This is a genomic window from Nucisporomicrobium flavum, from assembly GCF_016464385.1.
In the GTDB taxonomy this organism is placed as follows: Bacteria; Actinomycetota; Actinomycetes; order Mycobacteriales; family Micromonosporaceae; genus Actinoplanes; species Actinoplanes flavus_A.
In genome coordinates, this window is the sequence record NZ_JADMLH010000027.1 from 1 (window position 1) to 55,918 (window position 55,918).

54 protein-coding genes and 1 pseudogene are annotated in these 55,918 nt (G+C 71.8%); 29 read left to right on the plus strand and 26 right to left on the minus strand.

Annotated elements, in window-relative coordinates; translation table 11 throughout:
- On the plus strand, window positions 1-521 hold a 521-nt coding region (locus IT780_RS37970), incomplete at its 5' end, for a non-reducing end alpha-L-arabinofuranosidase family hydrolase (RefSeq protein ID WP_267910245.1).
- Window positions 522-599: 78 nt separating this feature from the next.
- Here IT780_RS37970 and IT780_RS37975 read toward each other — a convergent pair.
- Together IT780_RS37975 and IT780_RS37980 are read right to left on the minus strand one after the other, a co-directional pair.
- On the minus strand, window positions 600-821 hold the full coding sequence (locus tag IT780_RS37975; protein WP_233414187.1) for a hypothetical protein: 222 nt from the start codon (window positions 819-821) through the stop codon (window positions 600-602).
- A gap of 195 nt (window positions 822-1,016) precedes the next feature.
- Window positions 1,017-1,673 (minus strand): TetR/AcrR family transcriptional regulator, encoded by a 657-nt coding sequence (locus tag IT780_RS37980; protein ID WP_199516713.1) that lies wholly within the window; start codon window positions 1,671-1,673, stop codon window positions 1,017-1,019.
- 58 nt (window positions 1,674-1,731) lie between these two features.
- Between IT780_RS37980 and IT780_RS37985 the strand changes: the two are divergent.
- Together IT780_RS37985 and IT780_RS37990 are read left to right on the plus strand one after the other, a co-directional pair.
- Window positions 1,732-2,561, plus strand: a pseudogene (locus IT780_RS37985) (SDR family NAD(P)-dependent oxidoreductase).
- A 91-nt stretch (window positions 2,562-2,652) separates the two neighbouring features.
- Window positions 2,653-2,976, plus strand: a complete 324-nt coding sequence (locus IT780_RS37990) for a nuclear transport factor 2 family protein (RefSeq protein ID WP_199516714.1) — start codon at window positions 2,653-2,655, stop codon at window positions 2,974-2,976.
- A 116-nt stretch (window positions 2,977-3,092) separates the two neighbouring features.
- Here IT780_RS37990 and IT780_RS37995 read toward each other — a convergent pair whose 3' ends face one another.
- The 4 genes from IT780_RS37995 to IT780_RS38010 all read right to left on the minus strand — a co-directional run bounded on the left by IT780_RS37995 (window position 3,093) and on the right by IT780_RS38010 (window position 6,371).
- Window positions 3,093-3,902, minus strand: coding sequence for an SDR family NAD(P)-dependent oxidoreductase (locus IT780_RS37995; RefSeq protein WP_199516715.1), 810 nt, complete (start codon window positions 3,900-3,902; stop codon window positions 3,093-3,095).
- 54 nt (window positions 3,903-3,956) lie between these two features.
- Complete coding sequence (locus tag IT780_RS38000; protein WP_199516716.1) at window positions 3,957-4,856, minus strand: LysR family transcriptional regulator; 900 nt, start codon at window positions 4,854-4,856, stop codon at window positions 3,957-3,959.
- Window positions 4,857-4,875: 19 nt separating this feature from the next.
- Window positions 4,876-5,592 carry a polysaccharide deacetylase family protein gene (locus tag IT780_RS38005; protein WP_233414188.1) on the minus strand — a complete coding sequence of 239 codons (717 nt, stop codon included), beginning with the start codon at window positions 5,590-5,592 and terminating at the stop codon, window positions 4,876-4,878.
- A 113-nt stretch (window positions 5,593-5,705) separates the two neighbouring features.
- Window positions 5,706-6,371, minus strand: a complete 666-nt coding sequence (locus IT780_RS38010; protein ID WP_199516717.1) for an aggregation-promoting factor C-terminal-like domain-containing protein — start codon at window positions 6,369-6,371, stop codon at window positions 5,706-5,708.
- A 294-nt stretch (window positions 6,372-6,665) separates the two neighbouring features.
- Between IT780_RS38010 and IT780_RS38015 the strand changes: the two genes are divergently transcribed.
- The 7 genes from IT780_RS38015 (at window position 6,666) to IT780_RS38045 (ending at window position 15,199) form a co-directional block, all read left to right on the plus strand.
- A complete protein-coding gene (locus IT780_RS38015) occupies window positions 6,666-7,769 on the plus strand; it encodes a sugar ABC transporter substrate-binding protein (protein ID WP_199516718.1) in 1,104 nt (367 codons plus the stop codon).
- 91 nt (window positions 7,770-7,860) lie between these two features.
- On the plus strand, window positions 7,861-8,685 hold the full coding sequence (locus IT780_RS38020; protein ID WP_199516719.1) for an ATP-binding cassette domain-containing protein: 825 nt from the start codon (window positions 7,861-7,863) through the stop codon (window positions 8,683-8,685).
- The gene (locus IT780_RS38025; protein ID WP_307831602.1) at window positions 8,682-9,947 is read left to right on the plus strand and encodes a sugar ABC transporter permease; all 1,266 of its coding nucleotides are present in this window, start codon (window positions 8,682-8,684) and stop codon (window positions 9,945-9,947) included. The genes IT780_RS38020 and IT780_RS38025 overlap by 4 nt, the downstream gene beginning before the upstream one ends.
- Window positions 9,944-11,098 (plus strand): ROK family transcriptional regulator, encoded by a 1,155-nt coding sequence (locus tag IT780_RS38030; RefSeq protein ID WP_199516720.1) that lies wholly within the window; start codon window positions 9,944-9,946, stop codon window positions 11,096-11,098. Before IT780_RS38025 ends, IT780_RS38030 begins: the two co-directional genes overlap by 4 nt.
- 70 nt (window positions 11,099-11,168) lie before the next feature.
- A complete protein-coding gene (locus IT780_RS38035; RefSeq protein ID WP_233414189.1) occupies window positions 11,169-13,472 on the plus strand; it encodes a glycoside hydrolase family 9 protein in 2,304 nt (767 codons plus the stop codon).
- 129 nt (window positions 13,473-13,601) lie between these two features.
- Window positions 13,602-14,432, plus strand: a complete 831-nt coding sequence (locus IT780_RS38040; RefSeq protein ID WP_199516722.1) for a PP2C family protein-serine/threonine phosphatase — start codon at window positions 13,602-13,604, stop codon at window positions 14,430-14,432.
- Window positions 14,433-14,527: 95 nt separating this feature from the next.
- On the plus strand, window positions 14,528-15,199 hold the full coding sequence (locus tag IT780_RS38045; protein WP_199516723.1) for a YceI family protein: 672 nt from the start codon (window positions 14,528-14,530) through the stop codon (window positions 15,197-15,199).
- 10 nt (window positions 15,200-15,209) lie between these two features.
- On the opposite strand, the gene bluB is transcribed toward IT780_RS38045, so the two are convergent.
- Complete coding sequence (gene bluB, locus IT780_RS38050; protein ID WP_199516724.1) at window positions 15,210-15,830, minus strand: 5,6-dimethylbenzimidazole synthase; 621 nt, start codon at window positions 15,828-15,830, stop codon at window positions 15,210-15,212.
- Window positions 15,831-15,957: 127 nt separating this feature from the next.
- On the opposite strand from bluB, the gene IT780_RS38055 reads away from it, so the two are divergent.
- Genes IT780_RS38055 through IT780_RS38065 form a run of 3 tightly spaced genes read left to right on the plus strand, consistent with a single transcriptional unit; the run spans window position 15,958 to window position 18,266 of the window.
- On the plus strand, window positions 15,958-16,758 hold the full coding sequence (locus IT780_RS38055; RefSeq protein WP_199516725.1) for a polysaccharide lyase family 7 protein: 801 nt from the start codon (window positions 15,958-15,960) through the stop codon (window positions 16,756-16,758).
- A 30-nt stretch (window positions 16,759-16,788) separates the two neighbouring features.
- Entirely contained in the window at window positions 16,789-17,781 is a 993-nt protein-coding gene (locus IT780_RS38060; protein WP_199516726.1) for a magnesium transporter CorA family protein, read from the plus strand.
- A gap of 17 nt (window positions 17,782-17,798) precedes the next feature.
- Complete coding sequence (locus tag IT780_RS38065) at window positions 17,799-18,266, plus strand: OsmC family protein (RefSeq protein WP_199516727.1); 468 nt, start codon at window positions 17,799-17,801, stop codon at window positions 18,264-18,266.
- Between the two features lie 180 nt (window positions 18,267-18,446).
- On the opposite strand, the gene IT780_RS43360 is transcribed toward IT780_RS38065, so the two are convergent.
- Complete coding sequence (locus tag IT780_RS43360; RefSeq protein WP_307831603.1) at window positions 18,447-18,635, minus strand: hypothetical protein; 189 nt, start codon at window positions 18,633-18,635, stop codon at window positions 18,447-18,449.
- Window positions 18,636-18,729: 94 nt separating this feature from the next.
- Here IT780_RS43360 and IT780_RS38075 point away from each other — a divergent pair, with 94 nt between their 5' ends.
- Entirely contained in the window at window positions 18,730-19,668 is a 939-nt protein-coding gene (locus IT780_RS38075) for a ribose-phosphate diphosphokinase (protein ID WP_199516728.1), read from the plus strand.
- The gene (locus tag IT780_RS38080; RefSeq protein ID WP_199516729.1) at window positions 19,665-20,585 is read left to right on the plus strand and encodes a glycoside hydrolase family 88 protein; all 921 of its coding nucleotides are present in this window, start codon (window positions 19,665-19,667) and stop codon (window positions 20,583-20,585) included. Before IT780_RS38075 ends, IT780_RS38080 begins: the two co-directional genes overlap by 4 nt.
- A 1,949-nt stretch (window positions 20,586-22,534) precedes the next feature.
- On the opposite strand, the gene IT780_RS38085 is transcribed toward IT780_RS38080, so the two are convergent.
- Both IT780_RS38085 and IT780_RS38090 read right to left on the minus strand, forming a co-directional pair.
- Window positions 22,535-23,515 (minus strand): helix-turn-helix transcriptional regulator, encoded by a 981-nt coding sequence (locus IT780_RS38085; protein ID WP_199516730.1) that lies wholly within the window; start codon window positions 23,513-23,515, stop codon window positions 22,535-22,537.
- Between the two features lie 54 nt (window positions 23,516-23,569).
- The gene (locus IT780_RS38090; protein WP_199516731.1) at window positions 23,570-25,639 is read right to left on the minus strand and encodes a response regulator; all 2,070 of its coding nucleotides are present in this window, start codon (window positions 25,637-25,639) and stop codon (window positions 23,570-23,572) included.
- 306 nt (window positions 25,640-25,945) lie between these two features.
- Here IT780_RS38090 and IT780_RS38095 point away from each other — a divergent pair, with 306 nt between their 5' ends.
- From IT780_RS38095 to tuf, 3 genes are all read left to right on the plus strand, one after another.
- Entirely contained in the window at window positions 25,946-27,676 is a 1,731-nt protein-coding gene (locus IT780_RS38095) for a serine/threonine-protein kinase (RefSeq protein WP_307831604.1), read from the plus strand.
- A gap of 18 nt (window positions 27,677-27,694) precedes the next feature.
- Entirely contained in the window at window positions 27,695-28,474 is a 780-nt protein-coding gene (locus IT780_RS38100) for a L,D-transpeptidase family protein (protein ID WP_199516732.1), read from the plus strand.
- A 240-nt stretch (window positions 28,475-28,714) separates the two neighbouring features.
- Window positions 28,715-29,902, plus strand: a complete 1,188-nt coding sequence (gene tuf / locus IT780_RS38105) for an elongation factor Tu (RefSeq protein WP_199516733.1) — start codon at window positions 28,715-28,717, stop codon at window positions 29,900-29,902.
- A gap of 468 nt (window positions 29,903-30,370) precedes the next feature.
- Here tuf and IT780_RS38110 read toward each other — a convergent pair whose 3' ends face one another.
- Together IT780_RS38110 and IT780_RS38115 are read right to left on the minus strand one after the other, a co-directional pair.
- Window positions 30,371-30,973, minus strand: coding sequence for a response regulator transcription factor (locus IT780_RS38110; protein WP_199516734.1), 603 nt, complete (start codon window positions 30,971-30,973; stop codon window positions 30,371-30,373).
- Complete coding sequence (locus IT780_RS38115; protein ID WP_199516735.1) at window positions 30,970-32,061, minus strand: sensor histidine kinase; 1,092 nt, start codon at window positions 32,059-32,061, stop codon at window positions 30,970-30,972. Before IT780_RS38115 ends, IT780_RS38110 begins: the two co-directional genes overlap by 4 nt.
- A gap of 108 nt (window positions 32,062-32,169) precedes the next feature.
- Here IT780_RS38115 and IT780_RS38120 point away from each other — a divergent pair, with 108 nt between their 5' ends.
- Both IT780_RS38120 and IT780_RS38125 read left to right on the plus strand, forming a co-directional pair.
- Complete coding sequence (locus IT780_RS38120) at window positions 32,170-32,787, plus strand: ABC transporter ATP-binding protein (protein ID WP_199516736.1); 618 nt, start codon at window positions 32,170-32,172, stop codon at window positions 32,785-32,787.
- A complete protein-coding gene (locus tag IT780_RS38125; protein ID WP_199516737.1) occupies window positions 32,784-33,491 on the plus strand; it encodes an ABC transporter permease in 708 nt (235 codons plus the stop codon). Before IT780_RS38120 ends, IT780_RS38125 begins: the two co-directional genes overlap by 4 nt.
- Before the next feature lie 24 nt (window positions 33,492-33,515).
- Here IT780_RS38125 and IT780_RS38130 read toward each other — a convergent pair whose 3' ends face one another.
- Window positions 33,516-33,917 (minus strand): PLD nuclease N-terminal domain-containing protein, encoded by a 402-nt coding sequence (locus IT780_RS38130; protein ID WP_199516738.1) that lies wholly within the window; start codon window positions 33,915-33,917, stop codon window positions 33,516-33,518.
- Between the two features lie 618 nt (window positions 33,918-34,535).
- On the opposite strand from IT780_RS38130, the gene IT780_RS38135 reads away from it, so the two are divergent.
- From IT780_RS38135 to IT780_RS38145, 3 genes are read left to right on the plus strand one after another with little or no spacing between them, the layout of a single operon-like run.
- Complete coding sequence (locus IT780_RS38135) at window positions 34,536-35,246, plus strand: RNA polymerase sigma factor (RefSeq protein ID WP_199516739.1); 711 nt, start codon at window positions 34,536-34,538, stop codon at window positions 35,244-35,246.
- Window positions 35,243-36,637 carry an extracellular solute-binding protein gene (locus tag IT780_RS38140; RefSeq protein ID WP_199516740.1) on the plus strand — a complete coding sequence of 465 codons (1,395 nt, stop codon included), beginning with the start codon at window positions 35,243-35,245 and terminating at the stop codon, window positions 36,635-36,637. Before IT780_RS38135 ends, IT780_RS38140 begins: the two co-directional genes overlap by 4 nt.
- A 32-nt stretch (window positions 36,638-36,669) precedes the next feature.
- Window positions 36,670-38,277: an alpha/beta hydrolase family protein gene (locus IT780_RS38145; RefSeq protein WP_199516741.1), complete on the plus strand. Its 1,608-nt coding sequence runs from the start codon at window positions 36,670-36,672 to the stop codon at window positions 38,275-38,277.
- A 12-nt stretch (window positions 38,278-38,289) separates the two neighbouring features.
- On the opposite strand, the gene IT780_RS38150 is transcribed toward IT780_RS38145, so the two are convergent.
- The 5 genes from IT780_RS38150 to IT780_RS38170 all read right to left on the minus strand — a co-directional run bounded on the left by IT780_RS38150 (window position 38,290) and on the right by IT780_RS38170 (window position 43,755).
- Window positions 38,290-38,838, minus strand: coding sequence for a hypothetical protein (locus IT780_RS38150; RefSeq protein ID WP_199516742.1), 549 nt, complete (start codon window positions 38,836-38,838; stop codon window positions 38,290-38,292).
- A 133-nt stretch (window positions 38,839-38,971) separates the two neighbouring features.
- A complete protein-coding gene (locus IT780_RS38155; protein ID WP_199516743.1) occupies window positions 38,972-39,778 on the minus strand; it encodes an SGNH/GDSL hydrolase family protein in 807 nt (268 codons plus the stop codon).
- 167 nt (window positions 39,779-39,945) lie between these two features.
- Entirely contained in the window at window positions 39,946-40,476 is a 531-nt protein-coding gene (locus tag IT780_RS38160; protein ID WP_199516744.1) for an ATP-binding protein, read from the minus strand.
- A gap of 32 nt (window positions 40,477-40,508) precedes the next feature.
- A complete protein-coding gene (locus tag IT780_RS38165; protein ID WP_199516745.1) occupies window positions 40,509-43,415 on the minus strand; it encodes a PAS domain S-box protein in 2,907 nt (968 codons plus the stop codon).
- Entirely contained in the window at window positions 43,402-43,755 is a 354-nt protein-coding gene (locus IT780_RS38170; RefSeq protein WP_199516746.1) for an STAS domain-containing protein, read from the minus strand. The genes IT780_RS38165 and IT780_RS38170 overlap by 14 nt, the downstream gene beginning before the upstream one ends.
- Before the next feature lie 222 nt (window positions 43,756-43,977).
- Here IT780_RS38170 and IT780_RS38175 point away from each other — a divergent pair, with 222 nt between their 5' ends.
- Window positions 43,978-44,952, plus strand: a complete 975-nt coding sequence (locus IT780_RS38175; RefSeq protein WP_199516747.1) for an anti-sigma factor RsbA family regulatory protein — start codon at window positions 43,978-43,980, stop codon at window positions 44,950-44,952.
- A gap of 55 nt (window positions 44,953-45,007) precedes the next feature.
- The gene (locus tag IT780_RS38180; RefSeq protein WP_199516748.1) at window positions 45,008-45,394 is read left to right on the plus strand and encodes a hypothetical protein; all 387 of its coding nucleotides are present in this window, start codon (window positions 45,008-45,010) and stop codon (window positions 45,392-45,394) included.
- On the opposite strand, the gene IT780_RS38185 is transcribed toward IT780_RS38180, so the two are convergent.
- The 5 genes from IT780_RS38185 to IT780_RS38205 are packed head-to-tail and all read right to left on the minus strand — an operon-like array spanning window position 45,371 to window position 48,268.
- A complete protein-coding gene (locus tag IT780_RS38185) occupies window positions 45,371-45,664 on the minus strand; it encodes a DUF6510 family protein (RefSeq protein ID WP_199516749.1) in 294 nt (97 codons plus the stop codon). The two genes, IT780_RS38180 and IT780_RS38185, sit on opposite strands and share 24 nt — an antisense overlap.
- Window positions 45,661-46,410 carry a ferredoxin reductase gene (locus tag IT780_RS38190; protein WP_199516750.1) on the minus strand — a complete coding sequence of 250 codons (750 nt, stop codon included), beginning with the start codon at window positions 46,408-46,410 and terminating at the stop codon, window positions 45,661-45,663. Before IT780_RS38190 ends, IT780_RS38185 begins: the two co-directional genes overlap by 4 nt.
- Complete coding sequence (locus IT780_RS38195) at window positions 46,380-46,979, minus strand: sulfite oxidase-like oxidoreductase (protein WP_199516751.1); 600 nt, start codon at window positions 46,977-46,979, stop codon at window positions 46,380-46,382. The genes IT780_RS38190 and IT780_RS38195 overlap by 31 nt, the downstream gene beginning before the upstream one ends.
- Window positions 46,980-47,018: 39 nt before the next feature.
- Window positions 47,019-47,750 carry a hypothetical protein gene (locus IT780_RS38200; protein ID WP_199516752.1) on the minus strand — a complete coding sequence of 244 codons (732 nt, stop codon included), beginning with the start codon at window positions 47,748-47,750 and terminating at the stop codon, window positions 47,019-47,021.
- A complete protein-coding gene (locus IT780_RS38205) occupies window positions 47,747-48,268 on the minus strand; it encodes a SigE family RNA polymerase sigma factor (protein WP_249612145.1) in 522 nt (173 codons plus the stop codon). The genes IT780_RS38200 and IT780_RS38205 overlap by 4 nt, the downstream gene beginning before the upstream one ends.
- A 109-nt stretch (window positions 48,269-48,377) precedes the next feature.
- Here IT780_RS38205 and IT780_RS38210 point away from each other — a divergent pair, with 109 nt between their 5' ends.
- Window positions 48,378-48,995: a hypothetical protein gene (locus tag IT780_RS38210; RefSeq protein ID WP_199516754.1), complete on the plus strand. Its 618-nt coding sequence runs from the start codon at window positions 48,378-48,380 to the stop codon at window positions 48,993-48,995.
- Here the strand turns inward: IT780_RS38210 and IT780_RS38215 are convergent.
- Entirely contained in the window at window positions 48,992-49,825 is an 834-nt protein-coding gene (locus IT780_RS38215) for a patatin-like phospholipase family protein (RefSeq protein ID WP_199516755.1), read from the minus strand. The two genes, IT780_RS38210 and IT780_RS38215, sit on opposite strands and share 4 nt — an antisense overlap.
- Window positions 49,826-49,963: 138 nt before the next feature.
- Between IT780_RS38215 and IT780_RS38220 the strand changes: the two genes are divergently transcribed.
- A complete protein-coding gene (locus IT780_RS38220) occupies window positions 49,964-50,698 on the plus strand; it encodes a hypothetical protein (protein ID WP_199516756.1) in 735 nt (244 codons plus the stop codon).
- Window positions 50,699-50,859: 161 nt separating this feature from the next.
- Here the strand turns inward: IT780_RS38220 and IT780_RS38225 are convergent, their stop codons facing one another.
- Both IT780_RS38225 and IT780_RS38230 read right to left on the minus strand, forming a co-directional pair.
- On the minus strand, window positions 50,860-52,626 hold the full coding sequence (locus tag IT780_RS38225; protein ID WP_199516757.1) for an IPT/TIG domain-containing protein: 1,767 nt from the start codon (window positions 52,624-52,626) through the stop codon (window positions 50,860-50,862).
- Window positions 52,627-52,774: 148 nt separating this feature from the next.
- The gene (locus tag IT780_RS38230) at window positions 52,775-53,953 is read right to left on the minus strand and encodes a glycoside hydrolase family 26 protein (protein WP_199516758.1); all 1,179 of its coding nucleotides are present in this window, start codon (window positions 53,951-53,953) and stop codon (window positions 52,775-52,777) included.
- 153 nt (window positions 53,954-54,106) lie between these two features.
- Here IT780_RS38230 and IT780_RS38235 point away from each other — a divergent pair, with 153 nt between their 5' ends.
- Window positions 54,107-54,856, plus strand: coding sequence for an NUDIX hydrolase (locus IT780_RS38235; protein ID WP_199516759.1), 750 nt, complete (start codon window positions 54,107-54,109; stop codon window positions 54,854-54,856).
- 143 nt (window positions 54,857-54,999) lie between these two features.
- Complete coding sequence (locus IT780_RS38240) at window positions 55,000-55,917, plus strand: protein kinase family protein (protein WP_199516760.1); 918 nt, start codon at window positions 55,000-55,002, stop codon at window positions 55,915-55,917.
- The last annotated feature ends 1 nt before the right edge of the window (window position 55,918 follow it).

Here is a 55,918-nt window from a genome sequence, read left to right on the forward strand (position 1 = left end):
CGGGGACCGGCCCGATCGACCAGACGCTGATCGGCGACGGACAGAACATGTATCTGTTCTTCGCCGGGGACAACGGCAAGATCTACCGGGCCAGCATGCCGATCGGGAACTTCCCGGGCAGCTTCGGGTCGTCGTACACCACGATCATGAGTGACAGCACGAACAACCTGTTCGAGGCGCCGCAGGTGTACAAGGTGCAGGGTCAGAACCAGTACCTGATGATCGTCGAGGCGATCGGCGCGAACGGGCGGTACTTCCGCTCGTTCACGGCGACCAGCCTGGGTGGTACGTGGACCCCGCAGGCCGCGACGGAGAGCAACCCGTTCGCGGGCAAGGCCAACAGCGGCGCCACCTGGACCAACGACATCAGCCACGGTGAGCTGATCCGGACGAGCGCGGATCAGACGATGACGATCGACCCGTGCAACCTGCAACTGCTGTACCAGGGCCGCTCGCCCAGCTCGGGCGGCGACTACGGGCTCCTGCCGTACCGGCCGGGCCTGCTGACCCGCCAGCGCTGACACTGTCCGGCCGCCTCGCCCGTCCACCGGGTGGGGCGGCCGAGGCATGTCCGTCGCGGACCACCGGGACCGTCGCCCTCATCCTGAAGGAGAGCCCCGGACGGCGATGAGGACCTCGTACCGCAGGGCCGGATCGACCACGCAGTGCAATCCGAGGTCGACGATGCGGCCGTCGCGTACGTTCCATTCCCGCGCGCCGGGGTCGCGGCCCAGAAGCGGGCCGAGCGAGTCGATGGTGGGCTTCCCGAGGTTCGCCCAGTTGCGGCGAGGCCCGACCACGAACGCTAGCTGAAGGGCCACCCCACCGTCCGGCGTGCCTGCCGCTTGGTTGCCCAGACCGAGGCGAACTGGCCTCCCGGCCCGCTGCGCCTGGACGTCGGGCTGTGCCGGAGCCGAACCGATCGACGCGAGGAGGGCTCGGCAGCCGGTGCCGGCCGGCGGATGCAGGCGTTCGTGAGCGCTCGGGTCGGTCGGAAGCATGCAGCCGGCCTTGTTCTAGCGGGCCAGGCGGTCCAGTAGTTCGCCGAGCAGCGCGTTTTCGCCGGGGGTGAGGTCGCCCGGGTCGTTCCCGACCAGCGCTCGCAGCGTCAATGCGGCGCTCGCGCGGGTCGCAGGGGCGTCCGTGGAGGGTGTGTGCAGGACTCCGGCCAGCGCGGCCTCGCGGACGCGTTCGGACAGCCCGAAGTCCGGCTCCGGCTGGGTGATCAGGGTGAGCGTGATGCCGACGTTGGCGGCGAACACCTGTTCGGCGGCATCGGCCGCCGGGACCTTGAGCAGGCCCTGGGTGGCGGCGGCGGTGAATCGCTCGCGCAGCGCGGCGTGCGCGGGGGCGGTGACCGCGCAGGGCTTTCCCGGCTCGGCACGGCCGTAGAGCAACCCGTAGAACGAGGGGTGCTCCAGCCCGAACAGCACATGCCTGTCCCAGCCCTGGCGCAGGTCGTCCAGCGGGTCGCCGGAATTCTCGACCGCCGTGTACTGGGTGAAGCCGTGGTTGGCCACGGCGTCGATCAGGCCCTGTTTGCTGCCGAAGTGGTGATACAGCGTCGGGGCCTGCACCCCGGCGCGTTCGCACGCCGCTCTCGTGGACAGCGTGCCGCCGCTCTCCAGCAACTCGGCTGCGGCGAGGAGGAGTCGGTCCTTGGCGTTCTGCATGCTTGCTACATTAGCGCATGTAGCGCTACATTCGCTTCTATAGCGAGAGGAGAAGTCCATGAGGACTTGGTTCATCACCGGTGGGACGCCCGGAGGATTCGGTTTGACCTATGCCGAGGCTGCACTCGCGCAGGGCGATCAGGTGGTGGTGACAGCGCGTCGGCCCTCCGAGCTGCAGACGTGGGCTGAACCGCATGGTGAGCGTGTCCTGGTTCTTGAGCTCGATGTCACCGATGCCGACCAGGTGCGTGCGGCGGTCACGACGGCGGAAGAACGGTTCGGCGGATCGACGTGCTCGTCAACAGCGCGGGCCGTGGCTGGTACGGCTCGATCGAGGGTGCCCCCGGCGAGACGATCCGCCGCACCTTCGACCTCAACCTGTTCGCAGTGGTCGAGGTCATCCGCGCGGTCCTTCCGGGTATGCGGGCCCGCGGCAGCGGCTGGATCGTGAACATGTCATCGGTGGCCGGCCTCGTCGGCGCACAGGGGTTCGGCTACTACGCTGCGGCCAAGTTCGCGATCGAAGGACTGTCGGCGACACTGCGCCAGGAGGTCGAGCCGTTCGGCGTGCGCGTGCTCGTCGTCGAGCCGGGAGCGTTCCGCACCAGTGCCTTCTCGTACTTCCGGAACGAGCCCGTCAACGAGTCCGTCGACGCCTACGTGCCGATGGTCGAGGCCGTCAAGGCGGCATTCGTGGACGCTGACGGCAAGCAGGAAGGTGACCCTGTTCGTGGCGTGCAGGCCGTGATCAGCGCGATGAACGCACCCGTTGCACCGCACCGGATCGTGCTCGGCAACTCCGGCTACGACGCCGTCGTCGCGATGCACGAGAACGCCCTCGCGGAGCTGCGCGCGAACGAGAAGCTCTCGCGCTCAGCGGACTTCTGAGCCTGTCATCAGCGGCTGCACCGGTAACGCGCGCTGAGTCGCCTTGCCGCGACCCTGACGCGCCCCCACCCGACAAGAACGGAGAACAGAGATGGACAATCTTCCTCTTCCCAAGGCAATCGAGAACTTCATCGCGGCCACCAACGCGCACGACGCGAACGCGCTGACCGCGCTCTTCGCCGACGGGGCCACCGTGCGTGATGACGGAAAGACCTACGCCGGCGAGGCCGAGATCCGCGAATGGATCCAGGGGCACCTGATCAACCCCCAGATCGTGATCACGCCGACCTCGTTCGCGGACGACCGGCTGGTGGCCTCCGGAGACGGTGACTTCCCCGGCGGGCCCCTGTCCTTCGCGTTCGTCTTCGGCATCAGAGACGACCAGGTCACCGACCTCGCGATCGACCCCGTCTGACCCATCACCGGCAGGGACGGCCTGAGTGGTCGTGGGGTTCGGGCGTGAGTCCCCAGGGCAGGTGCCCTGAAGTCCGCTGACCGAGGAAGCGGGGGTGCCCGGTGGGTGCTCCCGCTTCACCTTTGGAGGCGGCTGGGGTCGAGGATGCGGGCCATCATCGACGCAGCTTGACGGCGGCTCAGGATGCGGGTCATGGCCACGCCGAACTGATTGGAGCGTCCGTCGATGACGGATGGGCCCGGGTTGCGGCTCTCGAGGTGGCGCAGCGCCGTGGCGACGACGTCCTCGGGCCGGCGCAGCTTGCCGGCGGTCAGGACCGCCGCCTCCGGGCCCATCCCGCTTGCGAAAGCGGTGTCCGTAGCGCCCGGGGACACCGCGAAAACCCTGATACCGCTGCCGCGCAGCTCCGTCCACAGTGACTCGGTGAAGCTGAGCATGAAGGCTTTCGTGGCGCTGTAGACAGCCATCCGGGGAGACGGGAAGTACGCGGAGACGCCGGTGACGTTGATGATGAAGCCGCCCCCGGCGCTCGTGATCTCCGGCAGGAATGCCGCCGTCAGCTCGACCGGGGCCGCGGCGTCGACGGCGATCTCGATGGCGAGGTGGCCGGGGTCGGCGTCGAGGACCGGCGCGAACGAGCCGACCGCGGCGTTGTTGATCAGGCTCGTGACCCGCAAGCCCAGGTCGGCGACCGCGCGGTGGAGGCCGGTTGCGGCGGCCGGCCGGGCGAGGTCTGCGGGGATCGATTCGACCCGGACGTCATGGGTACGGCGTAGCTCGTCCGCCATCGAGGCCAGCCGCTCGGCGCGACGGGCGACCAGCACGAGGTTCGAGCCGCGTGCGGCCAGGGCCCGGGCGAAGGCGGCACCGATGCCGGAGGTGGCGCCGGTCAGCAGAACGGTCTGTGCGCGGTAGTCGACGGTCATGGGACCAGCCAACGGTCTGCTCGCGGCGCCGTCCAAGACCTGTTTCGCAACCCGTCATGTCAGACGTGCATGACGGTCCCCGAGAAGGTTCGTCGCCGAGGTGACGAACTCCGCGACCAGCGGGTTCGGGTCCGCGGCGCGGGTGGCGACGACGACGTGGCAGGGCTCGATGTCGTCCACGGGGACGGCGGTCAGACCGGGCCGGAGGCTGAAGCGCCGGTCGCCGGCAGGGACCAGGGCGACGGCTCCGTCCGCGACGGCCTCGAGCTTGTCCTCATAGGCCTCGGCGAGGGCCGGGCCGAGCGGGGCGGGATTGCCGTCCGGTCGGGGCTCCAGCCGCCAGAAATCGGTCCAGGCGGCGTCCATGCCGGTGCACCCGACGAGCGATTCCGCGGCGATGTCCGCGGCGGTGACCGACTCCTTGCCGGCGAGGCGGTGGGTGGCGGGCACCAGCAGGACCCGGGACTCGGCGCGCAGGACGGTCACGTCGAGGTCGTCGGCAGGGATGGGGAGCGGCGTACGGATCACCAGGGCGTCGACGCGCCGGTCGAGCAGCGCGCCGGCGTCCGGGGAGCCGAGATGGCTGGTGCGCACGTGGGCGTCGGGATGCCGGTGGCGCAGGTCGCGGACGGCGGGGGTGATGACGAGATCGTCCGCGTATCCGACGGTGATCGCGCGTGCCGGTGCCGCGGCCCGTGCGGTGCTCACCGCCTGGCGGGCGGCGTGCAGCAGGCGCTGGGCCTGTGGAAGGAACGCCGCGCCGGCGGCGGTGAGCCGGCTGCCCTGGCTGGTGCGCTCCAGCAGGCGGACGCCGAGGGTGTCCTCCAGCCGCTGGATCTGCCGGCTCAGCGACGGCTGGGCGACCCGCAGCTCCTCGGCCGCACGCGCGAAGCTCAGCCGCTCGGCGACCACCGTGAAGTACCGGACCAGCCGCAGGTCCAGGTCGGGAGGCATGCGGCCAGCCTAACGGCTGTCAAGGGCGTACGGCCTGGGCGTGGAAGACCTGGTTGCCGTACGGGATGTCCTTCGGCGTGTACGCGATGCGGCCCGGGCACAGCCCGCGCTCGGCGAGGTCCCTGGCGATCAGCGGCACCGCCTCGATCGTCGCCGGGGGCCAGTCGTGCATGAGGATGATGCCGCCCGGCTGCAGGGTGCGCGCCGCCGCGGCGATCTCCTCGGCGGTCGCCCCGGCCCAGTCGCGCGAGTCCACCGTCCACAGGACCTCGAGCAGGCCGATGCGGTCCTCGTCGGCGCGGACCTGGTCGTCGGTCTCGCCGAACGGCGGGCGGAACAGGGTGGGTTCGCGGCCGGTGACGTCGCGAAGGGCCCACTGGGTGCTGGCGATCTCCTGGAAGGCGGCCGGTTCGCCGATCTGGGTCAGGTGGGGGTGGCTGTAGGTGTGGTTGCCCACCCACATCCCGGCGCGCAGTTCGGCGCGGACCAGGTCGGGCTGCTCGAGGGTGTGGTTGCCCTGGTTGAAGAACGTAGCGCGCAGGTGGTTGGCGCGCAGCGCGGCGAGCAGCTCGCCGGTGGTGGCGCTCGGGCCGTCGTCGTAGGTGAGGCCGACGTACCCGTTGTGGCACGGCCGGTTGTGGGCGGCGGCCTCGGAGGTTCCGGTGAAGCCGAAGACGGCGAGGGTGGAGGCGGCGAGCAGTGCGGTGACCCGGCCACGGAGACGGCGTTCGGGCATGACTTCTCCTCAGGGGATGGGGCGGCAACCGCCGAAAGTTTCAGGGCGGCTGCTCTTCCCGTACGCTAAGGAGCGCAGCGAAAGCCGTCAATAGGTGCCGAAAGTTCCGGGCGTCAGTACGAGTTGTTGCTCTGGAAGTGCGACCAGGCCCCGCACGGGGTGTGGTACCGGCCCTTGATGTAGCCGAGGCCCCACTTGATCTGGGTGGCCGGGTTCGTCCGCCAGTCCGAGCCGACCGAGCCCATCTTGCGGCCGGGCAGGGCCTGGGGAATCCCGTACGCACCGCTGGGGTTGGCGGCGCGCTCGTTCCAGCCGCTCTCGTGGTTCCACAGCTTGTTGAGGCAGGGGAACTCGGCGAGCCCGAAGCCGGCCTCCAGGGTCAGCGCGCAGCCGATCGCGCGGTTGCCGCTGTATTCCTTGCAGGACGTCGGGATCTCGCCGGCGAAGGCCACCGTCCCCTTCTCCTCGGCCGCCTTGCGCGCGATCACTTTCTTCTCCTGCTTGCGCGCCTTCGTCGCCGCGGAGCGGGCCTGGTCCGCGGCTTCGTCGGCCGCGTCGCTGGTGGCCGCGTGCCGCCAGGCGCGCGCGGCGATCTGCTGGGTGCGGCGGACCTGGAGGAACTGCAGCTCCTCGGCCTCGGCCTGGACGGCGACCCGGGTGCGCTCGTCCTGCTGCCGGTCGTCGCGCATCTGTCCTAGATGGACGCCGCCGATGACGCCTGCGACCAGCAGGCCGACGGAGGTGGCGCGAACACCGACCCGGCTCCAGAGCCCATCCACGAAACATCCCTTTCGTCAGCCACGGTGGCGGCACCATACCGGGTGCCGGCGACGCAGCCAAGCCCGGTGCGATTCGCTCCGGAAAAGTGCCGGAATTTCCGGAGACGGGATGCCGCCGCGATCACGCCCGTGTTGCCGAATTGTTATCCCGGTCTGCGGGTCAGTTAGGACCGAGCGCTTGTGCTGGGGCCCCTGATGGTCGACCGTTTCCGAAACAACAAAACTTTCTGATCTGATCGATCATCGACGCCCCGAAACTTTCGGAACCGATGTCTCGATCATGGAGGGGTCACCATGCGTAAGGGAGTGTTCGCCCTTGCTGCCGCCGGGCTGCTGGCCACGGGCAGCATCGCGGCCTGCGGCGACAGCGGCGGGTCCGACAGCGGCAGCACCAAAGGGAGCTCGTCGACCGGCAAGGTGGGCGTGATCCTGCCGGACACCAAGAGCTCGGCGCGGTGGGCCACCGCCGACCTGACGTACCTGAAGGCGGCGTTCGCGGCCGCCGGCGTGCAGGCGGACATCCAGAACGCTCAGGGCGACAAGACGCAGTTCCAGACCATCGCCGACGGCATGATCTCCAGCGGCGTCAAGGTGCTCATGATCGTGAACCTGGACTCCGGTACCGGCAAGGCTGTGCTGGACAAGGCCCGGGGCGCCGGTATCGCCACGATCGACTACGACCGGCTCACGCTCAACGGTGGCGCGAACTACTACGTGTCGTTCGACAACGTGAAGGTCGGCGAGCTGCAGGGCAAGGGCCTCGTCGACTGCCTGGCCGCCAAGAAGTACGACAAGCCGGTCGTCGCCGAGCTCAACGGGTCGCCGACCGACAACAACGCGACCCTCTTCAAGCAGGGTTACGACTCGGTCCTCAAGCCCAAGTACGACTCGGGCGAGTTCCAGAAGGGCCCGGACCAGTCCGTGCCGGAGTGGGACAACGCGCAGGCCGGCACGATCTTCGAGCAGATGCTGACCCAGAACAAGAACATCAAGGGCGTGCTCGCCGCCAACGACGGCCTCGGCAACGCGGCAATCTCGGTGCTCAAGCGGAACCGGCTCAACGGGCAGGTTCCGGTCACCGGCCAGGACGCCACCGTCCAGGGTCTGCAGAACATCCTCGCCGGCGACCAGTGCATGACGGTCTACAAGGCGATCAAGAAGGAGGCCGACGCGGCGTCCGAGCTGGCCATCGCTCTGGCCAAGAACCAGAAGCCGAGCACCGCCACCGGCGTCACCCGGGACCCGGAGTCGGGCAAGGACGTCCCCTCGGTGCTGCTGGAGCCGCAGTCGATCACCAAGGACAACATCAAGGACGTCATCGCCGACAAGTTCGTCACCAAGGAGCAGCTCTGCACCGGGGACTACGCCAAGGCCTGCACGGCCGCGGGCATCAGCTGACCCCCGAGCCGGTCGGCTGAACCCTCTCCAGCACCACGGCGCCGTCCACGTGCACAGTGCGTGGGCGGCGCCGCATCGACAAGGAGCATTCGTGGCCGCCACACCCCTCTTGGAGCTGAGCGGGATCGACAAGAGTTTCGGTCCCGTCCAGGTCCTGCACGACGTCGGTCTCTCCGCGTACGCCGGCGAGGTCACCGCGCTCGTCGGCGACAACGGCGCCGGCAAGTCGACCCTGGTCAAGTGCGTCAGCGGGATCTACACGATCGACGCCGGCACCGTCTCCTTCGACGGCCGGCCGGTGACCATCCACAGTCCCCGTGACGCCGCCGAACTGGGCATCGAGGTCGTCTACCAGGACCTCGCGCTCTGCGACAACCTCGACATCGTCCAGAACATGTTCCTCGGACGGGAGAAGGTACGCGGCATCGTCCTCGACGAGCCGACCATGGAACAGATGGCCGGCGACACCCTCGCCAGCCTCTCGGTGCGTACGGTGAAATCCCTGCGGCAGCTCGTGGCCAGCCTCTCCGGCGGCCAGCGGCAGACCGTGGCGATCGCCAAGGCCGTGCTCTGGAACAGTCGCGTGGTCATCCTCGACGAGCCCACCGCCGCCCTCGGCGTGGCCCAGACCGCCCAGGTCCTCGAGCTGGTCCGCCGCCTTGCCGACAGCGGCCTGGGTGTCGTGCTCATCTCGCACAACATGAACGACGTGTTCGCCGTTTCCGACCGCATCGCCGCGCTCTACCTCGGCCGGATGGCGGCCCAGGTCAAGACCAGCGAGGTGACCCACTCGCAGGTCGTGGAGCTGATCACGGCCGGCCGCAGCGGCACGGTCGGCCTGCCGCCGGAGCGACCCGACGGCAACGGCAACGGGAACGGCGTCGCCGTCGACATCACGCCCGGAGGCGACCAGTGACCACCAGCGCCACCCCCACCACCACGACGGCCGGCGGCCTGCGGGTCGCCCAGCCCACGGTGGCGAGCCATCTGCACGAGTACTGGCAGCGGGTCCGCGGCGGCGACCTGGGCAGCCTCCCGGCCGTCCTGGGCCTGATCGTGCTCTCACTGATCTTCTCCGTCGCCCGGGAGACGTTCACCAGCCCGCTCAACTTCGCCAACCTGTTCAACCAGGGCGCGCAGACCGTCTTCATCGCGATGGGCCTGATCTTCGTCCTGCTGCTGGGCGAGATCGACCTGTCCGCCGGCTTCGCTAGCGGCGTCTGCGGCGCGGTCATGGCGATCCTGCTCACCAACCACGGCTGGCCCTGGTACGGCGCCATCCCGGCAGCCCTGCTCACCGGCGTGGTGATCGGCCTGGTCCTGGGCCTGCTGATCGCGAAGGTCGGCATCCCGTCGTTCGTGGTGACCTTGGCCGCGTTCCTCGGCTTCCAGGGCCTCCTGCTGGTCCTGCTCAGCGGCGGCGTGAACATCTCCATCCGCGACTCGTTCGTGATCGCGCTGAACAACAAGAACATCCCGGTGCTGTGGAGCTGGGTCCTGGCCGTCGTGGCGGTGGCCGGCTATGCGCTGGTGCAGTTCAACCGGCGGCGTGCGCGGGCGGCGCGGGGCCTGGTCACCGACCCGGCCGGCGTCGTGCTGCTGCGCATCGGCGGGCTCGCGGTGGTCGTGCTCGCCACGACGGCCGTCCTGACGCAGGAGCGGGCCGTGAACCCGGCGATCAACTCGCTCAAGGGCGTACCGATCGTCGTGCCGATCATCGCCGCGTTCCTGATCCTGTGGACGTTCGTGCTGGGGCGGACCACGTACGGCCGGCACGTCTACGCGGTCGGCGGCAACACCGAGGCGGCCCGCCGGGCCGGCATCCCGGTCGACCGGATCCGCATCTCGGTCTTCGTGATCGGCTCGTTCATGGCGGCGATCGGCGGCATCCTCCAGGTCAGCCGGGCCAGCTCGGTCGACCCGAACACCGGCGGCAGCAACATCCTGCTGTACTCGGTGGGCGCGGCCGTGATCGGCGGCACCAGCCTCTTCGGCGGCAAGGGCAAGATCGTCAACGCCGTCATCGGCGGCGCGGTGATCGCCGTGATCGACAACGGCATGGGGCTGATGGGCTTCTCGTCCGGGCAGAAGTTCATCTTCACGGGACTGATCCTGCTCGTCGCGGCCAGCGTCGACGCCCTGGCCCGGCGCAGGGCGGCTGCCACCGGCACGCGATGAGGGCCGCGCCCGGCAAGGAGGACGTCCGGCGGCACAACCTGGGCACGGTGCTGCGGTACGTCCACGTGCACGGCGCGACGTCCCGGGCGGAGCTCACCACCCGGCTGGGCCTGAACCGCAGCACCATCGGCGCGCTCACGGCCGACCTGACGGCGGCCGGGCTCGTCTTCGAGCGCACCCAGCGCGACACCGGCCGGGCCGGGCGACCTTCGCTGGTCGTCCGGCCCCGGTCGGCCACGGTCTACGCGTACGCGCTGAGCATCGAGGTGGACCGGCTCCGGGCGGCCCGCGTGGGGCTGGGCGGGCGCATCCTCGACCGCCGTGAGGTGCCGCGCCCGCCCGGCATGGCCGTACCCGAGGCGGCCGGGCCGCTCGCGGCGTTCGTCCGGGAGATGGCCGGCGACGTCCCGGGCGACGGGCGGTTCGTGGGCACCGGCGTCGCCGTCGTCGGCCGGTCCCGGGCGGCGGACGGTACGGCGGTCCTCGTGCCGCGGCAGCACCTGGAGGACTTCGCGGCCGGCGACCTCGGCGTGCCGGGCCGGCTGAGCGTGGGCAACCACGCCGAGGTGTCGGCGCTCGCCGAGCACAGCCGGGGCGCCGCCGCGGGCTGCGACAACGTCCTCTACCTGTACGGCGACATCGGCGTCGGCGCCGGCATCATCGCGGACGGCCGCCGCACGCTGGGCCGGGGCGGCGAGGTGGGGCACGTGGTGGTGAACCCGTACGGGCGGCAGTGCCCGTGCGGGTCGCGCGGCTGCTGGGAGACGGAGATCGGCGAGCGGGCGTTGCTGCAGCACGCGGGCCGCTCCGGGGCGGCCGGGCGCGAGGCCGTGCTCGGGGTAGTCAAGGCGGCGATGTTCGGCGATGCGCGGGCCCAGTCAGCGATCCGTGAGGTGGGCGGGTGGATCGGCTTCGGCGTGGGCAACCTGGCGAACATCGTCAACCCGGAGGCCGTGATCTTCGGCGGGACGTTGCGTGACGTCTACCTGGCCGCGGCGGCGCACATCCGCAGCCGCATGAACGCTGTCGCGCTGCCCGCCTGCCGGGAGCAGGTCCGGCTGCGGACCCCCGGGCTCGGCGAGGACGCGGCGCTGATCGGCGCGGCGGAGCTGGCCTTCGAACGGCTGCTCGGCGATCCGCTGGTCAGCTGACGATTGTTGTCTTTGGGAGCGCTCCCATGTAACGATGACGGTCACTTCGTTGCCTCGCGAGGAGCCGGTCATGAGAGTGCGTACCCTGCTGGCGGTGCTGGCGCTGAGCCTGGCCTGGATCGTCGCCCCCGAGGGTGCGTCCGCCGCTCCGGCCCACAGCTACGGCGAGGCGCTGCAGAAGTCGCTGCTGTTCTACGAGGCTCAGGTGTCGGGCAAGAAGCCCGCCTGGAACCGCGTCTCCTGGCGCGGCGACTCCGCGATGCGCGACGGCTCCGATGTGGGGCTCGACCTCACCGGCGGCTGGTTCGACGCCGGCGACCACGTCAAGTTCGGCCTGCCGATGGCGTTCACCACGACCATGCTGGCCTGGGGCGCGGTGGAGAACCGGGACGCGTACGCGAGCTCCGGCCAGCTCACCCACCTGCTGAACAACCTGCGCGTACCGAACGACTACTTCATCAAGGCGCACCCCTCGCCCAACGTCCTGTACGGCCAGGTCGGCAAGGGCGACGACGACCACAAGTGGTGGGGTCCCGCCGAGGTGCTGCCGATGGCGCGGCCGGCGTACAAGATCGATGCGAGCTGCGGCGGCACGGAGCTCGCGGCGGAGACGGCGGCCGCGATGGCAGCCAGCTCGATGGTGTTCCGGGCCACCGACCCGACCTATGCGGACACTCTGCTGACCCACGCCAAGCAGCTCTACACGTTCGCCGACACGGTCCGGAAGAGCTACCACGAGTGCATCACCGACGCGACCGCGTTCTACAAGTCCTGGAGCGGCTACGCCGACGAGCTGGTGTGGGGTGCGATCTGGCTGCACCGCGCCACCGGTGACGCCTCCTACCTCGCCAAGGCCGAGGCCGGCTACGACGCCCAGGGCAACGAGAACCAGACCAGCACCAAGATGTACAAGTGGACGATCTCCTGGGACAACAAGCAGTACGGCACCTACGTTCTGCTCGCCCAGCTGACCGGCAAGCAGAAGTACCTCGACGACGCCAACCGCTGGCTCGACTGGTTCACCGTCGGCGTCAACGGCGAGAAGGTCCGTACGTCGCCGGGCGGCATGGTGGTCGTGGACAGCTGGGGCGCCCTGCGCTACGCCGCCAACACCGCGTTCGTGGCGCTGGTCCACAGTGACCACCTCGCCGACGCCACCCGCAAGCAGCGCTACCACGACTTCGCCGTCAAACAGATCAACTACGCGCTGGGCGACAACCCGCGCAACTCCAGCTACGTGATCGGCTTCGGCTCCAACGCGCCGAAGAACCCCCATCACCGTACGGCGCACGGCTCGTGGTGGGACAGCCAGCAGGTGCCCGAGCAGACCCGGCACACCCTGTACGGCGCGCTGGTCGGCGGCCCCTCGTCGCCGGACGACAAGTACACCGACAGCCGCGGCGACTACGTGATGAACGAGGTTGCCACCGACTACAACGCCGGATTCACCTCGGCCGTGGCCCGCCTCTACGGCGAGTACGGCGGCGCTCCGCTGGCCAACTTCCCGCAGGCCGAGAAGCCGGACATGGCGGAGCTGTCGGTGGAGACGACCGTCATGCAGAACGAGACCCGGTCCACCGGCGTGAAGGTCGTCGTCTACAACAAGTCCGCGTTCCCCGCGCGGGCGCTGACCGCCGGCAAGTTCCGGTACTACTTCACCCGCGACGGCGACGCGGCGCTGAGCGTCAGCTCGCCGTACACGCAGGGCTGCCCGGGGCCGACCGCGGCGAAGCAGTACTCCGGCGACATCTGGTACGTCGAGGTGGACTGCACCGGCTACACCATCGCGCCGGCCGGGCAGTCCGCGCACCGGATGGAGGTGCAGCTCAAGATCGGTGTGGTCGAGGGCGGCACGTGGGACCCCACCGACGACCCGTCGTACCAGGCGGCGGCCGGCCCGAACCCGGGCGTGACGCTCTATGACGGCGGCACGCGGGTGTGGGGCACCGAGCCGGGCACCGCCACCCCGGGCCCGGACCCGTCGCCCTCGCAGCCTTCGCCCTCGCCCTCGCAGCCGTCGCCGTCCCCCTCCCAGCCGTCCCCCTCACCGTCGCAGCCGGCCGGGTGCCGGGTCGCGTACAGCACCAACGACTGGAGCACCGGTTTCACCGCGACGGTGACCGTGACCAACGGGCCCACCGCGGCGACGAGCTGGGCGCTGACGTTCGCGTACACCGCCGGGCAGCGGGTCACCCAGGCGTGGTCGGCGGACGTCACCCAGAGCGGTACGCAGGTGACCGCCCGGAACACGACGTACAACGGCACGCTCGCTCCCGGTGCGACGGTCAGCTTCGGGTTCAACGGCACCTCCACCGGCAGCAACCCCCGCCCGGCCGCCTTCGCGCTGAACGGGGCCGCCTGCACGCTCGCTTGAGGCGTCCCCGTACGGGTGATCGTGGGCGCGGCCGTCCGCGGGTAACGTGGCTGCGCGACCTGTCGGTGGGGGCCGAGGCGTGGGTGCGCCGATGTGCAGGTGCTGTCGCAGGCACTGCGGAGGACCCCCATGACCCGAAGCGACGTCGACGTCGACGGGCGGATGCTCGGCGCGCTGTGCGCCATCGGCAGCCACCCGCGCGAGTGGGCGCCGGTGGAGCCGGCCGTCCAGGGCATCCGGCAGCACCGCCGGCACCGGCACGTCACCGAGGTGCTGCAGCGCAGCCTGCTCGGCACGCTGCCGGCCATCCCCGGGATCGAGCTGCACGGCCGCTACCTGCCCGCCGGCCCGGACACCGGCGTGGGCGGGGACTGGTACGACGCGTTCCAGCAGCCCGACGGCTCGGTGATGCTGGCGGTGGGCGACGTGTGCGGCCACGACGTCGAGGCCGCCGCCACGATGGGTCAGCTGCGGAACCTGGTCCGCGGTACCGCGTACGGAAGGAACGACGAGCCCGGCACGGTGCTGCAGCGGGTGCACTCGGCCGTGGACGGTATGGCCGTGCCGGTGATGGCCACGATGCTGCTGGCCCGGATGGTGCCCGACCGGCGCGGGCACAGCGTCGGCTTCGCCAGCGCCGGGCACCTGCCGCCGCTGGTGGCGTGCCCGGACGGCGGTGTCGAGGTGTGGTGGGAGAGCCCGGAACCGCTGCTCGGCCCGGTGCCCTGCCCGCGGCGCACCACCCATCGCCGGGCGCTGCCGGCCGGGTCGACGCTGCTGCTCTACACCGACGGGCTGGTGGAGGAGCCGGGGCAGATCGTCGACGCCGGCATCCACCGGATCGCCCAGCTGCTCGACGCGAACCGGCATCTGCCCGGTGACCGGCTGTGCGCCCTGCTGCTCGCTGCGGCGCCGAGCCGGCGGGACGACATCGCGCTGCTGCTCGTGCGTCCCACGTGACGCGCGCCATGGTCGCACGCAGGGAAATCTCGTCGAATCAATGCACTTTTAAGATCAACCGCTCGACGCAGCGAGCGACATGGGGGAGCAGCGCGATGACCGGTCGCCCGACCCGGCAGTGGAACGGCCTCACCATCCCGGAACCCGGCGTGTACGTCCTGGACGACGCGCACAAACGGATCGGGTTCCACGCCCAGCACATGATGGTCAGCCTGATCCGGGGCGAGTTCACGCAGGCGACGGCCACGATCGTCGTGCACGAGGATCCGCTGCAGACGTCGCTGACGGCCACCATCCAGGCGGCGAGCATCGACACCAGCAACGCCGAGCGGGACACGCACCTGCGCAGCGCCGACTTCCTGGACGTGGCGGCGTACCCGGTGCTGGAGTTCCGTAGCACCGGCCTCAAGTGGCTCGGCGGCGACGACGCGATCTTCCTGTGGGCGCAGTTGCGCAACAACCCGCTCAGCCGGCGCCGGGCCCCCGGGCCGGCGACGCCCGCGCCGGTGGCCCGGCCGCCCGGCCGGTTCGTGCTCGCGGGGGACCTCACCGTCAGGGACGTCACCCGGCAGGTCGACCTCGACGTCGACTTCGGCGGCGCCGGGCGCGACCCGTACGGCCGGGACATCTTCGGCTTCACCGCGCATGCCGAGATCGACCGGGAGAGCTACGGTCTGCTGTGGAACGTCGCGTTGGAGACGGGCGGCGTCCTGGTCGGCAAGAAGGTCCGCATCGAGATCGCCGGCGAGGCCATCCGCCAGGCCTGACCCGGCCTCGTCACCAGCGGTCGTGGTGGATGAGGCCCTCGAGCGGGGTGCGCGTACGCCAGCCGTGCCGCTCCAGGTCGGGTACGGCCTCGAGGTGGGTCACCGGGCCGAGGCACAGCCACGCGACGGGCCGTACGCCGGCCGGGATGCCGAGCAGCTCGCCGAGGAACTCCTCACGGTAGAACGACACCCAGCCCACGCCGAGCCCTTCCGCGGTGGCGGCCAGCCACAGGTTCTGGATCGCCAGGCACACGGAGTACAGGCCGGCGTCGGCGATCGCGTGCCGGCCGAGGACCGCGGGCGCGCCGCGCTGCGCGTCGTACGTGACCACCACCGAGAGTCCCGCCTCCAGCACCCCGTCGATCTTGATGCGGGCGAAGCGGTCCGCCTCGGGGCCGCTCAGCGTCGCGGCGAAGGTCTCGCGCTCGGCCTGCACATGGTCGTGGAAGCGGCGGCGGATGTGCTCGTCGTGGACGAGGACGAAGTCCCACGGCTGCGAGAGCCCCACGCTGGGCGCGGCGTGCGCGGCGGCGAGGATCCGGTGCAGAACCTCGGCCGGTACGGGCTCGCCGGTGAACTCGGCGCGGACGTCGCGACGGCGGCTGATGACGTCGTAGAGGTCGGTATTCATCGAGGGGCGACTCTAGACCCGTTGACAGCCGGCGCGGGACCGGGTTAATTGTTCGACAACTTGCCAATTCCGGGACGGTTCCCCCACCTGTCCGCCCGGAGGCGGCCCGTCCCCACGGAAGGTCCCCATGAAACGGATCCTCGCTGTCACCGGCGCGGTGGCCGTCGCCGCCGCTCTCGCCGCCTTCGGCGTCACGAACGCGACGGCCGCGACCGCCCCCGCCGTCCGCGCCGCCGCGCTCGACCCCACCGTGGCGCCCGGCGGCAACTTCAACCTCGCCGTATGGTCGCTGCAGCTGCCGATCGGCTCGCCCGGCTCCCCGACGACCATCCCGCCCGCGCAGCTCAAGGGACCCGGCGGGTACACGAACCCGGCGTACTTCTGGACCGACAAGAACGACGGCTCGATGACGTTCTGGGCGCCGGAGAAGGGCGTCACCACGCCCAACTCGAACTACGCGCGCTCCGAGCTGCGGGAGATGAACGCGAACGGCAGCGCCGCCGACTGGCCGCTCGCCGGCAACCACACGCTCAGCGCCACCCTGCGCATTCCCCAGGTGACCAAGAACGTCTGCGTGGGGCAGGTGCACCTGGGCTCGGGCGGCTCGTCCACCAAGCCGCTGCTCGAGCTCTACTACCGGCCCAACGGCGACATCCACCTCGGCACGGAGAACTCGCCGGCGGGCGGCCAGACGCTGCACCCGGTCGGGAACGTACCGCTGGGCAAGACGTGGAGCTACGTCATCAACGTGTCGGGCAACCGGATCAACCTGACGGTGAACGGCGCGAGGACCAGCTACTCCATCCCGTCGTCGTTCAACCCGTACAAGCAGTACTTCAAGGCCGGCTCGTACAACCAGTCGTCGTCGGAGAGCACCACCAACGGCGCGAAGGTCAAGTTCTACGCGCTGACCGTCTCGCACAGCTGAACCCGGGATGAGGGGGCATAGTGCTGTGTTGTGACACAGACCTGTCCCACCACCACCCGGCTCTACGAGGACGGCGGCGTCGTGGCCGAGGGCTTCGGCGCCGCCGACGTCCCGCGGCTGCTGGAGGAACACCCCAAGGGCGTGGTCTGGCTCGACCTGTTCGACCCGGACCTGCCGGACCTCGAGGCCATCGCCGCCGACTTCGGGCTGCACCCGCTCGCCGTCGAGGACGCGGTGCACGACCACCAGCGGCCGAAGATCGACCGGTATCCCGGCCACCTGTTCATGAACGTGTACGCCGTGCACGTCACCACCGGCGCCAACCCCGAGGTGCACAAGGCGGAGATCAGCTCGTTCATCACCGATCGGGCGCTGATCACCGTACGCAAGTCCGAGAGCGACCTGTCGGCGGTGCTGCGGCGCTGGGACGAGGACAGCGACCTCGCGCGCGAGGGCGGGGTCGCGTTCCTCGTCTACGGCCTGCTCGACGTCGTCGTCGACGGGCAGTTCGCGGCCGCCCAGACCCTCGACGAGGCGATGGACGACGCCGAGGACGCCATCCTGGAGGAGGGCGGCGCGCCCCGCCCGGTACGGATGTACGGCTTCGCCCTGCGCAAGGCCATCGCCGCCCTGCGCCGCCCGGTGGCCCCGATGGCCGACCTCATCGCCACGGTGCTCCGGGCCGAGACCGGGCTGGTGGACGAGCGCCTGGCGCCTTACTACCGCGACATCGACGACCACGCCCGGCGGGCCACGGAGACCATCGACAGTGCCCGGGAGCGCATCAACGGCCTCCTCGAGGCGGACCTCAACGAGCAGAGCAACCAGCTCAACGACGTCACCCGCAAACTGGCCGCGTGGGCCGCCATCATCGCGGTCCCCACCGCACTGACCGGCTTCTTCGGCCAGAACGTGCCGTACTGGGGGTACGAGCACGTCTCCGGGTTCGTGGCCAGCACGGCGCTGATCGTGCTGTCGGCCGGCGGTCTGTACGCGTACCTGAAGCGCCGCGGCTGGCTCTGAGTCCTAGGGTGGCCGGCATGGGACTTTCACACCACACGCGGCTGGAATGGGACGGCTCGACCGGGGCGGGCTACCGGGCGTACCCGAGGGCCCACACGGCGACCGCCCCACCCGCCGACGTCTCGCTGCGGCTCAGCGCCGACCCCCACTTCCGCGGCGACGCCGACCTGCTCAACCCGGAACAGCTGCTGGTCCTGGCCGCGAGTTCCTGTCAGATGCTGTCGTTCCTGTCGCTGGCGGCCCGCAAACACCTCGACGTGGTCCGCTACACCGACGACGCGACCGGCCACCTCAGCGAGGACCTGCGCGGCGCCCGGATCGAACGCATCGAGCTGAACCCGGTCATCACCGTCGCGCCGGGCACGGACGAGGAGCTCGTGCTGCGGCTCGTCGAGCAGGGCCACGAGGAGTGCTACATCGCCAACTCGCTCAACTCCACGATCACCATCGCGGCGAAGGTGACGCAGGTCGCTGAAGACTCCTGATCCGATCGGTGGCGCCGGCTTGTCGTCAGCCGGCGGGTCGGGTCACGCCAGCTGCACCGTGCTGTCACCCGCGACCACGACGAAGCCCTGGCCGTCGCGACCACGGCGAAGCCCTGGCCGTCGCGACCCACCGCGCCGACGGCCGTCGCGGCCCACCGCGCCGACGGCCGTCGCGGGTCGTCACCGTCCGGCCGGGGCGGGCGCCCACCTCGTTGTCGTCGGTCCCCCAACGATCGTGGTCTGCCGCTCGGCGTTGACGGTTTCGAGCGCCGTCATGACCTCGTCGCGGCCGGCCGTGTCGAGGCGGCTCGTGGGCTCGTCCACCAGCAGCGGCGCGGAGAGCTTGCACAGGTCAGCACCCGGCGGCACGCCACGGCCAGTCCGTTCATGGGCCCACGGTGGTGGATCACAGCAGCCGGTGGTCGCCCGTCCGTGTCGGGACCTCGGACATTAGGGTGTGGCCGTGCGTGACATCGCCGTGTTCACCGGAAGTGCCCACCCCCACATGGCAGCGGAGATCTGCGAGCACCTCGGTGTGCCGCTGCTGCCCGCGAAGACGTCCCGGTTCGCCAACGACTGCATCGAGGTGCAGCTGCAGGGCAACTGCCGCGAGCGGGACGTGTTCCTCATCCAGCCGCTCGTGCCCCCGGTCCAGGAGAACCTCGTCGAGCTGCTGTTCATGCTCGACGCCGCCCGGGGCGCCTCGGCCGGGCGGATCACCGTCGTGCTGCCGCATTACGCGTACGCCCGCAGCGACAAGAAGGACGCCCCGCGCATCTCCATCGGCGGCCGCCTCGTCGCCGACCTCCTGCAGACCGCGGGCGCGCACCGCATCCTCGCGATGACCCTGCACTCCCCGCAGGTCCACGGCTTCTTCAGCGTCCCGGTCGACCACCTGCACGCGCTGCGCGAGCTCGCCAACCACTTCCGCGGGTACGACCTGAGCAACACCGTCGTGGTCTCACCGGACCTGGGCAACGCCAAGGAGGCTGCGGCCTTCGCCCGGATGCTCGGCATCGAGGTGGCCGCCGGCGCCAAGCAGCGGTACGCCGACGACAAGGTCGTGATCAGCTCGGTCATCGGCGAGGTCGCGGACCGCGACGTGATCATCCTCGACGACGAGATCGCCAAGGGCAGCACGGTCTTCGAACTGCTCGGCCGGCTGCGCGAACGGAACACCCGCAGCATCCGGGTGGCCTGCACGCACGGCCTGTTCACCGCCGACGCGGTGCAGCGGCTGTCGGCGGAGAAAGACATCGAGGAGATCGTCTGCACGAACACCGTGCCGATCCCGGCGGCGAACCGTACGGACAAGCTCACGGTGCTGTCGGTGGCGCCCGCCCTGGCCGAGGCGATCCGCCGCATCCACAATGGAGAATCCGTCAGCGCGCTGTTCACATGAGCACACCCGTTCTCACCGCGCTCCTGGCGATGCAACGCCAGTCGTGGGAGCAGGGCGTCGCCGCGCAGGCCGCCCTCGACCTGGGCCACGACGACCTCGCCGTGCTGCTCGCCGAGGCGGCTGTGGCGCGGCAGAGCCCCGACGGGCGCCTCGGCGACGTGGACGGGGAAGCGGGGGCGGTCAACGGCGCCTGCTGCGGGGAGGCGGTGCTGGCGGCGTACGCGCGTACCGGTGACCGGATCTTCGCCGAAGCGGCCCGCCGCCAGCTCGCCTGGCTGGCCACCGACGCGCCCCGCGCCGCGGACGGCACGCTGTTCCACCTGCTCGGCGGCCGCGAGGCCTGGGCGGACACCGTCTACATGGTGGTGCCGTTCCTCGCGCTCAGCGACCGCCCCGACCTGGCCTGGCAGCAGATCGACGGCCACCGCGCACGCCTCTGCCACGACGGGCTCTACGCGGCGATCTGGTCCGAGGAGACCGGCACCCTGCGCCGCGCCGACCGGTGGGGCGGCGGCAACGGCTGGGTGGTGGCGGCGGCGGCCCGCACGCTGCACCTGGTCCCGGCATTCCCGGACGGCGACCGGTTCGCCGCGCACGCCCGCGAGGTCCTCGACGCCTGCCTGCGCCTGCGCCGCGACGACGGCCTCTTCCACGACGTCCTCGACGACCCATCGACCTTCCCGGAAACCAACGCGGCCCAGATGTTCGCGTACGCGGCCCTCATGGGCGCGGCCGACGGCTGGCTCCCGGCGGCGTACGCAACCACCGGCCACGACCTCCTCGCTGCGGCGACCCGGCGGGTTGACAGGTACGGCGTCGTACGTGGCGCGGCGGGCTCCCCGCACTTCGACCGGCCGGGGGCGTCCAGTGAGGCGCAGGCCTTCCACTTGCTCGCGCTCGCCGCTGCAGAGTCCTGAGGTTTGGGCTCTCGGGGCTGCGGCGGGGGCGGGTGGGTTTGGGCTTTCGGGGCTGCGGCGGGGGCGGGTGGGTTTGGGCTTTCGGGGCTGCGGCGGGGCCGGGTGGCGAGGGTTTGGGCTCTCGGGGCTGCGGCGGGGCCGGGAGGGTTTGGGCTTTCGGGGCTGCGGCGGGGCCGGGTGGCGAGGGTTTGGGCTCTCGGGGCTGCGGCGGGGCCGGGAGGGTCTGGGCTTTCGGGGCTGCGGCGGGGCCGGGAGGGTCTGGGCTCTCGAGGCTGCGGCGGGGCCGGGTGGCGAGGGTCTGGGCTTTGAGGGCTGCGGCGAGGCCTGGTGGCACGTCGGCCGACGCTCGTCGCCTGCCGGCTTGGGACGGGTCCGGAGCGCACGCGGGGGCGACTCTGCGATCCAGCATGGCCGATTCCGCCCAAGGTTGACTCCTCTCGCCCGTGCTCGTGCATCCCTGTATCCGACAGGTGCTTCCATTTCAGGGCCGGGGTCGGACTGCCTATTCTTGCCGGTTTCAGGGGGCTGTCTCACTGTGGCGCTCATCGCTTTTCCGCGATGATCGATTAGTGTCGCTGCGGAGGGAGGCGCGGGACAATATACGTATGCGGCAGCTTCAGTTGTTCTCGACGCAGGAATTGGCGACGATGCGCGATCGGACAGCGTCACGTCGCTATTGTGCTGCGCGCGAGGAGTTTCGCCGCGAACACGCTCGTCGTCGGACGTGGGGGTTGGCCCAACGGCACGCCACGAAGCTGCGCCGTCTGCATGGTGATCAGTGTGGGGGCCGGCCGGCCGATGTGGACTGCGAGGCGAAGCCGGGGACACTCCGCAGGGTGGCGCCGTCGACGGACGGGCCGGCGATGGCTGGCCGTCCGGTGGCTGCACCCCTGTCGCCGTGTGCAGCGGTGCAGTCTGCACAACAGGCGGAGCCACAGGCATCCGAGAAGGTGGTGGCGGTGCAACGCGTCGTGACGGTCGAGCCTGCCGTGCCCTCGGAGGTCGCCGCCTCGGGGTTGGCGGCGGTGCGAGGTGTCGCCGTGGTGGAGCCCGCAGCCGGCCGGGACGTCACGCCCGCCGGTTCGGCAGCGGTGCGAGGCGTCACTGCGGTCGGACAGGCAGCTTCCCCGGAGGTTGCCACCCCCGGACCGGCGGCGGTTCCGGTCGGCGCCACCACCATCGAACCGGTAACGGGCGCCGCCTCGGACCCGGCAACGAAATCACCGTTGATGGCGCAGAGATCCGTCACCGACCACAATTCTTCACCGCATCACGGATCACTTTCTGCCAACATCGTCTCTGCGGCGACCGTCAGTTCCGCAAATTCGTGTCACCGACAGTCCAGCCATTCGCAGAATGGCGTCTCTCCGGCCAGCTCCTTGCCGGCGAATGGCGCGATATCGATCAATCCTGCCATGTCGCCTGCGGAAATGACGTCGACCACGACATCGACCCGGTCATGTCGGCGAGGTCCGTCGCCATTGCGGAGGCACCACTCTCGCTCGGCGTGGCGATGTTGTCGGCCGGCGCCACTGGCACTCGCTCACCTGTCAAAAGCATCACCGGCCGGCCCACCACCAGAAGCGCGCCCGGCCGCGCCAAGCCTGGCCGCGCCAAGCCCCGCCGGGCCCGGCCGCGCCAAGCCCCGCCGGGCCGAGCCCGGCAGCGCCAAGCCTGGCCGCGCCAAGCCCGCCGGGCCGAGCCCGGCAGCGCCAAGCCTGGCCGCGCCAAGCCCGCCGGGCCCGGCAGCGCCAAGCCCCGCCGGACCGAGCCCGGCAGCGCCAAGCCTGGCCGCGCCAAGCCCCGCCAAGCCTGGCCGCGCCAAGCCCCGCCGGGCCCGGCCGCGCCAAGCCCCGCCGGGCCGAGCCCGGCAGCGCGAAGCCGCGCCGCGCCTCGCCGCGCCGCGCCGCGCCGAGCTCGGCCGCGCCGGGCCGACAGCCGGGTGCGCCCTAGCCCGCGCCCGCTGCTGCCCTGCCGAAGCGCCCGGCCAGCTCGGCGAAAGCCTTGGCGAGGTCCCGCGGCCCGACCACCTCGATCTCAGCGTCGTAGCGGGCGACGGCTGCGGCCAAACCCGCCCAGGACCACGAGCCGAGCGTAAGCCGGCAGCGGTCAGGGCCGGCCTCCTCGACGATGCCGTCCCGGGTGTACGTCGCGATCGTGGCGGCCGGCGCGCCGAGGATCACCGTGCCTCGGCAGGGCCAGTCGCCCGTCATGTCGGCGGAGCCACGGAACGTGCTGGTGACGTACGCGGCGACCTCCCCGCCCGGCAGCTCACGCGGGGTGAAACGTGGGCCGTTGGGGGTTCGGAGCAGCATTCTGTCGGCTCGGAACGTCCGCCAGTCGTTGCGGTCGAGGTCGTAGGCGATCAGATACCAGCGTCCGTCCCAAGTGACCAGGTGGTGCGGTTCGACCCGGCGCGGTGGTCGGTCGGTGGTCTCCGAGCCGTAGTCGAAGCGCAGGGTTTCCCGGGCGTGGACGGCCGAGCTGAGTGCCACGAGCAGGTCGCCGTCGACGGTTGCGGCCGGGCGATTGGTGGGTCGTTCGACGGCGGTGACCCGTACGGTGTCGATGCGGTGGCGCAGGCGGGACGGCAGGACCTGGCGTACGGTCGCCAGCGCGCGGGCGGCGTCTTCGGCGAGGCCGCCCGTGCCGGCTGTGGTGGCGGCGAGCTGCAGGGCGACAGCGAGCGCCACGGCCTGGTCGTCGTCGAACAGCAGTGGGGGCAGCTCGGTGCCGGCGCGCAGTCGGTAGCCGCCGTCGGGACCCTTGACCGCGGCGATCGGGTAGCCCAGCTCGCGCAGCCGGTCCACGTCGCGGCGTACCGTGCGCAGGCTGATCTCGAGGCGCTCGGCGAGCAGCGTGCCCGGCCAGTCCCGCCGGCTCTGCAGCAGCGACAACAGAGCCAGCAGGCGGGCGGACGTCTTCGGCATGACGGCGATTCTGCCCGGAGAAGGTGCCAGATCCTGACACCTGCTCCGTTGCCGTCAGGGCGTGGGCTTCGGCGGCTGGGGACCGCACAGCGCCCGGATCGCGCCGAGCAGCGTGGACCGGGTGAACGGCTTCTCCAGCAGCATGCTGTTCGCGTCCAGGTGCAGCTGGGGCCCGAGCGACGCCGCGGTGTAGCCGGACATGAACAGGACCGGCAGGTCCGGACGATGCGTACGCAGCGCCGACGCGAGTTCCGGCCCGGTCATCGTCGGCATCACCACGTCGGTGATCAGTAGGTCCGGGTGCGCGCCCGCGGCCACCTGGCTGACCGCGGTGAGCGCGTCCGTGGCCACTGTGATCTCGTAGCCGGCCGGTTCGATGAGGCGCTGCACGAGCTGTGCCACCTCCGGCTGGTCCTCGACGATGAGGACGCGACCGATCACCGCGGGGGTGACGCGCCGGTCCACCGCGGACGCGGGGCGCTCCTCGGCCGCCGGCAGGTACAGGTGGACCGTCGTACCCATGCGGGGTTGCGATTCCAGCGTGATGTGCCCGCCCAGGCCCTGCACGATGCCGGCCGCCGTGGCCAGGCCCAGGCCGGCCGCGGTGGGCCGGGTGGTGAAGAACGGCTCGAGCGCCCGCCGGCGGGTCTCGTCGCTCATGCCCACGCCGGTGTCCTGGATGACCAGGTGCACGCAGCGGCCGGCGGGGGCGCCCTCGGTCAGCTGACCGGGCTCCACCATCTCGTTGGTGGCGGCGACGCGCAGCATGCCGCCGTGCAGCATGGCGTCGCGGGCGTTGGCGGCCAGGTTCACCAGGGCCTGCTCCAGCGGGCCGCGCTCCGCGCGTACCGGCCAGACGTCCGGGCCGAAGGCCAGGTCGAGACCGATGCGCTCGCCGAGGGTCCGGCTGAACAGGCTCTGGACGTCGGTGAGCAGGTCCGGGATGGGGATGATCTCGGGCCGGTTGCCTTCGGTACGCCCGAAAGCGAGCAGTTGATGGGTCAGGGTCCGCCCGGTGGCGACCGCCTGCAGGATGTCCTGGGCCATCTGGTGCTGCGGGGTGCCCTCGGCGGTCGTTGTCGCGATCATGTCGGCGGAGCCGGCGACCACGGTCATGAGGTTGTTGAAGTCGTGCGAGATGCCGCCGATCAGCTGGCCCATGCTGTCGAGCCGGCGCAGGTGGTCGAGCTGGCGCTTGAGGCCCTTGGCGTCGATGTGGTCGGTGGTGTCGGTGACCATGCACAGCACGCCGCGGTGCCGCCCGCCGTCCTCGAGGGGCATCATGCTCATGCGTACGCTGCGCCGGGAGCCGTCGGCGCGCAGCAGGCTCGTGGCGCCCACGGTGGAGCGCCCCGCCTTGCACTCGGCAAGCCGCCGGGTCAGGTCCGCCTGGCCGTGCTCGTCGAGGAAGCCGCGCAGGGAGACGCCGACGAGCTGGGCGCGGGGCAGGCCGAGCACCACGCCGATGGGCTCGTTGGCGTACGTCGCGACGCCGGTCTCGTCGAGCTGCAGCACCCCCTCGGGGATGGTCTCGAGCACCCGGCGGTAGCGCTCCTCGCTGGCCCGCAGCCGTTCCATGGCCCGGGCCGACGACAGCGCCAGCGACAGCTCGCCGGCGATGTCACGGGCGAGCTCCACCTCCGCGGGCGAGTAGATCGTGCCGGGCGTGGCGCGGGTCAGGGCCAGATATCCGGCGTACGTGTTGTCGACGATGACCGGGCACAGCACGGCGGCGTGCACGGGTGGCGTGGGCGTGCCCGGGTCCACGTACGCGGAGTGCCGCGGCTGGGGCAGCTCGGTCAGCGGTTCGGCGCCGTCGGCGGCCAGCACCACCGGCCGCCGGCTCGCGGCGAGGCTGGTGGAGAACTCGTCGTCGGGCAGCTCGCCGGCGCGGTCGAGCAGGTGGGCGTACGGCTCGGCCAGGCTGTCGTCGGCGTGGTGGTACGTGATCGCGTCGTAGCGCCCGTCGTCGCGCAGCAGTTGCACGCCCGCCCCGTCGCCGATCATGTCCGCGGCGGCCCGCGCGGCGGTCGAGCACACCTTCCCGGTGTCTTCCGAGACGCGGCTCAACGCCAGCGCCAGGTCGGCCAGTGCGTACCGGAGGGGATAAGCCATGACACCCATGTGGCAACTATCGGCGTAACTGCCGGGCGGTGCGGGCGGTTCACAAGGAATGCAACCGTCTGGCCGAGCCCGATCCCACCGGTCCCATCGGCCCGTTCCGTCACTCCGGGCGTTTCCGCAGCTCACTGACCCTCTTGTGGGCTGGAACGAGGCGGCGGCCCGGTGGTGACGGCTTCGCGCGGATCACGTCCTGTCGTGCGAACTCCGACGCAAAGAGTTGCACATTGATACGGACAAACAGCATCATTCCGGTCGGCCGAGTCGATTGCCGTGGGAACGCGGCGGGGCGGAAGGACACGACCACAGGTGGACAAGGATCCCACGAGCAGCGGCGCGCGGGCGGATTCCGACGGCGCGTCGACCCTCGATCTGAGCGGCCGGTGCGTCGGCAGCTCGTACATCCTCATCCGCCCCATCGGGCAGGGCGCCACCGGTACGGTCTGGCGGGGGGTCGACCGCGCGTCCGGTGAGCCGGTCGCGGTCAAGCTGCTGCACGAGAGCCTGCTGCGCCAGCCCCGGCTCGTCACCCGCTTCGTCCAGGAGCGCACGATTCTGCTGATGCTGCGGCACCGCAACGTGGTGCGGGTCCGGGACCTCTTCAGCGTCGGCGAGTCGCTCGGCCTGGTGATGGACCTCGTCCCCGGCGGCAGCCTGCGCGACCACCTGCGCGAGCACCACACGCTGGCGCCCGGGGAGGCGGCGCGGCTGGGTGCCCAGGTGGCGGCGGCGCTGGCCGAGGCGCACGAGCTGGGCATCGTGCACCGCGACCTCAAGCCGGACAACATCCTGCTGCACCTCGAGGACGGGCGCCTCGACATTCGGCTCACCGACTTCGGCATCGCCCGGGTGCTCACCATGCCGAGCATCACCACGACCAACGCCGTGGTCGGCACCCCGCACTACATGGCGCCCGAGGCGTTCCACAGCTCCAGCACCAGCCCCGCCGCGGACGTGTACGCGCTCGGCGTGCTGCTCTACGAGATGGTGTCCGGGCGTCCGCCGTACGACAGCGACGCCGTGACCGAGCTGATGCAGCTGCACCTCGTGGGCAACCCCGAGCGCCGGGCGGGCGTACCGGACGCTCTGTGGACCGTCATCACCGGGTGCCTGGAACAGAAGCCGCGGCTGCGCCCGTCCGCCGCCGAGCTCGTCGCCGAGCTGGACACGGCCGCCCGGTCCATAGGGGACGCGCCGGCCCTGCCCGCCCCGGCCGTCCGGAAGGAGGCCAGGCCCCAGCGGTCGCGTACGCCCGACCCGGAGCCGCCCGCCTCCGAGCCCCCGCTGCACCCCTCGCTCGCGAGCATGCGCAAGCTGCCGGTGCCACGCCGGCGCAACCAGCCGGCGAGCTGGCGATGGGCCCGGCCGTGGGCGATGGTCGGCCTGGTCTGCGCGGCGATGGTCGCCTCGGGCGTGGCGACCACCGCCTGGCACATGGGCCACGCCGACGGGGAGCCGCGGACCTCCGCCCCGCTCGCCGGGGTGCAGACCGCCGGCCCGGCGCTGACCCCCTCGGTCGTCGCATCGGCCTCGCCGGCGGGCGGTCGCAACGGCGCAGGCAGCGCGGTGGTCGACGAGCTCCGGGCGAACGCGCACGCCGCGGCCGCCCGCGCGATGACGACGCCGCGCGCCCGGCCGGCGACCAAGCCGGCCCGGACCAAGGCCCCGGTCGTCGAGAAGACGGAGAGCCCGTGGGAGTGCAACCAGCGCTTCTCCTGGGACTTCCGGAACCCGATGATCGCGATGCCGTGCCGCCGGGTGGGGAAGAGTGTCCAGCTGGCGGCGAAGCTCTCCTCTCCGGGCTACGGGACCGGCACGATCTCGGTGGGCCTGCGCGACGTGGCAGCCGGATCGACCGTGGGTTCCACCAAGACGTGCAACCGGCTCTTCTTCACCGAGGGCGCGCGTACCCAGGACTGCCGCACGCTGACCGTCAGCCCGCAGCGGGGACGCCGCTATCAGGTCGTCATGTCCTGGCGCGTCAGCAGCGACGGACACCTGCAGAGCGGTTCGGCGAGGGGCGACGAGTTCTCGTTCTGAGGCGTAGGGTTCCGCACCGTGCGCAAGACACTGGCCGCCGGCCTCGCCCTTTCCGCCGTGCTGCTGGGCCTGGGTGTGGTGTGGGCCCTCTCCGCGGACGCCGCGGCGGTGCCGGCGTACCACCCGGCGAGGCTGCGGAACATCGGCGACTCGAAGCAGGTCGTCGTGGTCACCGGCAACGGCCGCACGTCGTCGTACGCGACGCTGCGGGCGTACCAGAAGAACGCGGACGGCTCGTGGAGCCAGAAGTGGGCCGGCATGGCCGCACGCAACGGCTATGCGGGGTGGGAGTGGGCGAGCAAGCGCGTCCAGGACACCGGCACCACCCCGATGGGCACGTTCCGCATCACGTCCGCGTTCGGCCTCAAGGCCAACCCGGGCACGAAGGTGCGGTACACCCACGCGGACGGCAACGACTACTGGGTCGGCGACAACCGCGACGCGAAGACGTACAACCTGTTCCAGAAGTCGGCCTCGGCCGGCCGCACCTGGCGCAAGGGGGAGGCCGAACGCCTGGCCTCCTACCCGAAGCAGTACGAGTACGCCGCGGTCATCGACTTCAACCGCCCCTGGGGCTCCACGATCACGTGGAACCCGGCCCACGGTCAGTACGAGACGAGCAGGCCGGCGAACACCAAGCGCGGCTCGGCCATCTTCCTGCACATCAACGGCTCGGGCTCCACCGCGGGCTGCGTCTCGCTCAAGCGCGCCGACCTCATCGCCGTGCTCAAGTGGCTGGACCCGGCGAAGACCCCGCGCATCGTGATGGCGCCGCTCGCCGACATCGGACGCGTGTGAAATAAGTTCGCGCACTCTGGCGTTCCGGCCTACCGTGATCGCCATGTTCGCGCCCGGTCTGCAGCTGCCCGCGGGGTTCTCCCCGTCGGTGGCTCCCGCGTGCGTGCTCCGCGGCGGCGCCGATACCCGAATCTGACCCTTCCCCTGCCGCAAGTCCGGCACCACCGGGGGAAGGGTGGTTCGTCCCTGCGCGGGTTCCGGCATCCCTTTCCGTTTCTTACATCCAGTAAGGACATTCCCATGGCCAAGAGCCAGTTCGTCCGTTCCAAGCCGCACCTGAACATCGGCACGATGGGGCACGTCGACCACGGCAAGACGACCCTGACCGCCGCCATCACGAAGGTCCTCGCCGACCGCGACCCGGCCGCCAACCGGTACGTCGCGTTCGACGGGATCGACCGGTCCCCGGAGGAGCACGACCGAGGCATCACGATCACCATCTCGCACGTCGAGTACGAGACCGAGCACCGCCACTACGCCCACGTCGACATGCCGGGGCACGCCGACTACGTGAAGAACATGATCACAGGGGCGGCACAGGTGGACGGCGCGATCCTCGTCGTCTCGGCGCAGGACGGCGCCATGCCGCAGACCCGGGAGCACGTGCTGCTCGCCCGCCGCGTCGGGGTGCCCTACCTGGTGGTGGCGCTCAACAAGAGCGACGCCGTCGAGGACGAGGAGCTGCTCGAGCTCGTGGAGCTGGAGGTCCGCGACCTGCTCACCGAGTACGGCTTCCCCGGCGACGAGGTGCCGGTCGTCCGGGTCAGCGCCCTCAAGGCCCTCGAGGGCGACCCGCGCTGGACCCGGTCGGTCGGGGAGCTGCTCGACGCGGTCGACACGTACGTGCCGATCCCGCCGCGGGAGCTCGGCGAGCCGTTCCTGATGCCGATCGAGAACGTGCTCACGATCAGCGGCCGGGGCACGGTCGTGACCGGCAAGGTGGAGCGCGGCACGCTGCGCGCCGGCGAGCCGGTGGAGGTCGTCGGTCTCGGCCCGACGATCGCCACGGTCGCGATCGGCCTGGAGACCTTCGGCAAGTCGCTGCCGGAGGCCGAGGCCGGCGACAACGCGGCGGTCCTGCTGCGGGGCATCAAGCGCGACCAGGTGCAGCGTGGGCAGGTCGTGGCGCTGCCGGGCAGCGTCACGGGGCACCGCAGCTTCCGGGCCCACATGTACGCGCTGACGAAGGAGGAGGGTGGGCGGCACACGCCGTTCGTGGCGAACTACCGCCCGCAGTTCTTCTTCCGGACCACGGACGTGTCCGGCGCGATCGACCTCGGTGACCTGCCGATGGTCATGCCGGGCGACACCGTGGACCTGACCGTGCACCTGGGCAAGGAGGTGCCGATGGAGGCCGGACTGGGCTTCGCGGTCCGCGAGGGCGGCCGTACGGTCGCCGCCGGCACGGTGACCGAGGTGCTCGACTGACGAGGGGGCCGTCCCGCGAGGGGCGGCCCTTTCCCTCAGCCCGGGACGCCCGGGTCCGGTCGCCGAGGGGGTGCGGCGCCATCCTCTCTGGACGCGGGTGCCGTGGCGCGGCCCCGAGGCCGGGGCGCTGGGTCCGGTTGCCGGCGAGGTGCCGCGCCCTCTCCTCGGGGTGTGGGTGCCGTGGCGCGGCCCCGAGGCCGGGGCGCTGGGTCCGGTTGCCGGCGAGGTGCCGCGCCCTCTCCTCGGGGTGCGGGTGCCGTGACGCGGCCGCGAGGCGGGGCGCCGGGGCCCGTCGCCGACGGGCGCCGTGCTGTCCGAGGCCGGGACGTCCCGGTCCGGTCGCCCGACGAGGCCGGGGCCGCCCCTTGCGCGCCGCGCCCCAGGCGATTCCCGGCCCGGTGGACGCCGAGCGCGGGTGCTCGGTGGTGAACAGCCACAACGCGATCAGCAATCCGAGGCTGAGCCGCATCAGATCCATCCCTCCTCCCAGGCTCGGTGGGCGGCGGCGTGGCGGGTGGCCGTGTTCAGCTTGGCCATGGCGTGTGACAGGTAATTGCGCACCGTCCCCGGTGCCAGATGGACCGCGGCGGCGATCGCAGCGATCGTGGCGCCGGTGCGGGCGATGCGGAGGACCTCCAGTTCGCGGTCCGTCAGCGGGCAGGGGTTCTCTGCCATGGCGCTCGCCGCTATCTGGGGATCGACGTAGCGGCGGCCGCCGTGGACCGTACGGATGATCTCCGCGAGCCGGGACGCCGGTGTGGTCTTCGGCACGAAGCCCCCGATGCCCACCTCGAGCGCCCGGCGCAGGATCGCCGGACGAGCGTGCCGGGTGACCAGCACGATGGGTACGCCGAGCCGCGCGCGGATCTGGGTCGCAGCCGTCAGGCCGTCGCTGGGCGGCATCTCCAGGTCGAGAACGACGAGGTCAGGACGCTCCTCCAGCGCCACGCTCACCGCCGCGTCGCCGTCTGAGGCCTCTCCGGCGACGTCGAGGTCCGGCTCGAGGTTGAGCAGCGCCGCGAGGGCCCCACGAATGAGGTCCTCGTCGTCCGCGAGCACGAGCCGAATCATGCGGTCACCGGAACGGTGGCGCGCACGGTGAAGTTCTCGGGCGTGCCGGCGTAGTCGAGTGCGCCACCCGCCGCGGTCAGCCTGCCGGCGAGTCCGGCCAGCCCGCCCGCGGGCGCGGGCGCCGGGTCCAGCGGACGGTCGTTCGTCAACCGCAGTTCGGCGAGGCCGTCGTTGACAAACACCTTGATCTCGCACCGGCTGGCCGCGCTGTGCCGGAGCACGTTCGTGGTGCACTCTCGAACCACGAGGCCGAACAGAGCCTTCGCGGGTTCCTTGATGTCCGGCAGCTCAGGAATCGTGACGGCGATCCCAGCCGAGCGCAGCACCCGCGCCGCATTGACGATCTCCCTGTCCAGGGAGACGTTCCGGTAGCCGTTCACCACGTCGGTGGTCTCCGTCAGCGCGCGCAGCGCCAGCTCCTGGACCTCGCGCAGCTCGGCGACGGCACGCGCGGGGTCGCCGGTCACGAGGTGTTGGGCGAACTCGCTCTTGAGCGCGATCACGTGCAAACTAGCGCCCTGGATGTCGTGCAGGTCTGCCGCGAAACGCAGCCGCTCTTCCGAGACTGCGGCGGCACGCTCCAGGGTGCGGGCCCGCTCGAGACGTTCGGCGACGTGCAGAACCCAGATCTGTGCGTAGAGTCCCCCGGCACCCAGCGCGGTGATGGCCGCGTCGACGAGTGCTTGAGTTACCGCACCGCGCGACCCGGCAAGCGCGGCCAGGAACGCGACGCCAGACCCTGCGGCAGGCACGACGGGTGGCGTCCACCTCGCCCACGCGGCGGCGGTGACGCAGGCCAAGGGCAGCACCCAGGGAAAGGCGCCCGTGTCGTTCACCCGGGCCACGGCAACCACCACCGCTCCCGCGAGCGCTCCCGCCACCAGGATGGGATCCCGGAGGGGACGCGCGAAGAGCACGGCCGCCACCGTGATCGCCACCGCGGTGGCGGCGAAGGTCATCACCGCGGCTCTCCACGGCAAACGCACTGCCTCTGCGGCGATGAGGAGGGCGACCACGACCAGACAGCCGAGAAGCGTCCACCATGTCAGGCGGCGCAGCAGAGGAAGTCCGTCGGGAGGCGCGTTCACGCCACCATGATGCTGCCTGAGCAGCCATTTGCCGAGATGACATCTGTCATCAGAGATGCTGAGGTCTGCCACTACTGCCGAGGCGGCCCGGCACACGAAACTCGCCTCATGACGACGACGGTGACCTGCCGCGGAGTGGGCTTCTCCTATGGGGCGTATGAAGCCCTGCATGACGTGGACCTCGATGTGGGACGCGGCGAGATCGTGGCGCTCGCAGGGGCGAACGGTGCGGGAAAGACGACGCTGCTGGAGGTGCTGCTCGGCTTGCGGCGGCCCACCTCGGGCACTGTGCGGGTGCTCGGGCGTGAGCCGTACCGCGAGCGGCGCCGGCTCGTGCATGCCATGGGCGCGGTGTTCCAGGAAAGCGGGTGCGCACCCGACCTCACGGTGGCCGAGACCATGCGGATGTGGCACCGCCTGCTCCGGCGGCCCGTTGGTGATGCCGGCCCACTGACCGAGGTGAGGCTGGAGCACCGGGCACACCTCCGGGTGCGGCAGCTCTCCGGCGGCGAACGGCGCCGGCTGGACCTGGCAGTCGCGCTGATCGGAGAGCCCAGCCTGCTCGTGCTGGACGAGCCGACGACCGGCCTCGACCCCGAGTCCAGAGCGCTGATGTGGGAGCTGCTGCGGCGTCGCCGCTGCGAGGGCACGGCGGTGCTGCTCTCCACCCATCTGCACGAGGAGGCGGTCCTGCACGCCGATCGCGTCGAGGAGATCGTCCGATGAGGGCCCTCGCCGGCGCAGAGTTCCGCCTCCTGGCGCGCAGCCCGTTCGCCATCGTGATGGCGGGGCTGCTGCCTACCGCAGTGGGCTTGTTGATCGTGTGGGCCGAGCAGGACACCGGCCGGGCGGGGTGGGGCGGAGCCGCCGGGTTGCTGCTGGTGACCCTGGTCGCCTTCACGGCGTACACGGGCGGCACCACCACCCTCGCCGCCCGCCGCCAGCAGTTCGTCCTCAAGCGGCTGCGGATGTCCGGTGCCCGGGACGCGACCATCCTCGGCGCGGTGATCCTCCCGCTGGGAGCGCTGACTCTCGTGCAGGCGGCTCTCCTGGTCGGCATCCTGTCAGCGGCCGGCCACGGGCCGTCCCAGCCGTGGCTGCTGGCGGTGGCCGCCGTCGCCGGCACGGCAGCCGGCAGCGTCTTGGCGATAGCGACCGCAGTGGTGACACCCACCCCGGAGCTGGCTCAGCTCACCACCTCACCGATCGCTCTCGCATTCTTCGGCGGCGGCCTGTGGGCCGTCCGTACGCCGCCGGCCGAGGTCTCGTGGTGGATGCTCGCCGTTCCCGGCGTGCCGGTGACTCAGCTTGCCCGCGCGGCATGGGACGGCGGTCCGGGCGTGCTCGCAGCGATCGTCGCGGTCATCTCCCTGAGTGCGGCGCTGGCGCCGTGCGCGGTGAGGGTCTTCGCTTGGGACCCGCGTCGATGAGGCAACGGACGGGGACAAGACGCCTTACTGCTGCTCGTCCCGCTTGCGCAGTTCCTCCTCGCGCCGGCGCAGGTCGGCCTCCCAACGCTTCATCATCGACTCGTCCTCCTTGAGGTTCTGAGCGAGGTTGCGGAGGAACTCGGGGTCGTCGTCCGGAGCCACGGGTCCCTTGCGGGGACGCTCGGCCTCGGGGAAGCCGCTGCCCGGGCGCCACATCTCGCCGTTGCTCATGCGGACGGCTCGCGGCGGGCGACCGGCCACGAACCACGCGATCGCGCCGATCGGGGAGAACAGCAGGATGATGAAGACCCATGCGATGCGGGGCAGGGCGCGGATCGCGTACTCCTCGGCGGAAAGACAGTCGATCAGGGCGATCACGAGCAGCGCCAGGTCAAGGAGCATGAAGAGCGAGTAGAGGCGGATCATGGCGGAGATGGTCGCAGAATCCGCCGCCCGGCGTGGTCCCACGAACGGCCGACGCTCGGGCGCCGGGCGCGTCGCGGCGGGGCCAGCGCGGTAGGGGGGCCAACGCGGTAGGGGGCCAACGCGGTAGGCGGGGCGGGGCGCGGTAGGCGGGGCGGGGCGCGGTAGGCGGGCCAGCGCGGTAGGCGGGCCAGCGCGGTAGGCGGGGCGGGCGGGTCGCGGCAGGGCCGGGCGCGGTGGGCTGGTCCGGGCGCGGTGGGCTGGGCCGGCGCGGTGGGCCGGGCGGGTCGGCCCGGTAAGCCGGGGGCCGGCGCGGTAGGGCAGGGCGGTGCGGAAAGCCTGCCAGCCGCGGTAAGCCGGGCGGCCGCGGTAGGTGGCCCGGCGCGGCAGGCACGGTGGTTCGGCGCGGTAGGGCGGGGTGGCCCGGCGCGGTAGGGCGGGAAAGCGCGGTAGGCCGGCCGGGTCCCCCCCCGTTCGTCCCGTGCTCCCGGCCGGCGCCACGCACTGGAGAAACGCCCCGGGATCGGCTTCCGCTGCATCGGCGACTGTCGGCTACGCGACAGTCGCGGACGCAGCGGTATCGATGACAATCGGCGTCTGCCCGGCGAGGGGGTGGGGCACTTGGACGGCGAGGCTGACGGAGCCGACGAGTTCGCGCGTACCCGGCTGGATGCGTTGCGGCGCTTCGCGTACCTCATCTGCGGCAGCGCGGCTGAGGCCGACGACCTCGCCCAGCTGGCGGTGGTCGAGGTGTGGCGGCGCTGGTCGTCGGTACGGGTGGACCCGGAGGCGTACGCCCGCCGCGTCATCGTCACCCGTAACGTGAGCCGGTGGCGGCGGTGGCGCCGCGAGGTGCCTGCCGACATCGCTGACCGCGACGGTGATGACCCCGCGCGCGGCCGGGTCACCGATCCGGTGTTGTGGGAGGCGCTGCACGCCCTCGGCAAGCCGGAACGCACCGTCGTGGTGCTGCACGTTCTCTACCGGTACACCTTCGACGAGGTCGCCGCGATGTCCGGTGAGCCGCGGGGGACGGTGTCGAGCCGGTATTCCCGCGCGCTGCGGACGCTGCGCGACCGGCTGCGGGGCACCGAGGATGACCGGCTGCAGGGGACCGAGGCCAACCGGCTCCGGGGGACTGAGGATGGCCGGCTCCGCGGGACTGACGATGGCCGGCTCCGCGGGACTGAGGGTGGCCGGCTGCCGGGGGCCGAGGATGGCCGGCTGCGGGGGACTGAGGGTGGCTGGCTGCCGGGGGCCGAGGACAACCGGCTGCGGGGGACCGGGGAGCCGACCGCGGAGGACAGCTGGACGATGAGGTACGCGCTGTGAACGCCGACCGTGACCTCGCCGACCGGCTCGCCGCGACGCTTGCCGAGGCGGGGGAGGCGTTGCCGTACGCGCCGGCCGGCACGGTCGCGGGTGTGCGCCGCCGGTTCGTGCGTCGCCGGCGGCTGCGGGCGGTTGCTGCGGCGGTGGCCGCCATGCTCGCCCTGACGGTGTCCTCGATCGCGCTGCGCCCTGTGCCCGCGCCGACCGCCACTCCGGGCGGCCACCTGCGCATGTGGACCCTCACCGACGTGGAGCGCAATCCCGGGCTGCGTGGGTGCCTCGACGACGCCGACGTCCCGGTCGAGCTGAGCACCTTCGACAACGACACGTACCAGCAGCTTCTCGCCTCTCCGGTTGCCCCGGAGCAGCGACCCGACGTCTTCGAGAACTGGGGTGGCGCGGACCTCGGCCGGCAGGCGCAGGCCGGAACGGTTGCCGACCTCACCGACGTCGCCGGTGGCGCGGCGGACGTCTTCCTGCCCGGGGTCATGGCCGGCGGCCGGGTGGACGGCCGGCAGTACGGGCTGCCCGTCACCGGTACCCAGCCGATCGTGCTCTTCTACGACAAGCGCCTGTTCGCCGAGGCCCACCTGAGCCCGCCGCGCACGTACGCGGAGCTGCTCACTGCCGTGGACACCTTCCGGACCCGCAAGGTCACGCCGATCGCGCTGGCCGGGGCCGCGCGCTGGCCGGCGCTGATGTACCTGATGTACCTCACCGACCGGCTCGGCGGCCCGCAGGTCTTCGCCGACATCGCGGCCGGCCGGTCGGGCGCGTGGCGGCACCCCGCGGTGCGGGAGGCCGCGCGGCTCACCCAGCAACTGGTCCGCCGCGGCGCCTTCGGGGAACCCGGCGACGCCCTGAACCTCGAGACGAGCGCGGCCACCGGGATGCTCACCCGCGGTGAGGCGGCCATGCACCTCATGGGCAGCTGGGAGTACGGCGCCCAGGCCGCCTCCGATCCCACGTTCGCCGCCACGGGGCTCGGCTGGACACCGTTCCCCGCGGTGGCCGGCGGTGCCGGTGACCCGGCGGACCTCGTGGGGGTGCCGGCCAACTACCTCTCCGTCGACGCCGGCAGCCCGTACCGTGCCGAGGCTGCGCAGTTCGTCGCCCGGACCGTCACCTCCGACGCGTTCCTCGACGGGCTGCTCGCCGCCGGCGAGGTGCCGGCGGTCCGGGACCTGGAGCCCCGGCTGGCCGGGCGCCCGCACGCGGAATTCGCCCGCTTCGTCCACCGGCTCGCCGTGGCCGCGCCCAGCTTCACCCTGGCCTGGGACCAGGCCCTGCCACGGCCGGTCGCGTCCGTCCTGCTGGACCGTACGCGGCAACTCTTCCAGCTCACGATCACACCCGATGAGTTCGTGGCCGCCATGGCCGCGACCGCCTGACCCGGCCCGACCCGACCCGAGGGATGGTTCCCGTGCCGATGAAACGCGCCCTGATCGCCGTCACCACCACCGCCGTCCTCGTCCTCGCGCTGGTCGGCCCGGCGCGCGGGAGCCGCCCGCCCGGCACGCCCGCGTCCGAGCGCGCCGCCGTGCCGGCCACGGACTGCACCGCCCATGTGGGCTACCACCAAGACACCGACCTGCCCGGGTACGCCGTGCCCGGGGCGGACGGGAGCCGGGTCTGCGTACCGTTCACGTGGATCGACTGGGCGCCGGCCGGATATCGCGGGGACTACCGGGTGCGCGAGTTCTCGTTCGCCGCGGCCGAGCGCCGGCTGGACGCGTGCAAGGCCGATCCGGCGTGCACGGCACTGTCTGATGTGGCCGGTTATCAGCCCGACGAGTTCCGCAGCACCGGCGAGATCGTCAGCTTCGGCAAGGTCGATCCGTACGCCTCCGGCCTCGACCTGACGCGGATCCGCCGGCCGGGCTTCTTCGCGCGGGCGCCGTACGGAGAGCGCATCGCCGGGGCCGAGCCGGGGGCGTGGACGGTGGAGTTCACGGTGCCCGCCGAGCCGTACGAGGTGATCAACCGCGGGATCACGGCGCCGGTGCGGCTGCGGGGCTGGTACCTGCGGGGTGAGGGCGTACGCGATGGGAGCGGGCGGCGAACCCGGGCGCTGGCCGTGCTGCTCGGCGGCCGGACCATCGAGACGACCGCCGTGCAGGACCCGGCCGACCCGCTGTACCAGCCCACCGCCGCCGGTGGTCACGCCGGCGTGGCGTACCCCTCGCACGGCACCGAGAAGTGGGGTGCGCGGCAGTGGCGTGAGTACCTGGATGCGTTGCGCCGAGCCGGGTTCGACGTGCTCACTGTGGACAAACGCGGCCACGGGATCTCCGGCGGCCACAGCGCCGACAACACCCTCCAGCAGGGCCTGGACATGCTGCGCATGGTGGACGCGCTGGCGGACGGCGAAGGGGTGCGCGCGCTGGGCCCGGACCGGGTCACCCGTGCCGGCCGGGACGCCGTGCGGCGGATGACCGGCCCGGCCGACGCCCGCACCATGCCGATCCTGCTGGGAGGGGCGAGCCAGGGGGCGTACGCCACCCAATGGGCGATGGACGCCAACCTGCACCGCTGGTGCGCGCTGGACACCCCCGGCCGTCCCTGCTCGCCGCCGTGGGGTCACCGCAACATCCGCGGCGCGCTGCTGCTGTCCACGCTGTGGGGCATGCCGTTCGGCGACCCGGGCGACCTTGTCTACACGGCGGCGCACGCGGAGGTCAACCACTCCATCTACACGCCGACGTCCGAGCCGCTGGCCGGCATCGGGGACTGGCCGGCCGTGTTCATCGGCAAGGGCATCTGGGACGAGTACGAGGGCCCGCTCGGCACGTTCAGCGCGTACCAGCGTGCGGCCGCCCGGGCGGAGCTGGTGCTGGTCCGGGGCCCCCACTCGGAGAACGAGCACGGTACGGCCAACGTCGCCGTCATGCGTGACCATCTGGTCCGGTTCGCGGTGCGCGCGGCCACCGGGGCGCGGGTGGCCGGCCCTCGGTACTCCACGCTGCGCGACGCGATCGCGGCGAGCCCGCCGACGTGGGAGCCGTCGACCACCCCGACGCCGGTGGGCTGAACCCCGGCCGGGTCAGAGGCCGGCCGCGGCGTCGTACCGGCGCCGCAGGTCGGCCATCTCCCCGTCGGTCAGCGCCTCCTTCTGCGCGAGCTCGGCGTACTTGCCGGGGAACATCTGCCGCAGGCGCTCGGCGTACGGGACGCCGTCGGTGGCCTCGACCACCTGGATGCCCGGCGGCTCGGTGGACATGTCGAGGATGACCGGGCCGGCGAGCTTCACCGCCACGTCCCAGGGGCGGCCCTGTTCGGCGACGCCGCACAGGTGGAAGCCGTAGACGGTCCGTACGTCGGCGAGCTCGGTCGCCTTGGCAGGCTCGTACCCGTAGACCCGGACGCCGCAGATCACTGCGGGCTTCTCGTCCGCGGCGCCGGCCGGCTGGTGCCCGGCGTGGTGGTGCTGCGCCGGGTCCGACCGCTCGAGGGTCGTGCGCATCCGGTCGGTGATCTGCGCCGGCAGGTCCGCGCGGTGCGCGTCCGATCCGGTCGTGGTGACCAGCGCGACCGTGCCGGCCGTCGCCGCCAGGACGATCCCTGCCGCCCATCTGGCCCGGGTGCGGTTCATGGCCGCCCCTCCCTTCCATGGCAGCGTGGGAGCGCTCCCGGGGCAGCATTTCATCAATATGTCTCGATTTCAACAGGCCGCCGGCGAGCGCGCGGCCCGGCGAGGTGGGGACTCCCCGCCGGACCGTCACGCCTCAGCGCAGCGCCGAGGTGAGCGCCGGCAGGTAGCCGTACCGGTAGCCGTTGCCGGTGGGGTGGAAGGAGTCGGTCGGCGGCAGCACTGTCAGGCCGTGCAGCCACGGGCTGGCGCCGCAGATCCCGTGCCCGGCGAACTCGTCGGTGACGTCGGCCCAGGTCGCGCCCGCGGCCCGGGAGCGCTCGGCGATGACCCGGTTGAGCTCGACGGCGCCCTTGTTGATGGACTTGCGCTTGGGGATGCTCATGCCGGCGAAGCCGCAGCTCGGCGCGGTCTCGTCGAACAGGATGGGGTAGCCGAGCACGACGATCCGCGCGGTCGGGGCCTTGCGCCGGATGTCCCGGTACGTCGCGTCGAGCTTGGCCGGGATGTCGTCGGAGAGCGCTTTGATGGCGATGTCGACGGTCGCCGCGCAGGCCGCGTCGCTGACGAGCGTGCAGGTGATGATCGTGGGGGCGAAGCCGACGTCGTTGCCGCCGATCGTCAGCGTCACGAGGTCGGTGCCGCTGGAGAGCGCGGAGAGCTGGGTGGCGCGCAGGGTGTCGGTGGTGGCCCCGCTGCAGGCGGCCGAGCGGTACGACTTCGGGTCGTTCGCGGCGTCCCACAGGCCGGGGTAGCCGTTGGGGCTGCGCAGGCAGAGTCCGCTCTGCCCGGAGGAGCCGACGCCGGACGAGTACGAGTCGCCCAGGGCGACGTAGTCCCAGTCCGAGGGGGATGAGGAGGCGGCGGCCGCGGGAGCCGCCGTGAGGAGGGTCAGCAGGGTCGAGAAGACGAAGCAGGCGAGGACGGTGGTACGTCTGCTCATCGGGTGGCCTCCGGTCCGCGGGGGATGGGGGCCGGAGCGCTCCGGTTACCGAACAGTAAGTCAAGGGTCCAGGGAAAGAAACACGGTGACTTTCCGGTTACCTCGTAGTAACATCCGTCGATGTGACCTGCATCTATGCCATGCAGTCATGTCTCGTGTGCGGAGCGCTATGACGTGGTCGGCAGCTCGCAGCTGATCAAAACGCGTGTCCCCGCGCCGTGCGTCGTGTCGATGTGGAGCCCTCCGCAGATCTGCCGCGCCAGCCAGATCCCGTGCCCGCCGATGTGGCCGGCCTTGCGGCGCAGCGTCTCGTCCAGCCGCTCGGACGTGATGCCGGGCCCCTCGTCCTTCACCTGGCACCACAGGGCGGAACCTTCGCGCCACAGCTGGATCCGGCCGCGCCCGCCGCCGTGCCGGACGGCGTTCGTGGTGATCTCGTTGACCGCCAGGACGAAGTTGAAAACCGCCACCTCGTCGAGCCCGCCGGCCCGCGCGTGCCGGACCAGTTCCCGGCGGACGATGCCGAGAGAACGGCGGTCGAAAGGGAAAGTGAAAAGAAATCGGATACTTGTCGAGAGAGCGTTGTCGGTATCGTGAGAAAGGTTGCGCACGCGACCCCCCAAGGGCAGCTTCGCATCGTTGGCCGAGGACCCGGACCGCGCGAATCGTATCTGGCGCGCAGCGACCTGATGTCGCACATTCCGTCCGGGGTGCACCGTGGCCGGGAGGCCTATTCCTCCATCCGGACGCAGACGATGACGGTGTCGTCCTCGGTGGAATCGTCGTCGTTCATGGCGGCGAGAATCTGTTCGGCGATATCGGAGATCGGGCACCCGGCGAATGGCGTTGCGGCGCGCGCCAGCCGTTCGATGCCATTCTCGAGGGTGTCCCCCCGCCGTTCGACGATGCCGTCGGAATAGAGCACGATCAGCGAGCCGGGCGCCAGTGCCGACCGGCCCACCGGCCGCAGGGCCCGCGGCTGCGGGTGATGGACGCAGATCGCCGGGGCGGCCGCGTCGTCGAGGCGCCGCGGCGGCCGGCCGGGCGCGAGCACGAGCGGGGGCGGATGTCCCGCCGTGGCGTAGGTGAGCGTGTCCGTGCCCGGGTCGATGACGATGCAGGCGGCGGTGACCAGTTCGGTGCCGTTGGGACCGCGCGCACAGCTGCTGAGGGCGTCGAGGACCGCGCCTGGGCTGGCGGGTGTGTACGCGACCAACGCGGCGGTCGCGGCGCGCAGCCGTCCCATGGCGGCGGCCGAGTCCATGGTGTGGCCGGCGACGTCGCCGACGATGACGCCGATCCTGCCGTCCGGCCAGGTGTACGTGTCGTACCAGTCGCCACCGACATCGAGCAGAGCGCTGCCGGCGCGGTACCGCGCGGCGATGGCGAGCCGTGGGTGGGAGACGAGCCGGTCGGGCAGCAATGCGCGCTGCAGCCGGGCGGCAATGTGGTGCTGCTGCTCCCGCGCGCGAGTGGATGCCAGGACGAGCGCGACGCGGGCCCCGAGATCGGTCACGAACGCCGCGTCGTCGTCGCCGAACAGCGGCCGGTCCGGTTCCGTGATGCCCAGCATGAGGACGCCGCGCTGATCGCCGAGCGCGAGCGGCACCGCCAGATGGGAACGGGTGCCGAGCTTCTCGAGCAGGCCCGCGGCCTCCTCGTCGCGAGGGAGGCCGGTGCGCAACTCGGGCGTCACCTGACTTATCAGCTCCACGCCGCCGGTGGCGGAACGGTGCAGCGAGTACCGCTCATCCGGGCCGAGCCGGTGGTGGCGACGCAAGCGGCGCAGGACTTCCGCCTTCTCCCCGTCGTGATGGGTCAGTGCCAGCAGATGGGCCTCAGCGTACGGGGCTTCGAGCGTGGCGTAGTCGGCGATGCCCGGCACCAGCGAGTCGGTGAGCCGTTGCGCCTGGGCCGCTGTCGTCGTCTCCCGCTCGAGCGCGCTGAGCAGGTCGGCGGTGAGCTGGGCCCGTTGGCGCTGGACGCGTACCTTCTCCTCGGCGCGGGCCCGGGCCACCGCGGTCCAGGTGCGTTCCGCGGTATCCGCGATGATCGTCAATTCCTCGGGCGTCCACCGGCGCGGGCCGGCGTCGTGGACGGCGAGCGCTGCCACCGGCCGCCCGTCCCTCATCAGCGGCAGCAGAACGTAGGCGCCGACACCCAGCGCCGACGTCGCGGTCCGATGCGCGGGACTCAGGCGGGAGTCCCGCGAGACGTCGTCGACGACTTCCGGACGGCCCGCCCGGAAGTCGTCCATGACCGTCACGCCGTGGTCGTCGAGGCGGTGCCGTCCCCGGACGCTGGGCACCCCGGGATGATAGTCCGCCAGCACGGTCACGCAGGCGCCGTCGTCGTCGACCTCGGCGTAGTGCACGCGGGCGGCGCTCAGGTGCTCGCCGAGGATGCGGGCCGACTCCACCTGGACCTGCACCGGATCCGCCAGGCTCCGCAGCGTGTCGGACAGCAGCGCACGGTAGGCGTCCGCGGCCGCCGACGCGCGCAGGGCCAGATCGGCCTCCTTGCGGGCGGTGACGTCGGCGCTCGTACCCAGGTGGCCGAGGAAGGTGCCGTCCGAGCCATAGCGCGGCTGGCTCCACGACTCGAGCCAGCGCCACCTGCCGTCGGCCCCGCGTACGCGGACCTCGCCGTGGAACGGGCGGCGTTCGGCGACAGCGGTGAGGAAGCCCTCCGTGTACCGGGTGTCGTCCGGATGCGGCAACAGCTGCCACCGGTCGTCGCGCATGGACTCCCGGGTGACCCCGAAGAATTCGCAGTACGTGGTGTTGACCCAGGTCAGGGCGCCGTGCACGTCGTGCTGCCAGACGAGCAGCGGCAGGTGGTCGGTCATGTCCCGGAAACGCTGCTCGCTCTCGCGCAACGACTCCTGCGCCAGGTGCCGCGCGGTCTGGTCCTTGAACACGATCGAGAAGTGCCCGTACGGCTCCATCGGCGTGGCGAACACCTCGAACCAGCGCCCCATGGCCGCCGACTCCTGCTCGAAGCGCAGGGTCTGGCGGCCCAGCCCGACGCGGGCGTACGTGTCGATCCAGACCTTCTCCAGGTCCGGCACCAGGTCGAGAGCCGTCCTGCCCACCGGCGAGCGCAGGCCGGTCATCTCCTCGAACAGCGCGTTGATCTCCAGGAAGCGGTAGTCGACCGGGTTCCCGTCGTCGTCCACCACCATCTCGCACAGGCAGAAACCCTCGTCCATGGCGTCGAAGAGGTCGCGCATCCACCGTTCCCGGCGCCGAGCCGCCGCCCGTGCGGCGACCGCCGCCGACACGTCGCTGGAGACGCCCACGATGCCGACGAGCTCCCCGTCCGCCATGAGCGGGCCGTTGACGACCGCGGCGATGAACGTGGTGCCGTCCCTGCGGCGCACCTCGAACTCTCCGCGCCACCGTTCGCCCCGGGCCAGGGCCTTCATGATCTCCTGCGCCTCGAGCGCCGTCGCGCTCGAGACCGTGACCTCCGTGATGGGGCGGTTCAGAACCTCGGCAGCCGTCCAGCCGTACAGGCGCTCGGCGTACGCGCTCCAGTGGATGATGAGGCCGTCGAGGTCCGTGACGATGACGGCATGTTCCACCGCGTCCAGCAGCAGGGCCGCGGACCGGGCCCACTGCTCACGGCGCGGCATCGGCAGAGGTGAGGATGTCGTAGACGCCGAGCATGCTCAGGACGCTGCGGACCGGTTCGCTGACGTTGAAGACCACGAACGTGGCCTCCCGCCGCCGGGCTGCCCGGTGGGCCCGCAGCAGCGCCGTCACGCCGTTCGAGTCGACGAAGCGCAGCGCCGCCAGATCCACCAGCAGACGGGTGACCCCCGGCTCGTCCAGCGCCTCCGTGAGCGCGCGGACGAAGCGGTCGCCGGTCGTCATGTCGATGTCGCCGGCGACGGCCAGGGTAACCACACCGCCGCCGCAGCCCTGGCGCTCGACGGTCAGCTGCGTCGGCGGGACTCGGTCAGCCGGGTCCATCAAAACTCCTCCCCACGGGCATTCGCCGTGCCGCACGCCTCTCCTGCGCCGCTTCGACACATTTCACAGCAGGATCCATCGCCGTCGTTCGCACTCCCGGTGCGACACGGCCGCGCGCCTTCGTATTGCGATGCAGGTGAGCTCATGGTGGAAGAGCCAGGCCCTCGCCGCGGCGGTCTGGCCCGAGGCTCTCTGGGGTGATCGGCCGGTGGTGGTGACTCGATGCTCCGCATGCCCGGTGGCGGCTCGGCCGGTGGACGGGTGAGCCCGTCGGCCGGCGCCGCCGGGCACGCCGCGCTGTTCTACGCCGACCTCGACGAGTACGTCGCCGGAACGCTCGCCTTCCTCCGCGCCGGGCTGACGGCCGGCGCGCGGGTGGCAGTGGCCGTACCACCGCCCCGTCTCGAATGTGTCCGCGACGCGCTCGGTCCTGCCGGGCGGGACGTGCGGTTCATCGACATGGCCGAGGCCGGCCGCAACCCCGGCCGGATCATCCCGTCGGTGCTCTGCGCCGTCGCCGACGCCGGTCCCGCGGGCCCGGTCCGCATCGTCGCCGAGTCCACCTGGACGGGACGCAGCACAGCTGAGTACCCCGCCTGCGTCCAGCACGAGGCGCTCGTGGACCGTGCCCTCAGCGGCCGGTCGGTGAGCGTCCTGTGCCCGTACGACGCCACACGCCTGCCACACGCCGCCCTGGCGGACGCGTGGCTGACCCACCCGACGGTCATGAACGGCCGGCATCCGCGCCGCAACGATCGATACGCGCCCGGCGTGGCCCTGCTCGCGATGAACCTCGAGCTCGCTGTGCCGCAGACCGCGGTCACCGTCGCCTTCGACGGGGACACGTTCCACGGGCTGCGCCGCATCGTGGTGGAACGGGCACGCTCCGGCGGGACGCCGCCGGACCGCCTGAACGACGTCGCGGTCGCCGTGAGCGAGCTGGCCACCAACGCGGTCGTGCACGGCGGCGGTGCCGGGCTGCTGCGGTCGTGGACCGACGACCGGCACTTCATCTGCGAGGTGGTGAGCACGGGCCGGATCGCGGACGTCCTCGCCGGGCGCCGGCCGGTGCCGCCGACCGAGGTGAGTGGCCGCGGCATCCTGCTCGTCAACATGGTCGCCGACCTCGTCCGGATGCACGTCGGCGACGGCGGCACCACCGTCCGGTTCTACATTCTGCTGTCCGCGCTCCGCTGACAACCCACAGCCGTTTGTCAGCGTGTGCACAGTCGCGCGGATTAGCGTCGGCGGCATGGACGAGAACAGGGCCCGCCGGGTGGTCGAGACGCTCCGCGCTCGCAACGTCTTCGCGCACGTGAAGCTGCCGCACGCCGGCATCACGCAGTACGGCATCCGCGTCGTCCTGCCCGACGGCCGCGAGGCGATCTGGGACAACGACGGGACCGCGGGACTCGAGGCGCAGATCATGCGCAACGGGGTGCTCGTCGGCTTCGTCCCGTCGATCCCCGGCTCCGAGAACTTCACCGACGAGCAGCTCATCGACGCCGTCGCCGCCGCGGACTACGACCAGCCCATCGGCCGGTCCCGTCCCACCCGTACGGCGCGGCCCGAGCCGGTGCCCGCGGCCCCGCGCCCGGCCGGCCTGGCCGAGCGGCTACGCCGGACCTTCCGCGACTGACTCCTCGGGCAGCGCGATCCGCAGCGACACCGCGCCGCGCACGTCGAGCCAGGCCCGCCCCGGCGCGCGGACCAGCCGCAGGACCACATCCTCGCAGCCCGGGCAGCGGGCCACCAGGCCGGGCGCCGGCCCCCACACCAGCAGGGCGGCCACGGCGCTCGGCCGCCCGCACCCCGCGCAGGTCGCCACCGCCTCGGTCAGGTCGACCGCGAAGATCTCCCGCAGGTCGCCGGCCATCGCGTTGCCGTCGAGCTCGAAACCGGTGGTCATGCCGTACCCCCGAATCGCTCGGTCCTGATCCTGGACGCGTCGTGGCCCAGCGCGACGAGGATGTCCGCCGTCGCCTCCACGAACGAGGTGGGCCCGCAGACGAAGACGTCGGGCGCGAAGTCCGGCGGCCAGCCGTGCGTGTTCAGCGTCGCGACGCCGATCCGGCCCGGCGGCTCCAGCCAGTCGTCCGGCGTCTTGCGGGTGTAGGCGAGGTGCACGTCGAGACCGGGGTCGTCGCGGACCCGCCGGGCCAGCTCGGTCGCGTAGAGCGTGTCCTGCGGGGCGCGGACCGAGTAGATCAACCGGAACGGCTGGCGCCCGCGGGCGTCGCCGCGCGCCCGGATCATCGCCATCAGCGGGACGACGCCCGAGCCGCCCGCCACCAGCAGCACCGGAGCCGGCGCGCCGCGCCAGACGAACCAGCCGCCGACCGGGCCGCGCAGCTCGAGCTGCTGACCGGGCTCCAGCACGTCCGTCAGGTACGACGACACCTCGCCGTCAGCGACCCGCTGGATCGTCAGCTCGACCGTGCCGCCGTCACGCCATGCGGACGCGATGGAGTAGCTGCGCTGGGCCGAATACCCGTCGGGCGCGGTCAACCGGACGTCGATGTGCTGGCCCGGCAGGTGACCGGGCCACTGCGGGACGTCGAGGACCAGTGTGCGTGCTGACGGCGTCTCCCACCGGGCCTCGGTCACGGTGGCGGCCCGCCAGCTCAGTCGCCCTGGTACCGCTGCTCGCGCCATGGGTCCCCGTACATGTGGTAGCCGGCCTCTTCCCAGAAGCCGGGCTCGTCCTGCTGGAGCATTTCGATGCCGTTGACCCACTTCGCGGACTTCCAGAAGTACAGCGCGGGGACGACGAGGCGGGCCGGGCCGCCGTGTTCCGGGTGCAGCGGCTCACCGTCGAACGTGTGCGCGATCCACGCCTTGCCGTCGAGCAGGTCCTCCAGCGGTACGTTCGTGGTGTAGCCGCCGTAGCTGTGCACCATCGTGAAGTCGGCCGTGCTCTCCACGTTCTCGAAGAGCGTGTCCAGCGAGACGCCGCGCCACGTCGTGCCCAGCTTGGACCACTTCGTCACGCAGTGGATGTCGACCGTGAAGTCCTCCTGCGGCAGGGCGTTCAGCTCGTCCCACGACCAGCTCGTCCTCGCGCCGGTCTCGTCGGTGATGGTGAACGACCACCGCTCGAGCGGGATCCGCGGCGTCGGCCCCGCCGAGAGCACCGGGAAGTCGTGTGTGAGGTACTGCCCGGGCGGCAGGTCCGGGGCCGAGGAGCGCCGCCGCCCGCCGAAGCCGGGAGAGATGATGCTCATGCCGAGCAGTAAACCCCAAGATCACACGACGCGACAGGGTCACCCCACGCCGAACGTGGCACCCGAGCCGGTCAGGAGCCGGTCCTGGTCGTCGTACGCGGCCAGCTTGGTCAGCTTTGTCCCGGACTTGACCTTGGCGGGGTCGAACCAGAACACGACGATCGACGGATCCTCACTCCACACCGCCGTCCGCGCCTGCACCCGGCGGCCGTCCGCCGTCACGGTGATCTTCGCCGCGTCCGCACCGGCGTAGTAGCCGAAGGCCGGCGTGGGAACACCGTTCACCTCCATCGGACCCTCCGGCGAGTGGAACCCGGGCGCGCGGTCGGAGCCCTGCGTCTCGTTGATCAGGATGTCGCTGACCAGGCCGCCGTTCGCCGTACGCCGGCCCAGCACCAGGCCGAACGTCACCCCCGGCAGCGCCTCGTCCTCCAGCGGCTTCACCCAGAGCACCTGCTCACCCTCGGGCGTACGCAGCCCGGTCTCGATGACGTCGCCGAGCACGTCGCCGGCGGGCGAGGCGGCCACCTGGTTCGGTGAACCCGCGGCGGCCACCGAGCCCGAGCCGGACCCGTCGTGCCCGAGCCGGGCCACCTGCGCACCGCCCACGAGCAGGGCCAGGACGGCGACGCCCGCGGTGGCGCCCACGGCGAACCGGCGACGGCGGCGCAACCGGCCGCCCTGCGCCAGGACGGCGTCGAGATCGAGGGGGCGCGGCTCGAAGTCCGGCGTCGAGTGCATGGCGTCCTTCAGGTCCTCGAGGTCGTTCATCGGATGGCTCCGCTCTCCATGCTGTGCCGGGGCGAGGGGATCGAGACCCGCAGCTTCGCGAGCGCCCGGGAGTTGAGGCTCTTCACCGTGCCGAGCGAGAGGTTGAGCTCGCGGGCCACGTCCACCTCGGTGATGTCGAAGAAGTGCCGCATCACGACGACCGCGCGCTCGCGGGGCGACAGCGCCTTCAGCGCGCCGATCAGCCACCGGCGGCGGGTCACGTCGTCGGCCACGTCGCGGGCGACGGGCTGCTCGGGCAGCTGCTCGGTCGCGTACTCGCGCATCGGGCGGCGCCACTGGTCGGTCAGCAGGTTGGCCAGGACGGTACGGGTGTACGCGTACGGGTCCTTGCGGCGTACCCGGCCCCAGGAGGCGTACACGCGCACGAGAGCCGCCTGGGCCGCCTCCTCCGCCTGGTGCCGGTCACCGGTCAGCAGGTATGCGGCACGCTGCAGCCGCGCCGAGTTCGCACGCGCGAACTCGACGAACTCTTCGTCGCTTCGTCGGCCTGATCTCACGGCGTCAACGACGAGCGGGAGGCGGAAAAGGTTGCAGCAACCTTCCGCGTTCCCCAGCCGTCTCGTTCTGCGGTCCGTACCATCCGCCCATCCTGCAGGAGCGCAGCCCATGAATCTCTCCCGGAACCGCTGGATCCTCGCCGCCGGGGTGACCGGCGTGGCCGTCGCGGTGGCGATCGCCGGCGCCGTCGCCGCCAACGCGGCCCAGGATCCCGCTGGTGTCACGGCGTCGCAGGCCCCCGGCCGCCCGTCCACGACGCAGGCGCCCCCGCCCGCCCCGAAGTCGATCGGTGAGGTCGTCGACACCGGGATCGCGGCGAAGCAGGGCACCTGGGTGCTGAGCTTCGTACCGGTCAAGGACATCCCCGGCACGTCCTTCGGGGTCATGGCCGGCCGCCGGCAGGCGAGCGGCGCGGTCACCGCCGACATCATGACGAACGAGACCACCGGCTCCGACCGCGCGCCCGGCTTCCACGCCGTCGAGGGTCACATGGAGGTCAACGGCGAGCCGTCGCCCACCTTCGGCTACTACGTCGGCCCGGTCGAGAAGATCACCGGGCGGGCCGGCGGTCGTACGGTCACCGCCTCCACCGCGGCGTGGAGCGAGGACGCCACGGTGAAGGCGTTCTGGTTCGCCCCTGACGCCGGCTCGGTCTCCGGGCTCAAGGCGTTCGACGCGGCCGGCAAGGCGCTGCCGGACGGCAACTCCGGCGTGGCCGTCGGCTAACCCCACACCTCGCGGACCCGCTCGGCCGCGTCCGCCGCCTGCTCCCGGCCCGCCCGCGCGGCCGGGGCCCGGCGCGACGGGTCGAGCGGGTTGCGCCCGATCGCGGTCAGCGCTGCGTCGCTCGGGCTGACCACGGCGGACCGTACGCCGGGCCCGAGCGCCCGTGCCTGCGCCGCCGGACGGTCGGCGCGCCGGGCGGCGGCGACCAGCGGCGCGACCACGACGACCCGGTCGTACCCCCGGGCCAGGTCGACGTTCGCCACCGACCGGACGCCGCCGTCCACGTAACGCCGGCCCGCCACCGTCATCGGTGGCCACACCAGCGGCACCGCGCAACTGGCGGCGACCGCGTCGATGAGCGACACCCCGCTCCGCGCGTCGAAGACGGCCACCTCGCCCGTCACCGCCTCCACCGCCGGCACCAGCAGCCGGGCCGCGGGCCACTCGTCGCGGCGTACGCGGGATGCGATGGCCCTGCGCCGCTCCGACTCCGGCACCGTACGGGCCTTGAGCGCGGCCCGTCCCAGCCGCGCCCGGCCCCTCGCGCGGCCACCCGGCCAGAGCGCGGCCAGCACGAAGCCGAGCAGCACCCGGGAACCGATGGTCGCGTTCGGATCGCCGCTGGTGTCGGCGAGCTCGTGCTCGTACAGCTCGGCGACACCGGTGCCACCGGTGAGCTGGGCGGCGACGACCGACCCGGCGGACGTGCCGACGAACAGGTCCGCGGTGGTGAGGTCGAGACCCCGCTCGGCGAGGCCGTGCAGCAGGCCGATCTCCCAGGCGACCCCGGTGACGCCACCACCGCCCAGCACGAGTGCACGCTTCTCCATGTGCCCACTATCCCGCACCGGGGGTTTGCTGGTTTCGGCCAGCTATGTCTGTTTTCTTTGCGACGATGGCGGTTCGGGGCCGTGCGCCCGCGAGACCGCGCGCGCTCGGCCCAGCCGAGACCCGCAAAGGATTTGAGCATGCGCAACGAAGTGCACGACGACAACCCGGCCGTCCTCGACTCGGTGGTCGCACGCCGCAACCGTCGCCGCAAGCAAGCACTGGCCGGGGTGGCCGGCCTGGCCGTCCTGGGTGCCGGGGCGTTCGCCGTGACGTCGCAGGTGACCGCTGAGACGCGGTCCCACGACACTGCCGCGGAGGCGCCGCTGCCGGCCGCGACCTCCTCGTCGAGCGCCGCCGACGCCACCTCCGGGCCGGCCTCGCCGGCCGCCGCCGGGCCGGCCTCGCCGGCCGCCGCCGGGTCGGCCCCGGCCGCCGCGGCGAAGCCGAAGACCACGCAGGAACAGATCGAGGCGGTCAAGGGCACGGCCGCGAAGAACACTGCCCAGCGCATCCGGCGGCCCCTGGCGGCGGCGGTGGACGCGGTCGCGGACGAGGACCTCACCGTCACGACGATCGGCTCGCTGAAGGACGACAAGGCCACGATCAAGGTGGTGTCCGCGCGGCTCGACCTGACCGGGCAGCGTGAGCTCGGCTGGGTCGCCGGCAAGGGGGAGAAGGCCGGAAGCGCGAGCTGCACCCAGAAGATCCGGGTCAGCCCGGACTTGCCGGCGCGGCTGCGCCCGACGCTGCTGCTCTGCTGGCGGACCAGCGCGAGCAGGAGCGTCTACACCGTCGCCGTGAACCTGACGGGCAAGCCGTCCGTCAAGGCGAGTGTCGCCCAGATCGACAAGGCGTGGTCGGCGCTCTCCTGATCCTCCGTACGCGATCGGCCGGCACCGGGAACGGGGCCGGCCGATTCGTTCGGCCGGCGTCCGCCTCCGGGCCGAACGGGCGGTGGCCCGGAGCGGATGCTCCGGGCCACCGTTTCGTGCTCTGCGCTGTCATGAGGGTCAGATGAGGCTGTACCGGCCTATCAGTACGGCGCGACGGTGAAGGTCGAACCGCTGGAGATGATCGACGTGGCGTTGGCACCCAGCGTCGCGCCCGGCTCGGCGTCGGTGACCACCGCGACGGTGTAGGTCCCGTTGGCCGGGTCGCTCGTGTTGGCAGTGCCGCTCGCGGTGATCGTGTTCTGCAGGTCCAGCTGGCAGATGATCTCCGTGTCGCTGATGACCGTGACGCCGGTGCACTGGGTGACGGGCGGGTTGAGGTACGTGCCCGAACCCACGGTGGCCTCGGCCGGGTCGTACGCATCGTTCACGAGGAACACGTGCGTGTCGTTGTCCAGCGGGGTGTCGCTGAACGTCAGGCTCGAGAAGCCGGCCCCGAGGATGTCGAGATAGGGCTGCGTACCCTTCGGCGCGGTGTTCGGCGCGACCGTGATGCCGTACGTGTAGGTGTACGGCGTGCCCGTGGCGACCTTCGTGCCTGCAGCGGTGGTGACGCTCACGTTCGCGGTGCCCGGCGCGTGCGCCGAGGTGTAACCGGTGAGCGTGTTGCCGTCGATCACGCGGACCCGGGTCAGCGGGCTGCCGCCCACGGACGCGGTGACGACCGCGTCGGCGGCGGTCGGGAAGCCGGAACCGGTGATGGTCACCAGGCTGCCACCCTGCGCCGGACCCTGCGCCGGGGTGATCGTCGCGTCGACCGTGAGAGCCGGGGCGACCGTATAGCTGGCCGGCACGGCCAGCAGGGCGGCGGTCGGGCCGGTGCCGCTGTAGATGCAGACGTTGAAGGAGGCCGTGGTCTCGCCACCGCCGAGCGCCACGCCGGCCGGGACCAGGATCGCGACCTTGGTGTCAGTGATCTTGTTGACGGTCGCCGACGAGACGATCGTGCCCGACTGCGGGTACGTCGCCGGGCAGGTGTCCCGGGTGAACGTCACCTTCGGCTGGGCGACGCCGCTCAGGAAGGCGTTGGTGGACGACACCGTGATGGTGTTCGTGCCGGCGCTCGGGCCGACCGCCGGGCTCAGCGTGACCGAGGGCAGTGCGCTGTACGTGCCGGTGCCGATCAGGGTGCTGGTGCCGGCGGTGCCGTTGTAGAGGCACACGTTGTAGTTGTTCGGCGCCGTCAGGCCGGTCGGGGCGGTGATGGTGGCCGTAGCGGCGGTCGCGCCCTTCGTCGCGGTGGCGACGATGTTGGCACCGGTGGTCGTGTACGTCGTCGGGCAGGCCCCCGTGGAGAACGTGGCGCCCACGGAGGTCGCCGTGCCGATGAACGTGTTGCCGGCCGGCGAGCCGGTGGCGGTGATGGTGGTGGCGGTTCCGCCGGGGCCCGCGGACGGGCTGAGCGTCGGCGAGGCCAGCGCAACGGTGTACGTGTTGCTCGAGTGGCCGATCACGGTGCCCGTGGTGGAGGTGGTCGCCGCGTTGTAGAGGCACAGCTTGTAGGCGCCGATGGGCAGGGCGGGCGCGATGAAGCTGCCGTCGTTGTCGTTGCCCACGCGGGTCACCGCGACGGCGACGTTGGTGGTGGTGTTCGAGGTGCCCGGGGCGGCCGCACACGAGCCGCCGCTCGGGGTCAGGCGACCGCTGTAGGTCGCGGAGCCGGTGAAGACGCCCGTGCCGCTGAAGGTCACGGTGTTGCCGCCGCCGGTAGGTCCGGTGGTCGGGCTGAGCACCACCGCGACGTCGGCCGCGAACGCGGGCGTGGCGGTCGCGAGCACGGCGGCCGCGATCACCCCGGTGGCGATCCCGGCTCGGGCGAGCCGCGATCGTGTGGACGTGGACTTGGGCATGCGAGGTCCTCCTACGGTCAACAGTGACCGCGTCGGTTGGGTGGGTGGGCCCGCGCGTGAGAACCAGTGCCGGGCCGTCTCAGCAGGGAGCGTAACTTGACGTATGCGGGGGATTGCGCAGAGTGACAAAGTTCAGTGGAATTGCACCCTACGTGCCGAACAGGGCCGCGTAGCGCGCCGCTGAGCGGGGGTTCTTGCGGCATGCGTCGTCCGTGCGGAACAGGCTGGACTGGACGCCGCCCTCGCCGCAGTCGGAGAAGTACGCCTCGTACGCCAGGTGGGCCGCGTGGGCCGCGAACCAGTCGTGCATCCATTGGACGTAGTCGGGGTTCTCGCGGCCGGCGTCCGCAGTGGGCACCACGCCCCACTCGCCGACCGCGAACGGCTTGCCGTGGGCCCGGGCGAACTCGTACAGCCAGGTCAGGCCCTCCGGGCGGGCTGCCGTACGGTCGAATGCGGCCTTCGACGGCGACCACGGGTAGTGGTCGTAGTTGTCGATCCCGATGATGTCGACGTAGTCGTCGCCGGGGTAGCAGTTGGTGCTCACCCCGCCGCACACGCCCGCCGGTGTGTTGTGCGCGTTGATCGTCCAGTCCAGCAGCACGTCGGGGTTCGTGGCCCGGATGTTGTCCGCGGCCCGCCGGTAGCAGGCGAGCCAGGTCCGCGGGTCGTCGGCGCGCCAGGACGACGTCTGCTCGTTGAACTCCCAGCCGAGGCGGACCACCGAGTCGCCCCGGTAGTGGCGGCGCATCAGCGTGCCGAACGCTCGCCACTGCTCGTCGTGGTCGCCGGCGGCGCAGGACGCGAGGTCGTCCTTCGCGCCGTCGGGCACCAGGCCCTGGGAGACGACGAGCACGCCGTCGAAGTCCGAGAACAGGTCGAAGGTCCAGCCCGTACCGCTGGTCATGGTCTCCCACGAGCTGCGGTCGGTGTAGGTCTGCGCCACCCGGCAGGGGCGCCCGCGCGCCGTGCAGAAGGCCCGGACCGCGGCGGTGTCCAGGACCGGATCGCCGTTGACGCCGGAGAGGCCGTCCGCCCCCGGCCAGGCACCGTTCGCGCGATGCAGGGCGAGCTGCTGCCGGGCCGATCGGGGATCCGCTTTTCCGACGGTACGGGCAGCCGTCGGCGACGACGATGCCCGAGGCGATGCGGTGGCCGGCGGCGGACCTGAGGCGCTGACGGACGGGGCGGGGGTGGGCGGCCCCTCGAGGGCGGTGTCCTCCGGGGTCGTGGTGGCGACGCCGACGCCGAGCCCCGACAGCACCGCGATCACGGTCAAGCCGGCCAGTGCCAGCGACCGGCGCCCGCGCGGTCGTCCCTCGGCCATGCGCGAACCCCCCGGACGTCTTTGCCCCCATTCTGACAACTTCGTACGGTTCCGGGGCCGGATTCGCGGCGAGGGTTGACCTCAGTGTGAGAACAAGCTAAGTTCTTCTCGGATCGAGTTGTACTGACTTTGAGAACAACCTGGGAGGCGAGCATGGACGAGCGGACGTTCCTCGAGGGCTACGACCCGGCCGGCTTCCCGGCGGTCGCCGTGACGGTGGACGTCGTCGCCCTGACCATCCGCGACGGCCGGCTGCACGTGCTGCTGGTGGAGCGGGGCGCGCACCCGTTCGCGGGGTGGCGGGCGCTGCCCGGCGGCTTCGTGCGCGACGAGACGCTCGACGCCGCGGCGCTGCGGGAGCTCGCCGAGGAGACCGGCCTGCGGCCCGGCGAGGGCGCGCTCGACCGGGTGCACCTGGAGCAGCTGCGGTCGTACGGCGACCCCGGGCGTGACCCCCGCATGCGGGTCATCTCGGTGGCGTATCTGGCGTTCGCGCCGAGCCTCCCCGATCCCCGGCCCGGCAGCGACGCCGCTGGTGCGTTCTGGGTTCCGGTGGACGAGGTGGCCGAGCTCGCCTTCGACCACGCCGCCGTCCTCGCCGACGGGCTCGACCGCGCCCGCGCCAAGCTCGAGTACACGCCGCTGGCCACCGCGTTCGTCGGCCCCGAGTTCACCATCGCCGAGTTGCGCGCGGTCTACGCCGCGGTGTGGGGCGAGGAGCTGCACGCCGGCAACTTCCACCGCAAGGTGCTCTCCGTTCCCGGCTTCGTCGAGAGCACCGGCGAGACAGCACCCCGCGCCGGCGAACGCGGCGGCCCCAAGCCCCGCCTCTACCGCGCCGGCGACGCGCGTCTCCTGCACCCCGCGCTTCTGCGTCCGGCCAGGGAGGACGGGATCCGGTGATGTCCGACTGCACCGAGCATCGCTCAAGTAAGAGGGGGACGGCCGTGACGGCGAGGGCCAGGAGGACACACCCAGCAGACTCAGTGATGTCCTTCGAGGACGCTGTGCGGGCGATCGGGCGCGCCAGGGCCTTTCCTGATCTGTTGAGCGGGGAGCTTGCGGTTGTCGACCCGGGCTACGCGTACCGGATGCTTGTCAAGATCGTGCACCCGGATGTCGTGCCGGCCGCTCGGCGGGCGACCGCGACGGAGGCCGCCGCGAAGCTCTCCACGTTGTGGGCGCGGGCGCAGAACCGGACCCTGACCACCCGGCGGGCGACCTACCGCCTGGGTGACCGGTTCGCGAGCGGTGACCTCGCCGACCTGTGGGAGGCCGGCGACGACGCGCTGCTGAAGCTCCCGCGGCAGCCCGGCGACAACGACCTCATGCGGGCCGAGGTCACCGCGCTGACCACGTTGTGGCGCGACGGCGATCCGCGGCACCGGGCCTACGCGCCCCGCCTGATCGAGTCCTTCACCCACGAGGACGACAAGGGCTGCCGGCGCACCGCCGCGATCCTGGAACGGCAGCGGGGGTTTGTGCCGCTGACCGGCCTGGAGCGCCGCCTCGACCCGCGCGACGTGGCGTGGATGTGGCGGCGGCTGCTGACCGGCCTGGGCTGGGCGCACCGCGCGGGCGTCGTGCACGGCGCGGTGCTGCCGGAGCACGTCCTGATCCACCCGGGCGAGCACGGCCTGGTGCTCGTCGACTGGTGTTACAGCGTGGCGCCGCTCGGCACCGTGCCGGCCGTCGTCGCGCGGCACCGCGCCGCGTATCCGCCGGAGGTGCTCGGCAAGCGGCCGGCCACCGCGGCCACCGACATCTTCATGGCGACCGGGCTGATGCTGCGCCTGATCGACGACCCGCCCGCGCGGATGCGGCGCTTCGCAGCGGGCTGCCGCTACGACTCGCCGCGCATGCGCCCCCGGGACGCGTGGAAGCTGCTCGCCGAGTTCGACGAGCTGCTGGAAGACCTGTACGGGCCGCGGACGTTCCGTCCGTTCGCCCTGCCGACCCGATAGC

Coding starts and splice junctions, on each gene's coding strand:
- IT780_RS37980 (WP_199516713.1), bottom strand. CDS start 1,673: ATGCAGAACGCCAAGGACCGACTCCTCCTCGCCGCAGCCGAGTTGCTG.
- IT780_RS37990 (WP_199516714.1), top strand. CDS start 2,653: ATGGACAATCTTCCTCTTCCCAAGGCAATCGAGAACTTCATCGCGGCC.
- IT780_RS37995 (WP_199516715.1), bottom strand. CDS start 3,902: ATGACCGTCGACTACCGCGCACAGACCGTTCTGCTGACCGGCGCCACC.
- IT780_RS38000 (WP_199516716.1), bottom strand. CDS start 4,856: ATGCCTCCCGACCTGGACCTGCGGCTGGTCCGGTACTTCACGGTGGTC.
- IT780_RS38005 (WP_233414188.1), bottom strand. CDS start 5,592: ATGCCCGAACGCCGTCTCCGTGGCCGGGTCACCGCACTGCTCGCCGCC.
- IT780_RS38015 (WP_199516718.1), top strand. CDS start 6,666: ATGCGTAAGGGAGTGTTCGCCCTTGCTGCCGCCGGGCTGCTGGCCACG.
- IT780_RS38030 (WP_199516720.1), top strand. CDS start 9,944: ATGAGGGCCGCGCCCGGCAAGGAGGACGTCCGGCGGCACAACCTGGGC.
- IT780_RS38035 (WP_233414189.1), top strand. CDS start 11,169: ATGAGAGTGCGTACCCTGCTGGCGGTGCTGGCGCTGAGCCTGGCCTGG.
- IT780_RS38040 (WP_199516722.1), top strand. CDS start 13,602: ATGACCCGAAGCGACGTCGACGTCGACGGGCGGATGCTCGGCGCGCTG.
- IT780_RS38045 (WP_199516723.1), top strand. CDS start 14,528: ATGACCGGTCGCCCGACCCGGCAGTGGAACGGCCTCACCATCCCGGAA.
- bluB (WP_199516724.1), bottom strand. CDS start 15,830: ATGAATACCGACCTCTACGACGTCATCAGCCGCCGTCGCGACGTCCGC.
- IT780_RS38055 (WP_199516725.1), top strand. CDS start 15,958: ATGAAACGGATCCTCGCTGTCACCGGCGCGGTGGCCGTCGCCGCCGCT.
- IT780_RS38065 (WP_199516727.1), top strand. CDS start 17,799: ATGGGACTTTCACACCACACGCGGCTGGAATGGGACGGCTCGACCGGG.
- IT780_RS38080 (WP_199516729.1), top strand. CDS start 19,665: ATGAGCACACCCGTTCTCACCGCGCTCCTGGCGATGCAACGCCAGTCG.
- IT780_RS38085 (WP_199516730.1), bottom strand. CDS start 23,515: ATGCCGAAGACGTCCGCCCGCCTGCTGGCTCTGTTGTCGCTGCTGCAG.
- IT780_RS38090 (WP_199516731.1), bottom strand. CDS start 25,639: ATGGGTGTCATGGCTTATCCCCTCCGGTACGCACTGGCCGACCTGGCG.
- tuf (WP_199516733.1), top strand. CDS start 28,715: ATGGCCAAGAGCCAGTTCGTCCGTTCCAAGCCGCACCTGAACATCGGC.
- IT780_RS38110 (WP_199516734.1), bottom strand. CDS start 30,973: ATGATTCGGCTCGTGCTCGCGGACGACGAGGACCTCATTCGTGGGGCC.
- IT780_RS38120 (WP_199516736.1), top strand. CDS start 32,170: ATGACGACGACGGTGACCTGCCGCGGAGTGGGCTTCTCCTATGGGGCG.
- IT780_RS38125 (WP_199516737.1), top strand. CDS start 32,784: ATGAGGGCCCTCGCCGGCGCAGAGTTCCGCCTCCTGGCGCGCAGCCCG.
- IT780_RS38130 (WP_199516738.1), bottom strand. CDS start 33,917: ATGATCCGCCTCTACTCGCTCTTCATGCTCCTTGACCTGGCGCTGCTC.
- IT780_RS38150 (WP_199516742.1), bottom strand. CDS start 38,838: ATGAACCGCACCCGGGCCAGATGGGCGGCAGGGATCGTCCTGGCGGCG.
- IT780_RS38155 (WP_199516743.1), bottom strand. CDS start 39,778: ATGAGCAGACGTACCACCGTCCTCGCCTGCTTCGTCTTCTCGACCCTG.
- IT780_RS38165 (WP_199516745.1), bottom strand. CDS start 43,415: ATGCCGCGCCGTGAGCAGTGGGCCCGGTCCGCGGCCCTGCTGCTGGAC.
- IT780_RS38170 (WP_199516746.1), bottom strand. CDS start 43,755: ATGGACCCGGCTGACCGAGTCCCGCCGACGCAGCTGACCGTCGAGCGC.
- IT780_RS38175 (WP_199516747.1), top strand. CDS start 43,978: ATGCTCCGCATGCCCGGTGGCGGCTCGGCCGGTGGACGGGTGAGCCCG.
- IT780_RS38180 (WP_199516748.1), top strand. CDS start 45,008: ATGGACGAGAACAGGGCCCGCCGGGTGGTCGAGACGCTCCGCGCTCGC.
- IT780_RS38185 (WP_199516749.1), bottom strand. CDS start 45,664: ATGACCACCGGTTTCGAGCTCGACGGCAACGCGATGGCCGGCGACCTG.
- IT780_RS38190 (WP_199516750.1), bottom strand. CDS start 46,410: ATGGCGCGAGCAGCGGTACCAGGGCGACTGAGCTGGCGGGCCGCCACC.
- IT780_RS38195 (WP_199516751.1), bottom strand. CDS start 46,979: ATGAGCATCATCTCTCCCGGCTTCGGCGGGCGGCGGCGCTCCTCGGCC.
- IT780_RS38200 (WP_199516752.1), bottom strand. CDS start 47,750: ATGAACGACCTCGAGGACCTGAAGGACGCCATGCACTCGACGCCGGAC.
- IT780_RS38210 (WP_199516754.1), top strand. CDS start 48,378: ATGAATCTCTCCCGGAACCGCTGGATCCTCGCCGCCGGGGTGACCGGC.
- IT780_RS38215 (WP_199516755.1), bottom strand. CDS start 49,825: ATGGAGAAGCGTGCACTCGTGCTGGGCGGTGGTGGCGTCACCGGGGTC.
- IT780_RS38220 (WP_199516756.1), top strand. CDS start 49,964: ATGCGCAACGAAGTGCACGACGACAACCCGGCCGTCCTCGACTCGGTG.
- IT780_RS38225 (WP_199516757.1), bottom strand. CDS start 52,626: ATGCCCAAGTCCACGTCCACACGATCGCGGCTCGCCCGAGCCGGGATC.
- IT780_RS38230 (WP_199516758.1), bottom strand. CDS start 53,953: ATGGCCGAGGGACGACCGCGCGGGCGCCGGTCGCTGGCACTGGCCGGC.
- IT780_RS38235 (WP_199516759.1), top strand. CDS start 54,107: ATGGACGAGCGGACGTTCCTCGAGGGCTACGACCCGGCCGGCTTCCCG.